Origin of the sequence: Eisenibacter elegans DSM 3317, assembly GCF_000430505.1 — a bacterium.
GTDB lineage: Bacteria > Bacteroidota > Bacteroidia > Cytophagales > Microscillaceae > Eisenibacter > Eisenibacter elegans.
In genome coordinates this window covers 230687-288357 of the sequence record NZ_AUMD01000019.1, presented here as the reverse complement: position 1 = coordinate 288357, position 57671 = coordinate 230687, and the positions used below count along the sequence as shown (strand labels likewise).

The window sequence follows — 57671 nt, the reverse complement described above, 5'->3', positions numbered from 1 at the left end:
CAACCCTAGTGGCGCACCACGTATCTATACCGTCGTGGGATATATTTGCGAGACAGATACTTTTGGTATCGACCGCAAGCTGGCCGAAGTACGCGAAGGGGATATCCTCGTATTTCGCAATGCCGGTGCCTATGCATTTAGTATGGCCTCTAACTACAATTCCCGCTTCCGCCCTGCCGAAGTGCTGATACACGAAGGCAAGGCGCATCTTATCCGTAAGCGCGAAACCCTCGACGATCTCACCCGCAACCAAGTACCGATGGAGTGGTAGGGAACTGTCCAACCAATAATTCAGGGAGCAGCTTTTTTTGAATGCTCCCTAACATTTGAATGGCTTCCTAGACAATCAAGATCTAGGAAGCTACCTTTTTTGCGGTCTTTGTAGAAGCTGTAAGGCTTAATCAAAACTTCGCGCAGTAGCCGCGTGTTCGAGGCTACGAATACATAGTAGAATCTAGTTGTAGCGCTCCCATTCGCGCTCATAATATTGCACCAACATTTGGTTGTCGAGGCGGTTGGTTTGTGTTTTTACTTCTTGGGTATCGAGGTCAAACACAAATAGCGTAGGCAGTAGCTCGGGGCTGAGAAAGCGCAGAGGGTATTTGCGGGCTGCCAAACGCTTGCTTAGTGTTTGGGCATAGGGAGCGGCTTCGGCATCCTGAGGGTAATTGAGAGCCAGATTGAAGCCCCACTGCCCAAAAGAGTGTACGTTGGCGTTGTAGGCATATACTGTGGGAAATACGGCCTCCAAGGTTTGATGAATACACCAAAACGAGCGCGGGGCGAAAAAGGGCGAGGTCGATTGACTGACCACAGCACCCTGAGCCGCGAGGCGCTTTTGTACCAAGCGATAAAACTCTTCGGTGTAAAGCTTGCCTATCGAGACATCATTGGGGTCGGGCAGGTCAATGATGATAACATCGAAGCGGCTTGTGCCATTTTCGATATACTTATAAGCATCCTCATTGACAATTTTGACCTTCTTGTTGTTGAGTGCATCAGCACTGAGCTGGCGCAAGAAGGGGTGTGTTTGTCCCAACTTGGTCATCGCCGGGTCAAGGTCTACCACCACTATCTCCGTTACTTCAGGGTATCTGAGTACCTCGCGGGCTGCCAAACCATCGCCAGCGCCAAGCAGCAATACACGCTCTGGGCGGGGTACGGCCAACATCGGCAGGTGTACGAGCGGCTCGTGGTAGCGGTATTCGTCGACGGAAGAAAACTGCAGATTCCCATCAATAAAGAGGCGTAAATCGTCCTTCCAGCGGGTGATGACTAAGTTTTGGTAGGCACTGCGTTCGGCATAGTATACCTCATCTTGGTAAAGCATCTGCTCAAAAAAGCGATTGACCAAGGGAGATTGCCAGAAGGCAAAAGTATATACCACTCCCACCACAGCCACACTTAGCCACAGCCGGTTGATTTGGGGGAGCAACGCCCTGAAAACCCAAATATTGAAGGCTCCTATGGCGATGTTCATCAACCCTACCAAAAAGGCCGTACGCATCAGCCCCAAATGGGGCAGTAGTACTAAGGGGAAAATCACAGAGGCCACCAACGCCCCGATATAGTCAAAAGACAAAACCTGAGCCAGCGTATCTTTGAGCGGAAAACGCAAGCGGATAAGCCGAGTCAGTAGGGGGATTTCGATGCCTACCAAGCTACCAATGCAGCCCGTCAACAAGAAAGCCACCAGATAATAAGGCACATCAAAAGCATAAGCACTATACAAGATGATGCCACTGGCTCCTCCGATAGCACCTAGGTATAGCTCCGTATGGATAAATAGGGTGAGCAGCTTTTCGTCTGAGCAGTATTTGGACAAGAAAGCGCCAAAGCCCATAAAGGACAAAAACAGCCCTATGGTCAAGGAGAAGTGCAAAATACTGCTACCCAAAAAATAAACCGACATACTGCTGATGAGCAACTCATAGAGGATGCCGCAAATCGCAATCAGAAATACCGATACCAACAGTACCGGAACCGCTTGCGGCGGCAAGGATTGCCGCGCATCGGTTTCAGGCTTTATACTCATTAATTCCCTCCAATCACTCTTGAGATGATGAGGGCAATGGCCAGCACAAAGCTGCCTACCATAATGGCCAAGGCTACATTACCTTCTTTGGCAATTTGTTGGCGTAGGCTACCCGGGGTGAGTAGGTCTATGACTTTGAAAGACAAAATCATCAAAATTAACCCGATGCCTGTATAAATCAAGGATTCTATGATGCCTTGTTGTAGGGGTACATTGGAGAGGAAAAAGTAGTATTTCATATCGTTTTGAGGTTATTGGGTACAATATTACGAGGTGTGTTGTGGGGTATAGGCGAAGGGTTACTTGCCGCCACGGCTAGAACCTCCTCTGAAGCTGCGGCTACTGCTGCCTGTGCGCCCTCTGAAAGTACCAGTTTCACGACTACGGCTACCGATGTAGACCAAGCCGCCTCCTGTCCGGCGGTATTCACGTGCATTGGCGGTGGTATCGCGCTTACCTTCGCCCTTGGTATAATAATGGCTAAGCCCTGCGGTAGCCAAGCCCCAGCCATAGCGGGCAGAGGCGATAGATACATAAAACATCAAGACGAGCAGACTCAGTACAACGGCTCTTGGAAACCAGACATCAGAATCATTCATAATAGGAGGTATTTTCAGGTGTTGATAATCAGTATTTGACGTTATCCGCCATCAAAGCAAAAACGATAAGCGGAATCCATAATGCAAAAAACAGCCACAAAAACCGATAACCCAACATAGCATAGGTGCCATCACGGATTTCGAGTGTGGCTTCGGTCAGGTCTTGGAGGGTTTCCAGCTCAGGCTGTTTGTCAGCATAAATTTCTACCCGGATTTCTCGATCCTCTTCGGATACTGGCATCTTGAAAAACTTGGTAAGATCCTCGTTGGCTTCTGTCCAAGCACCGTCCGAGTCGCTGCCAAACTCATAATACAATTCCCCCAATGCTTTGGTAAACTCTACTTCGCCTTCTGCATCAGTGATGGTAAGCTCAATGCCCATCCAGTTGATAGATGAGCGGGGCATTTGTACCTGTAATTTGGCTTTATAAGCGCGTACATTGTTAGGAAGTTTAATCACTTGGGTTACATAAGCAGTATCGCTGTTCAATGTGGCTACTGACATTTTCTCTTGGTACAACAGCGGGTCATCAATCACAAAATAGTAAATGAATAAGACCATCGAAAGTCCAAGGGCTACCATACTGGCCATGGACATCTCTTTATACAATCGCTTACGCGCCTGCCTTTGTGCAAGACTTCCTCTTCTACTCATAGGTTCAGTGTAGTGTGTATTAAAAACAAAAGTCGGTGATATGGCTTGTTATTCGATACTGCCAAAAATCATCCCAAAAAAGCTCGGCAGGGCTAAACATAACACAAAAACTGCTTTTCTCCAACATCTCCAAAAATATCTATTAAATTTACAGCCTCATTGGCAGCGCCAAGTTTGGCTGTGGCCTCAACATTTTTCTTAATCCTGCATTATTTTACCCTATATGAGTCTCATTCATACTATACGTGCACGACAAATTTTGGATTCACGCGGCAATCCGACGGTAGAAGTAGACGTAATCACCGACAAAGGCCTGCTGGGCCGTGCTGCTGTGCCCTCAGGGGCTTCTACAGGCAAACACGAAGCTGTAGAGCTGCGCGACGGTCAGAAGAACAAGTACCTCGGCAAAGGGGTAACTAAGGCCGTAGAAAACGTCAACAAAACGCTGGCCAAGGCGCTGCAAGGGGTGTCGGTATTTGACCAATACACCATCGATCAGACGATGCTGGCCCTCGATGGTACGGACAACAAGGCCAAGCTCGGAGCCAATGCTATCCTAGGGGTATCGCTAGCCGCTGCCAAGGCCGCTGCCGCTTCGCAAGGGCAGTCGCTCTACCGATATGTGGGCGGGGTACACGCCCGCACGCTTCCCGTACCGATGATGAACATCCTCAATGGCGGCTCTCACGCAGACAATGCCATCGATTTTCAGGAGTTTATGATTATGCCTGTCAGCGCAGACAGCTTTTCTAAGGCCTTGCGTATGGGAACGGAGGTGTTTCATCATCTCAAAAAAGTATTGGAGAAAAAAGGCCTCTCTACCAATGTTGGCGACGAAGGGGGCTTTGCGCCCAATATCGGCTCCAACAAAGAAGCCATCGAGGTAGTGCTTCAGGCCATTGAGAAGGCCGGCTACCGCCCCGGCGAAGACATCCTCATCGCCTTAGATGCTGCTTCTTCTGAGTTTTACAACGAAGAAAAACAGCGCTATATCCTCTCTTCTACCGGCGACGAACTCACCGCCAACGAGATGGTCAGCCTCTGGACGGAGTGGGTCAATGCCTACCCCATTGCCTCTATCGAAGATGGGATGTATGAAGACGACTGGGCCGGGTGGCAACAACTTACCCAAGCCATTGGCAACAAAATACAGCTAGTAGGCGACGACCTGTTCGTAACCAATGTCAAGCGCCTACAACAAGGTATTGACCAAGGGGTGGCCAACTCCATCCTGATCAAGGTAAACCAAATCGGCACCCTGACCGAAACCATCGCCGCTATTGAGTTAGGGCGTAAGTATGGCTACAAAAGCGTGATGTCGCACCGCTCTGGCGAAACAGAAGATGCTACCATCGCCGACTTGGCCGTGGCGCTCAATACCGGACAAATCAAGACCGGCTCCCTCTCTCGTGCCGACCGTACCGCCAAATACAACCAGCTCCTCCGCATAGAAGAAGAGCTAGGTGCAGCTGCGTATTATCCCGGTGTTAAGTTTTAATTTTTTTTAAAGCAAACCACCTTGAGTTTTCGAGGTGGTTGTTTGATGGAGGTATCGTTTACGATGGGAGATTGAAATATGCGAGCGTAAGCGTGGCGATAGCCTTCCCATACTTATGTGATAGACCAAAGCTGCAAGCAGAAGCATACCCCCCAATATGAGGGGGTATGCCCAAACCTCTATTAAGATAAGCCCTCAAGGAAGAGGGTTACAAATCTCATCCAACAGTGCAAGTCTGTGAGTTATTTCACGCGTCGTGCGTCCCAGCCATTATACCAATCTCTTCGGTTGACATCTGTCCCATAACACCAGCTACCCTGAAAACTTTGGCCGTCAGTAGCGATGGTAAATTCAAACAAACCACTTCGGTCATTACTGCTCTGTATCCATCTACTCGATACTACATTGCCGTGAATAGTGCCTACTATCAAACCATCTTCGTGGTTGTAACGACCTGTGATTGTGATAAGGTTATCATCTTGCTCAAAAAACAAGTCGCCCCAGTTTGGCGCAGGCTCAGATAAGGCTATGTTTCAAAAGCTTGGCTGGTAACAGGGATGAGATAAGTCAGTGTTAAAAGCAAGAGGGTATTAAGTGTATGTATTGATTTGGCGGAATTTAGTCATAAAGAAGGAGCTTTAACACATTAGTTATCATATTTTTAAATAACGGATAATCATTTTAATCTTGAATTTAGAAACTTAGCCTTGTTTTAGTCTCCTTGTTATGTCTTTCCTCTTATTTTGAGTTGGCTTATTATTTATTATAGAGTTTTCCCCTATGGTCTAGTTACATATACATGAGTATAGCAAACTAGGGGGCTTACAAGAGGGTACACCAAGATTTAGCCCTAGTTTGAATATCTAGCAGACAAGTGATGTTTTTTGGAAGAGGTTTGTTATTTTGCAGCCAGATTTTTAGTACTCCTCCCAACAAACGATGCCTACTCCACACACTCCCGTTATTTGGCAAACCCAAGACACTGAGTTTGTCCTGATGATGATTCACGTAACTCTGGGCTATGTGGCTTATTTTTTTATGGCCGAATCGACAGCCTTACGACGCTACTTGGAAGGGCGCTTTGGGGCGCGTGCCCAAGTATATCAGGTGTTGGTACAGCGGTATTTGGGTGTTTTTTGGATGGGTATCGTGCCTATTACGGTCAATTTTTTGCTCATCCCCAAAACAGCCGCTGATTATGGCTTGTCCTTCATCAACCTTGATGTATCGCTTTATTGGACTGTGGGGCTGTCGGCAGTCGTACTGCTCATCAACTTGGGCAACGCCCGCAAACCCGACAACCTGGCGATGTACCCGCAGATACGCGAGCCCAACTGGTCGGCAGGACTGCTGGTGAGCAGCTTGTTGAGCTGGGCAGCGTACTTGTTTGCATATGAATTGTTGTTTCGGGGGTTTTTGCTCTTCGGTACGGTCAGCCTTTTGGGTGCGGTGCCTGCCATTGCCCTCAATGCGTGTATTTATGCCATTGCCCATATCCCCAAGGGCATTAAAGAAACAATAGGAGCCGTGCCTTTAGGGATTATTCTGAGCTGGCTTACTTTTTATACAGGCACTATCTGGATTGCCTTCGGCGTACACGTGGCCTTGGCTTGGAGCAATGAGCTGCTCTCCTTGTATTTTCATCCTGAAATAAAGCTGAGACGGTTGTAAATTACTAGGAAGTCGGCGCTTGTTTTACTCAGAGGACACACTGCCAGGCAGCCCAACCACGCAATAGCACTGGAGACAATCTGCTGTTCTGGGGCAATAAGAGGCTTCTACGCTCCCTGCTAGTCAAACTTATCCCTCAACTCGAAAGTAGTTAAGCGGCTAACTGAATTAGACAATCGGTTGCATTTTGCAATCAATTTTTTTATTTTATTCATTTTGTATTTTCATAAAATACCCAAACTAATCTTTCTTTAGTACAAAAGTCGATTGTTGTCGGTGTGCTGTGTCTCAATAATCGGTATCAATGCGAATGAGGACAGACCGTATTTGTAGCCAGTTTGTTATAGCTGATTATCAGATACTTAACTTCAGTGTTTAAACTTTTTAAGTGATTTATTTGGACTGATTAAAAATAACAAATAACTTTACCCCATCAAATCATAGATAATATATGAAAAGGGGCATCATTCTGATATTTTATATCTTAAGTCTATTTTTACATACTGTTTGCTTTGGGCAAAGCGCCAAGATTTCGGGTAGGTTGAGCTTCGAAGATGGCTCTCCGGTAGCTTACGCAACCGTGATTGTTCACCCAATAAAAAAATATGCCTTATCAGATGGAGAAGGAAGGTATGAAATCAAAGAAGTGCCCTATGGTTACTACGAAGTAGAAGTCAGCAGCCTAGAAATTCAGAAGCAACGCTATACCCTCAGTGTAGGTAGCGAGTTGGTCAGCCTGCCCTTGGTATTCAAAAAAGCGGAGGCGCGAGTACTCAGTGAGGTAGTAGTAGAGGCAGAGTCAGAAAAGAAAATCATCGAAACAAGCGGCTTTGCGGCCAATGTAATAGAGACCAAGGAAGCCGGAATCAGAAACATACAAACAAATGAGCTGCTCGATAGAAGTGTTGGGATACGTGTACGCCAAAATGGGGGGCTGGGCTCAGCGGTAAACTACAACCTCAATGGGATGTCGGGGCACTCTATCAGGATTTTTATTGATGGCATTCCGCTCAATACCTATGGCCCTTCATTTAGCCTCAACAGCATCCCTCCAGCGCTGATAGAACGCATAGAAGTCTACAAAGGGGTTGTGCCCGCACACTTGGCCGACGATGCCTTGGGGGGCGCTATCAATGTGGTATTGAAGCAAAATCTACGCAATAATTTGACGGCTTCGGTGTCTTATGGTTCTTTCAATACCCTTCAGAGCCATCTCAGTGGGATGTTTCGAAACGAAAAAACAGGCTTTGCTGTAAAGGTCTCAGCTTTTTACAACCATTCGGACAATGACTATGAAGTTTGGGGGAAGTTTGTCAGGAATATTTTGCCCAATGGCCGTTACGAGTATGTGCGTGCACGGCGCTTCAATGATGCCTATCGCGCCATTGGTGGCCAAGTAGAGCTGGGGTTCACGGATGTCAAATGGGCCGACCAGTTTTTCATCGGTTTCAATGCTTCTGATGATCACAAGGAAATCCAACACGGGATGTATATGTCTATCCCGTATATGGGTCGCTTCAGTACTTCACAGGCGCAGGTGCTGACGATGAACTACCGAAAAGCCGATGTATTGACCAAAGGACTTGAGCTTACATTTTCGGGAATGTACAGCCAACGCCACCAAGTAGTCAATGATACCGTTCGCTGGAACTACAATTGGTTTGGAGAAAGAAGCATCGGGCTCAATGGAGACCCTATTTTGAGACCCTCTGGCGCGCAACAAGGCGCACCTACCATTAATCATATCAACAGAAATGTGGCAACATTTCGTGTAGGGCTCAATTATGATTTCAATAGCCACCATAGGATTGTACTGAATCATATTTTCTATACCATTGATAGAAGAGAACAAGATCAGATGCGGAGTATGGCTGAGCGAGACTTCATCGGAACAAGAGACTTGCAGAAAAACATCACCTCGCTGGCATACGAAACGACCACGCTTCGCAATAGTCTCAAAACAAGCTTTTTTGCCAAATATTACCAACAAAGTATCAGCCGTATGAATCCGGTGTTGGTCAATGTAGACGGGCAGCCTACCCGGCAAGAAAACCGAATGAGCAACTCCCGCGCCGCACTTGGGTATGGGGTGGCTGTTTCTTATGCCATTACCCGCAAGTGGATGGTCTTGGCTTCTGCCGAAAAAGCCATCAGAATGCCCTCCGAAGAGGAGATTTTTGGAAGCCCTGCGGATAATATCACAGAAAACATCAATCTCTCTGCCGAACAAAGCAACAACCTCAATGCAGGATTCAAATTTGGCCCCTATATCGCCGGAAACCACAAAGTGTCGCTAAATGCTACAGGTTTTTTGAGAGACACAAGGGACAAAATCGTGCAGCAAATCAACCCCAGACTCAACGATGCCATCCAAACCAACCCTTTCGAAAACTTAGGTAAAACCAAGGCCATTGGTTTTGAGGGAGAATTATTCTATACCTACAATAAAAACCTAAACGTAGTGGTAAATTTCTCTAAATTCAATGCTGTCTTCAATATGGAAAAAGACCCCAACGGACGAGTATACGACCATTACAACAGACAACTCCCCAACGAGCCTTTTTTCACCGTCAATGCAAGCCTGCAATACGCCCTACACAACCTTATCGCCGAGCGCTCCACCATCAACTTCTATTATAGCTTTGGCTTTGTAGAGCGGTTTTATACTACTTGGCTACTGATAGAAGACTTCCGTACGCCGCGCCAACACATCCACGACCTAGGGCTGAATTATATTTTCCCTAACAAAAAATTTGTACTCAGCGCTGATGCCAAAAACATCCTCAACGCGCAGGTGTATGACAACTTCGCCGTGCAAAAACCAGGAAGAGCTTTTTATCTAAAATTGAACTACACAATCAGTAATTTTTAATAACAAATCTAGTTTTTATATGAAAACCAACTATCTCAAATCACTTGCCTTGAGTGCGGCGATGCTACTGTCGCTGGCTGCTTGCAATAAAAATAATGAGTCCGTCAATCCTGATAATAACGTCGACACACAACGTTGGATTACCGTAGCCGGTGCGCTGATGCAGACCACCCCCGGCGATGGTAATGGCGGCACGATGGTCTATGCAGTAAGTTATGAAGATGCGCGTAACCCTGACTTTGCCATCAATGTCTATGACAATGGCTTCCCTGTGAAATCAAACCGCACCGCCCGCCTACAATCGTCAGAAGACGGCAATACGCTTTTCAACATCGCCTATACCGGCGATAATGGTGGCGAGTTTTCAAGATACAAGGTCAATGGTGGCGCCAACTTTGTCCAAGAGGACGTATCTGTAAACATTGCGCAGTATGCCAGTACCTCGCCACGCTGGGCAAAGTTATTTGATGGCGATAAAACCGGTATAGCCGTAAATGTAGCCAATATCATTGCCAACAATGCCCCCAATGGTGCCAACCCCGGTGGAACCTTTCAATACTATCGTGGTACGGCTACCGTGTTGGCCTTGGACTTACAAAATGTGCTGATTTCCAGATACAAGCAGTACCAAATCCCCCTGACTGCCGAAGAAGAAGCATTAGGACATAACATCTTCCGCCTAGACGCTCCGGTGCTCAACAAAGCCGGCAATAAGCTCATCATCGGTACTTGGATGCAGAAGCGTAACCCCGCTACAGGGCAAACAGAGAGTAATTTCCAGCGCCTCGGTACAAAATCTGTGGTTGTAGATTATCCATCGCTCGAGAACCCAACCGTCATCACCTCTACCGTAGGGCAGGGCGATTGCAGTGGTTACCGCAGCTTCAACAGTTTCACTACCGAAGACGGCAACATCTACCAAGCTACCCAACGCGAGCCTTCGAACAGAGGCTCACACATCCTCAAAATCAATGCGAACAATGAGTATGACAACAACTATGTTTTCAGCCTAAATACCGCCCTAGGAGTCAGCAATGTCTATGTAGACTGCTGGAGATATGCTGGCAATGGTATTGCCTATGCACTCTATAGCCACGGCGACAGCGACCAAGGGTTTGTGGCTAGGCTAGACCTCAACGCCCGAACAGCCACCAAAGTTGATATCCCTGAAGATGCCGACCTTAACTTCGGCCAATACCAAGGTATTTTGGTCAATGGCGATGAGGTATACATTGCCATTACGCCTATTGGCAAAGATGGCAATATTTACATCATCAACAGCCGTACAGGAGCCATTACCAAAGGCGCTAAGCTTGTCAACAAGCCCGGCAACCGTTATATCGGTATTTTCTAAGAAGCTGCTTGTCAAGATTTTAGGTTGTGATGTGATTTCTTGAAATAAGCAACAAAAGGGTGAGTACTGCATCACCCTTTCTCCTAAAACAGTCATCACTTTATCAAACACAAAAAATATGAAAACAAACATTTTAACAGCCTTGGCCTTGGCCACGGGCATCTTCTTGGCCTCTTGTGGTGCTTCAGAAAGCAACCAAGTCGATAACAATACCGACAGTACAACTAGCACCAGCACGGCCAACAACGAAAAACCAGCCGACAACAACCGCCGCCGTGGGATAGACTACACCGCGCTAAAAGCCGAATTGGCACTCAATCCCGAACAAGAAAAGCAATTTGAGGAAGTTGTAGAAAAATACAAAAAAATTGCTGAAGAAAGCCGTGCCGCTGCTACTTCAGGAGGGGCAAAGTTTGACCGTGTGGAGGCTTTCAAACAAATGGAAGAACGCAGCAAGAAGCAAGCCGCGGATATGGCTGTATTTCTCAACGATACACAGCTCGAAAAATACAATGCCTTTATGGCCAAAAACACCCGTAAGCGCCCCCGTTACAATGATGAGCTACTCAGCAAGATCAAAACGGAACTGGCTCTCGACGAAAAACAAGCCGCAATGCTCGAAGCAGTCAATAACGCCTTTGAACGCTCTTATCACGAAGCCCACGATATTTATCATGGCAACAGCGAGCTAGCAAAAGAGTATTGGCTAAAATATGATGATGAGCGCAAAGGCGCAATGAAAAAAGTGCTTTCTGAGGCTCAATATGCAAAGTTTTTAGAATTGGTAAAAGACCAAAAGCCAGCAGAAAGAGCCGAGGAAGAACCCAAGAAAGAGAAGAAAGACAAAGCAGAACAAACCGCCAGCCGATAGCCCTTCAGAAAGCTGGGATAAGCTCTACCTCAACAACAAACTTGTTTTGGCATCAAAAAGAAGCTTTCTACAGGTTTAGCCCACGGCCTAGGCCGTGGGTTTTGAAAACACCCGCAACCTAGGGCTTTGGCTGAAATAACCACTTATACAATAATATTTACAACCCAAAATCGATGAAGCGATTAGTTAAATCCTTGCTAAGAAAAAAGAGAAAAAACGAATCTTGGTTTAAATATTTTATGGCCATAGGACATTTATGGCTTGGTTTGTTATCATCAGTAGTGGTGTTTGCTGTTTGCCTTACAGGCAGCATTTATGCCTTCAAAAACCCTGTCATAGAGCTATATAACCGACACAAAGTCTATGTAGATGCACCCAAACAAGCTGTGCCGCTTCCCTTAGACACATTACAGGCTATTTTTGAACGCCGGGGCAGCAGCATCACGGCCTTGGTGTTGCCCGCCGCCAAAAATAAAAGCATCAGTATCTCTTACCTCAACCACGAATCAGGGATACTCAAAACGAGTTATTTCAACCCCTATACCGCCGAGGAGCTAGGCCACAGCAGCCGCAGTATGGACGGATTTTTTCAGGTAGTGCTCAATATCCATCGCACATTACTGATTACCAAAATCGGGAAGCAGGTCGTGGGTATTTCTATCCTGATTTTTGTTTTTATGCTTCTATCTGGCCTTGTGCTGTGGTTGCCGGCACGTTGGAAATGGAAAAACATCAAAGCTGGATTGACCATCAACTGGAGAGCAAAGTTTTACCGTATCAACTATGACCTACACAACACACTAGGCTTCTATAGCTTACTGTTGTTGCTTTTTATTGCCCTGACGGGACTTTATGTTACCTATCCTTGGATGAAAAGCGGTATTTTGGTAGCCCTAGGGGGCAAACCCATATCTGGAGAGGCTGTCAAAGAAGAAATTTCTAATAATTTTGAGCTGCTATTGCAAGAGATGATGGAAAAAGAAGAGGAGAAAAAAACAATGAAAGACCTTCGCCCTATTTCTTTAGACAGCCTGATGGGCTTGGTTGACCAAAAACTTCACTACCACGCTACGACAATCATACAATTGCCCGATGACAAAGAGCCTCGGTTTAGCATCCAAAAAATCAATACGACCAACTGGCTGGGGGCGATGTTGCCCGATCAAATCAGTTTTGACAAAAAAGGGGAGCTTAAGGCTGTCGAGCTTTTTCGAGACAAACCCTTACACAAACAGTTTGTAGCAATATCGTTACCACTCCATACCGGAGAGTTCCTAGGCCTGCCCGGCATCATACTTTATGCCTTGGTCTCCTTGGTGGGATGCTCTTTGCCTATTACGGGCTTTATTATTTGGTGGAAAAAAGTGCGTTAACAAAGCCGCCCTCTAGGCATCCCCAATCAAAATCAGGACTCTTCCGTGAGGTACACGTATGATGTGTGCCAAAGTTGCAGAAGAGCCCAATGTATATCAAAATTCACTGGATACGATTGGTTTGATTCTCAAGCTCAAGCCAATGTTGCCGGGCTATAATAATTAACAACAGCCGGAATCTGGCGCACAAGTTTGGGTAGCCGGTTTTTGACCGTATACCGTAATGCTGTAAATACCCAAGGAGTCATTTTGTGCATAACTATCCAAGCCTTCTTTGTCAAGATAACGGCTCAAAATCTCTGTAGGCAGACTGATTTTCCGAGATTTTTGTACCTGCACATTCACAAACCCAGCCTGCGACAGCAGTTTCAGATAGTCGGTTTGTGAGATAGCTCCTGATACACAGCCGGCATACATCTCAGCATCATTGCGTAGCCCTTCGGGTAGTGTGCCTTGTAGCACAACATCTGAGATACTGAAATGAGCGCTAGGTTTTAGCACCCGATACATTTCTGCAAAAGCCTTGGCCTTATCAGGAACGAGGTTGAGCACACAATTGCTGATAATCACATCAATTGTATTGGCTGTAATGGGCAGCCTTTCGATGTCTCCCAGACGAAACTCTACGTTGTTGAATCCTAGTTTTTCGGCGTTTACACGAGATTTCTCAATCATCGTCTCTGTCATATCTACACCAATCACTTTTCCGCTTTCCCCAGTAATGGCTCGGGCGACAAAGCAGTCGTTGCCAGCACCAGAGCCTAGGTCAAGAACGGTATCTCCCAGGTTGATCTGTGCAAACTCGGTTGGTAGGCCACAACCCAGCCCCAGGTCAGCGTCGGCATTGTAACCTTGTACATCTTGGTAGTTTTCGGCAAAAACGGCATAATCTACCGTAGCACAACCACCAACACCACAACAAGAGGTTTCGTTTTCAGTTTTTGATTGGTTGGCAATCAAGGTGTATTTCTCTTTCACCATTGCCTTCAAGGCTTCGTTATTTTCCATAGAATTAGGGGGATTGAATTGTAAGAATATAAAAATTGACCGTGAAAACAGCACTATGAACAGCAATTGGATTCGGCCTGTACAAGCCATTGCCCCAACACTTGTTGGAGTTGCCGCCAGCCTTCAGGGTGAATGCAGTAGCAAATGCGTGTCCCTTCGATGTCGCCCTGAATTAACCCGACTGTTTTTAGCTCCTTGAGATGTTGTGAGACAGTGGCCTGTGAGAGGGGCAGCTCTTCCACAATCTCTCCGCAGACACAGGATTGACGCTTCAACAACACTTCCAGAATGGCAATCCTTGCCGGGTGTGCCAAAGCCTTGGCCAAAGCTGCTAGCTGATTTTGGTTTGTAGAAAAAGCCGATGTTTTGCTTAAACCCATATGATTAATCGGTATATTACGATGATAATTGTAAAACACGAATCCCTCGGGGAGAGTTCCATTTTGGCGATGTAGTGGAGTATTTGACCACACCGTGTGTCAATAACAAGGATATAGCAGAAAATCAGATGATTATTCGGCTTTTTATACTTTAACAAGCTTGAATTAGAACAAAACACTGCATTTGTGATTTTTTTAGTACAAGTAGTATGTTTTTGTATCAAAATCAAATTTTTGTTTGCTAATTCGATTTTAGTCTTCTACCTTTGAAACATGAAGGTGGTAGAGTAAGCACAACTTAGATGCATTACACAACCAGATAATCGCCCCATAAGGAAGCTATTTTTGGTTGTACCACATATTTATTATTATTATTATCACTTATTTAAACAAATGACTGTATGCGTAAACATCTACTGTTTTACTGTACACTATTACTCACATTGTGCCTAAGTGTGTCGCTTTGGGCGCAAGGTCGAGTGGTAACCGACACTGTTGTCGACGAAAACGGCGAACCATTGCCCGGTGTAACGGTGGTGGTCAAAGGGACTACCCAAGGCTCTGCCACTGATATCAATGGTCGTTATGCCATCAATGTTCCTGAAGGTGGTATTCTTATTTTTCGAGGTGTTGGCCTGACGACACAAGAGATTGCTGTGGGCAGCCAAACCATCATCAATCCCACCATGCAATCAGATACCCGCCAACTTGGTGAGGTGGTTGTAGTAGGATATGGGACACAAAACCGTGCTGAGCTTACCAGCTCTGTTTCCAAGGTAACTTCCGAAACACTACAAGATTTGCCCGTAGCAGGTATTGACCAAGCGCTACAGGGTCGCGCAGCAGGTGTGCAGATTACCACAAACTCCGGTACACCCGGTGGGGGGGTTACGGTGCGTGTGCGTGGTTCAAGCTCTATCTCTGCCAGCAATCAGCCTCTTTATGTAATAGACGGCGTGCCGCTTACTACGGGCGACTTTTCCCAGTTGGGTTTTGGAGGGCAAAGCATCAATGCGCTTACAGACATTAACCCTAATGACATTGAGTCTATTGAGGTATTGAAAGATGCTTCTGCTGCTGCCATATACGGCTCGCGTGCTGCCAATGGAGTTGTATTGATTACGACCAAGCGTGGAAAAACAGGAAAAACCCAGTTCAACTTTAATACATACGCAGGTTTTCAACAGGCTTGGCGCAAGCCAAAATTCTTGGACCGCACACAATACTTAGAAGTGGCCACAGAAGCATTGGTGAATGATGGTTTCTTACCTGCAGGTTCTACAGGGGATGATTTCATAGATTTCTTTTACGGAGGCCTTCCTTTTGAGAATACTGTAAATACCAATTGGTTGGACGAAGTACTACGAACCGCTTCTATCCAAAATTACGAGCTTTCTAGCTCTGGAGGGAATGATAAAACAAAGTACTATCTGTCTGCCAATTATTTTGATCAGCAAGGCTTGGTAATCAATAGCCGTTATCAAAGGCTATCCACTCGCCTCAACCTTGACCATAATGTAAACAACCGCTTTACCATTGGTACCAGCGTGCAACTAAGCCGTGCTGTAAACAATCGTATTGTAAGTGATAACACCTTGAACGGCCCCTTTGCCAATGCATTAGCAGCCTCTCCTTTGTGGCCTGTACGTGATGCACGAGGACGTTATACCCGTCCGCAGTTCTTTTATAGCAATCCGGTAGCTGAAGGCACAGAAAACGATGATATAAATGTCAGCTTGCGTGCTGTGGCCAATGCTTATGCCAAGTACGCTCTCACAGACAACTTAAATATCAATGGAAGAGTGGGAATAGACCAACTGAGCTTTTCGGAGCGTCGTTATACTCCTGACAACTACCCCGGCAGTTCTTCTACTCAAGAGGGTGGCTCTGGTCAAAACAATTACTCTAATGTGTTGAAGTGGCTTACAGAAGCAACAATAGATTATCGTGTACCCTTGGCTGAGCAACACAATCTGACACTTTTGGCTGGTTTCAACCAAGAGTACAATATCATCAATCAGGCATCTGTTAGGGGTATTGGTTTTCCCGGAGAGCGTTTTCGATTTATATCTGCTGCAGCTACTGTAAATCAAGGTTCTAATTTTGAAACTTATTGGGGACTTACTTCCTTCTTTGGCCGTGCCAATTATGCCTTATATGGCAAATATTTGTTATCTGTGAATTTCCGTGCAGATGCTTCTTCTCGCTTTGGGGTAAATAATCGCTGGGGCTATTTCCCTGCCCTCTCTGCCGGGTGGCGTATTTCTGAAGAAGAATTTTTTGGAGGCCTGAAAAATACCATTAGCGATTTGAAAGTTCGTGCCAGCTGGGGAATTACAGGAAATCAAGAAATTGGGAACTTCGCTTCACGCAATTTCTATGGTGGAGCTAATTACTTTAATGCTGCTGGTATTGCTCCTACACAAATTGGAGATCCTAATTTGAAATGGGAAGAAACCACCCAAACAGATATTGGTTTGGATATTGGCTTTTTCAATAATCGTGTAACACTCTCTGCGGATTATTACGTGAAAACTACCAGAGACCTGCTTTTCTCTCGTCCGATTGCTACCCAAAATGGCTTTGGCAGTTTCTTCACCAATATTGGTTCTGTGGAAAATCGTGGTTTTGAGTTTACTTTGACTACAGTAAATGTACAAGGTGGTCGTGATGAGTTTAGCTGGACTTCCGATTTAAACATGTCTTTCAATCGCAATAAGGTATTAGAGCTCTTTGAAGGCCAAGATGTATTCTATGGTTTTGGAGGCAACTCTTTGGTATTGCGTGAAGGGCAACCTATTGGTACTTTCTACGGTTTTATTGCTGATGGTGTATATGCGCGTACAGAAGATGTGCCGCAATCACTTCAGGCCTTGGGGATTCAGGGAGGGGATATGAACTATCGCGATATCAATGGCGATGGCATTATCAACGATGCTGACCTGACCATCATCGGCAGTGCACAACCTTTGTTTGTAGGAGGTTTTAATAATACTTTCCGCTACAAAGGTTTTGATCTGAACATCTTCATGCAGTTTTCTTATGGAAACGATATCTGGAATGCAGCAGGAAGTTTTCAACAAGGACTATTCGCCAACTTCTTTGACGATAATCAAGTAGATGCTGTATTGAATCGCTGGCGACAAGAAGGAGACATCACGGCAGTGCCTCGTGCTACTACTGATGTATCAGTAAATCAAAACAATCGTTCTAGTACGACTCGTTTTATCAGAGATGGCTCTTTCTTACGATTCAAAAACGTGATTTTTGGTTATACATTGCCAAAGAGATTGATTGATCGCGTTTCTTTGCGTTCTGCCCGTGTGTATGTGCAAGCTCAAAACTTATTTACCTTTACCAACTATCCGGGCTTCGACCCTGAAGTAAACTTTGCAGGTACGTCTAATACTACCTTGGGAGTGGATTTCTACACCTTCCCACAGCCTCGTACCATTACTTTCGGGCTTAATATCGGATTCTAAACTTAGAACAGAGATACTCATGAAAAAAATATTTCGATACCTCACTCTTTGCACAGCATTGGCTTTGATCAATGCTTGCAATACCCTGGATGTAGAGCCTACCAATTCTATTGATGCCGAAACAGCTGTAACAGATTCAATTTCAGTGGCTCGCTCTGTGGCTGGTATATATGATGGCTTGCAATCAGGCAATTATTATGGTCTTCGTTTCTTACTTTATCAAGATGTATATGCTGATAATTTAGCACATTCAGGTACCTTTACCACCGACCAACAAGTAAGTGCTCGACAGATTCAAGCCTCTAATTTGCAAATCGCCAATACCTGGGCAAGCATCTATGCAACCATAAATCGCGCCAATACTTTGATAGAGCGTATTGATAATGTAACCTTGACAGCAGCTACGCGCAATCATTATATTGCTGAGGCGCGTTTTGTACGTGCATTATGCTATTTCGACTTAGTAAAGCTCTTCGGGCCTGTACCTATTCAGCCTAGAGCTACTAAGGCTACAGCTGAAATCTCGAATGTAGCACGTTCTTCAGAGAATGATGTTTATAATTACATTATTGAGGATTTGATTTTTGCTGAGGCAAATCTTACAAATCTCAATCCTGCGGCTCAGCGGCAGTTTCGTGCTACGGCAAGAGCTGCTACTGCTCTGCTGGCAAGGGTATATTTGCAAAGAGGAGATAATGTACAAGCTGCTGCCAAAGCCACACAGGCCATTGCTGGTTCAGGACTTACCACGGCTTTTAATGCGATTTTCCTTAATTCTGTAACAAACGAAACTATCTGGACGCTCCACTTCAGCTTGAACGACCAAAATGGCTTGGCCATTGCCTCGGATCCTACAACTGGAGGGCAGAAGTTTTACTATCGTACCGCCTTTTTCAATGCTTTTCAAACATCAGGATTAAATGGAGATTTGCGCTTTGCTGTGAGCGCTCGCGTAATTAGTGGTCGTCTTTCTTTGGTAAAGTATTTCCGCACCTCCTCAAGTGATGACTATGTAACTATGATTCGTCTTGCCGAAATGTTTTTGATTCGCGCAGAGGCCAATGCACGTTTGGGTAATCCTTTGACGGCTCCCTCTGCTAATGTATTAGGCGACATCAATGTGGTGCGTAACCGTGCAGGATTAGCTAATGCCAACCCCGCTACCAATGCAGAAGCGCTTACTGAGATTTTGAATCAGCGCCGCTTCGAGTTTGTAGGCGAAGGACATCGCTACTCAGATTTGCTTCGTTATGGCTTAGCAGAAGGCTTGTTCCCTGCGGGGCAAGGATTCCGTACTCGTTGGCCTATTCCGCTTACGCAGTTGGAAGTAAACCCATTGCTTACGCCTAATCCCGGTTACTTGTAGGCTTTAGCTTTGTTAGAAATAAAAAAGGGGCTGTCTGATTTTTCAGAGAGCTCCTTTTTTGATAGAAGACAACAAACTTGCTGCAATACTTTGTGATATATTTGATTGATAAGCTAGACTAAACGCACTGTAATTTTTATTATTTTGAAGTAAAAAAATATATAGTGAATAATGAAATATTTGTAATAGATTTCTAAATTCTGCCATCAAAACAAGAACTTTGCCCATCCTTTATTGGATATTCTCTTGCTGAGTATTTGTGCAGTATTTCACGGGGAGATAGCAGTAAGCCACCAACTCAAGTGGATAGAAAATGTGGCACAACGGCCTTCTTTGAAAAGTGTGGTGCGTATCAAAACCCAGCATCAGCGGCAAGGAGCATATACCCGCTATTACATCTCAAGCATAGAAAAGCTAAGCGCTATACAAGCCGCAGCCCTTGCCAGAGGGCATTGGAGTATAGAAAATCAGCTCCACTGGCAGCTTGATGTGAGCCTTAAAAAGAAGATAGCAAAAGAAATCGGAAAGACTTTTCTGCACAGAATCTATCTCTCTTGAGAAAAATATTGCTCAATGTCGCACAAAGCCAAGAACCCAAAAAGATAAGCAAGAAGAGAATTGTCAAAAAAATGATTTGGGAGCCTGAATATTGCCTAAAAATGCTTGCTAAAATGATTGCTTTATAGTGCGTTTAGTCTGATTTCCAGCAAGGTAATTTTGCAGAAGCATTAAATGAATCAAATAGGGTTATCTCCAGCGGCAATTATAGCCTTAATCAAACCGTAACACAGGCGTTTGATGAAGACAATACTAGAGAGAGTATTTTTGAAATTCAGCAAAATGCACAAAATAATGCAGGTTTAGCTACTTTTTACTCCAATCAACAGGGAGTTGGCAGAGGTGGTATAGACATATTAGCTGAGCATCTTAATTTGTACGAGCGCGCTAATCGTAGACTCATAGATTTGATATAGTGGGAGATCAGTTTGGGAATATTACTTCTGGCAAATGGAGAGACCCTCGGAAAAACTACGTGATTATGCGATTAGCTGAGATGTACCTTATTAGGGCTGAGGCTAACTTTCGTTTAGGCACTGGCTCTGGCGCTACTCCCTTAGAAGATTTAAATAGAATACGAAACCGTGCTGGATTAGCTTCTCTATTAAGTGTTACATTAGACAATATTTTGTTAGAGCGTCGTTTAGAGTTAGCGTTTGAAGGCGTACGCATTCACGACATTAAACGTCTGCAAGGAGTAACAGGTACATTCTTGTGGAATGATAATCGTTTGGTGCTTCCAATTCCTTTACGGGAAACAAACGCAAACCCTAATTTGAAACAAAACCTCGGCCATAATTAAGAGGGATTTCTTATAGTTTTTCACCAATGTATCATTACCCTAAAAAACACCCCGCGTTCATCGAGCGCGGGGTGTTTGTGCTAAATCTATTAATTTGGATTACAAAGTTCACGCAAAGACGTAAACAATTCAAAATTCGTTTTTTTTATGCTGGTACGCAAGCAAATGGGGTATTAATCGTTTAATTGGCAACTTTATTGCGATTTAGCAGTAAATAGGTATTGTATGGCATGAGCAAGTTTCGTAGTTTTGTTAGTGGTATGGGTTTTCTGCGCGTGGCTTTGTTGAGGTGTTATTAGACAATCAAAAGGCGCAAAGCGCTTTATCACAGATTTTCTATTTAGGCTGTAGTTTGTCTTAGAGAGATATGAATGCCCCTCAAAAGTTTGAGTATTTGGCACAGGAGCTGGCTGAGGCTGAGCAGCATTCTCCTTGGGTTTCGTACATGCTCCATCATGCAGCGTGTGATGCTTGGTGGTATTGGGATTTGGGGAATTTCGAGGGAGTTTATTTCACGCCTAGTTTTTGGGAAAGTTTGGGGTATGTAGATGATACATCCAAACCAATCTGGCCACAGTTACAGGAAAGAAACCATCGCCAACAATGCCAAGAGGCTTGGGAGGCTTGTCGTGCCGCCCCTCAACACTATGTGATGGATTTGCGGGTCTCTTTCAAGCACCAAAAAGGCCATTATCTCACCTTTCGCTGCAAAGGTGGTGTCCTTCCCAACACACAGCGTGTATTGTTGAGCTGCGTTGTAGAAACCCCACAATACCAACATGATGAGCAAGAATGCCTCCCTAAGTTACTCGACAGCAGTCTGATTTATATACTCAAAGCCGATGAAGCAGGGCTTTGTTATTATGTCAATCAACATTATTGCCAAGATTTCGACTATTTGCCCGAAGAAATTATAGGGAAACCCATCATATCGCTTTTGTTGCCTGAAGACCGCCCGCAAGGGCAAGCCTTGATTGACCAAGCCTTGGCCAACCCCAACCAAACCTTCAATGGCAGGCTGCGCCAAAAAGCACGAAATACCCAAGTGTTTCACACCTCCAACTGGGAGCTCAAGGCTTTGCGTACTCCTGATGGAAATGCTAACGGAATACTATTGGTAGGCGTAGACATCACCCCTAAGGTCAAGGCTCAGGCTGAGTTGCGCGTGCTCACCGGAGTGCTCAACGAAGCCCAAGCAATCGCACAAGTAGGAGGCTGGGTGCTGGATCTCGATACCGGCAAAACTTTCTGGACAGACCAGGTCTACGCCATTCACGAAGTAGACAAAGACTTTGACCATAACCTCAACAATGGGGTCTCGTTCTATCACCCCGACGACCAAGGCCGTGTCGAAGCAGCCATCCAACAAACAGCCAAAACGGGAGAACCTTTTGAGCTCCTAGCGCGATTCTTTACAGCTAAAGGTAATTTGCGAATGCTCAGGGTATCGGGAAGACCTCTCAACGGCCAAGACCAAAAAGTAGAACGCCTCGTCGGTATTGTACAAGATGTAACTCAGCAAGAGCAAGATAAAGAGCTGATTCGGCAAAAGCAGCTCTTCTCCAAACAAATCTTAGCCAGTATGGCTGACGGGATGGTGATTGTAGACGCACAAGGGTATCACCGCGATGTCAATGAGGCTTTTTGCCAAATGACCGGCTTCAGCAAAGAAGAAATTCTAGCCCAAGCGCCTGAGCCACCATACTGCTACTGGAAGGAGGATAATACAGAGGAGATTATGAGGATATATCTAGCAAGTATCGAAGCGCCTCAATATAGTATCGAACAACAAATAAAACATAAAGAGGGGACGTACTTTCCGGTGTTGATAACACCAGGGGTGCTCAAAGACGATCACGGGCAGGTACTTTATTATTTTGCCAATGTCAAAAACATTACCCAACGCAAAGCTGCCGAGCAGGCCCTGCTCAAGAGTGAAGAGATGTTTCGGTTCATTGCCGAGCAAACTTCTGATGCCATCCTTGTTTTTGAAAAAGGGACATTGGTATACCTTTCTCCTGCGTATGAACGCATCTTGGGTTACCCCACAGTTGGGAGTAGTCAGTTCCAAATACGAGAAGACCTCTACGCCATCTTGCACCCCGACGACAGCCACGCAGTTGTACAGTATGCCGAAGCACAGCTAAAAGCATTTCGTTCACATTTCGACTATACCTGCCGGGTACAACATCGCGCAGGGCACTACATCTGGGTAGAGTGCCGTGTGAGTGTGATTTATACTTCCAAAGGGCTACCAGCCAAGGCCATCATTGTCGCTACAGACATTACCGAACGCAAATCGGCTGAAGATCAACTCCTCCAAACACAGAAAATACTTACCGAAACCAATGAAGCACTTCGGGAAAATAAAGAAAAATACAGCCGACTGATTGCCTCTATCAACATTGGTATTTATCAGCTGAGGGAAGACAATCAGTTTGTGTATGTCAGCCCTGTCTGGTGCGAAATGTTGGGCCTAGTAGCCGAAGAGGTATATGCTGACAGCAGCTTGGCTATCAAACCCATTCACCCAGAAGACTACGACAACTTTGTGGAGCTCAATATCCAAGCGTTGGCGAATCGGACTAACCTCAGTACCGAGCTGCGTGTGGTTGCCAAAGGAGTGCTCAGGTGGGTCAGGCTACAATCTAGGGTATTTAGAGGAGATGATGGACAGTACTATTGGTTTGGCACGATGACGGATATCACCGAACAGAAAAACCTCGAAGCCGAACTGAGAAGCACCAAGGACTTCTTGCTCCAAACCAATCAAGTAGCCAAGGTAGGGGGATGGATTTATGAGGTAACAACGGACAAGCTTGTTTGGACTGAGACCGTATACGATATTCACGAGCTGCCCTACGATTTCCCCCTGACTGTGGCCAGCGCACGTGCGTTTTATGACCCTGAGAGCCGAGCCAAACTCAAAGCCGCCGTAGATCAAGTCATCAGCCAAGGCGGAAATTATGACCTTGAGCTACAGATTGTTACAGCCTCCGGAGAGCACCGATGGACCCGCGGTATCGGCAATACTATTGTCGAAAATGGACGTTGTGTCCGACTGTATGGAACGTTCCAAGACATACACCGTCAGAAACTCGCAGAGATAGCCCTGCAAGAAACCCAACAACAACTCGAAAGTATTTTTAACAATATGGCCGATGTGCTCTGGGCCATGGAGTGGCCGGAGTACAAGTTGTTGTTCGTTACACCCTCTGTAGAAGAGTTTTATGAAATACCAGTAGGGGCTTGGTATCAGGACGGCAGCCTATGGGAACAAGTAATACACCCCGAAGACCTTGGTATAAAAAGCCAAATTGCCACACAAATCGAAACCGAGGGAAGCTATCAGGTAGAATATCGGATTATTACTGCCCAAACAAGAAAAATCAAGTGGGTAAGCCATAAAGGCAGAATGATTTATAACCCACAGGGACAAGTCATACGGGTCGATGGCTTTATCACGGACATCAGCCTCGAAAAAGCCTACCAACAAGAGCTAGAACAAGCACGCGAAGAAGCTGTGAGAGCCAGCCAAGCCAAGTCAGCGTTTCTGGCCAATATGAGCCACGAAATCCGTACACCGCTCAATAGCATTATCGGTTTTTCGGAGCTGCTCACCAAAACCCAGCTCGATGCCACACAACAACAGTACCTACAAGCCGTACACCACTCCGGCAATACTTTGCTAGACCTTATCAACGACATCTTGGACTTCTCTAAGATAGAGGCAGGTAAAATGGAGCTCCATCACGAAAGCACCGACCTTTGGAGCTTGCTAAAACAACTCACTGATATGTTGCGCTTCAAAACTCAAGAAAAGGGACTTGATTTGTTGCTCAATATCAGTCCAGAGGTACCACGGTATGTTTGGATAGATGTGCTTCGTTTACAACAAGTATTGATGAATTTGCTCAGCAATGCCGTCAAGTTTACCGAAAAAGGACAAATAGAGCTCAACGTCAGCTTAGGCAAATCATATACCCCCACATCCGAACAAGTAACGGTAGTCTTTGCCGTGAGGGACACCGGTATCGGCATTGCCCCTGATAAACAAAGCAAAATTTTTGACGCTTTTGCCCAAGAGGATAGCTCTACAACCCGAAAATATGGCGGCACAGGACTAGGGTTGGCTATCTGTAATAAAATTTTGGCACTGCTAAACACAACACTAGAGCTAGAGAGCACTCCCAACCAAGGCAGCTGCTTTTATTTTAACCTTACACTATATGCGCACTCCCAAGACAGTGGCTTCCTGCCAAACTTACCCTCGCTCCAAAGGGTATTGATTGTAGAAGAAATGCCCCAAAAGGCACAATTGTTAGAAGAAATATTGGCCACAAAGTCCCTAGAAACGGTATGGACCCCCAGTGCTGCCAAGGCTTTCGAAGTGCTCCATCAACAACCCAAAGGGTATTACGACTTAGTCATTATCCAGCACCACCTGTACCAGACAGACGGGATCACAATAGCCTCTCAGATCCGATCCCAACACAGTGCTGTAGCGTTGCCAATCTTGCTACTCTATAGCGAAGCCGACCCACAGGCCATCCAAGAAGCTTGTCAGCAATGGCAAATAAGCGCACTCCAAGCCCAGCCACTGACAGCCTCGAAGTTGTTTGAGGCGATTGTACAATGCTACGCCCAACAGCCGACCAATAATATCCACCCAACAAACGCAGGCTGGAAAGCCTCGGAGATGCTGGCACTTATTGTAGATGACAACCCCTTTAACAGGCTTTTGGCTGCCAGTATGCTCAAAACCTTGATGCCAAAAGTTGAAATCATAGAAGCTCACGATGGCAAGGCCGCCGTAGAAATGACACGCAAAATAACACCGGGGCTAATCTTTATGGACATACAGATGCCGCAGATGAGCGGCTATGAGGCTGCCCAAAGCATTAGAGATTGGGAAACGAAACACCAAAAACCACGAACGCCTATCATAGCCCTGACCGCCGGAACACGGCAAGACGAACGCGAAAAATGCTTTGAGGCTGGAATGGATGCATACCTTAGCAAACCTTTTGAGCTGAAGAAGCTAGAGGATGTTCTGGCTCAGTGGTATCAGCCCCTACCCCAAAATCAACAACCAACCAACAATACCGAACACTCGCCAAAAGATGGCAAGGCCAAACGCTTTGATTATGAGAACCTTCGCCGACGGATGAACTACCAAGAGGTATATATCGAAGAAATACTGGCGTTGGTGCGCCAAGGATTGTTAGAAAAACAAGTGGCAGCCTTGCAAAAAGCCATCAATACCAACCAGCCAGAAGGCAAAGTAAAAGCATTGGCACACAAACTCAGCGGCACTGGAGTCAGCGTAGGTTTTGAGCAACTAGCCACACTGGCGCGCAGTATCGAGGTGTTGGAAAATTATACACCAGACCAAGCCCAAGCCTTAGTAACTCAAATCCAAGCAGAAATAAAAGCCATCCACGAAGTGCTCAACAACTTAGAATAACCAGCCCGCATTATGAGTATTTGCAACAAAGGAAAGATGGTGTCAAATCACAATCCTTCAAAGACTTCAAGCCCTTGAAGGATTTTGAGATGAGTTTTTGGTGTAATGGATACACAAAAGCGGTGCTTCTGTACATTTGGCGCAAATCCTTAGCGATAGGTTTGCAAACCTATCGTTAAGGAGCTTGTTGAGGACTTGAGCGCCAAAATCACGGAAGAGCCACAAAAGCCAACTCCGTTATGCTGCTAATTGAGAGTAGCTTGCACTGTTTGGGCGATATTAGCCACCCATTTTTCGTACAACCCCGCTTCGATATCAGTTACTGCTTTGGCGTGTTGTTGCCAATTGGGCAAAACAGCCTCCATTTGTGTTTGCATTTCGGCCAAATGACCTTCTTCTTCGACAATGATAGACTTCACATTGACTTTACTACCAGCAGCGCTTAGCGCTTCCTGATAGGCAGGATAAAGCTCATCAGCACGCACCTCTATCGCATAAGTAACCAACAAATAGGCCATATAGCGCAACTGATAGTCTGCGCAGGCCAGTGTTGTTTTGAGGTAGCGGCTGATGGCCACGTCTAAGGCGTGGAGATAATGATAACTCGCACGAGGAGCCAACAGATAAACATCGCTATAATCGGGGCAGTCTGCCTCAGGGATTTTACTCAGTTGTTTTTTGAGATAATAAGCGTGGCGTGCTTCTTCGGCAGCGTGTTTGAGCATCAACAGGTCTACATTGCGGGGGTGTTCGGCTGCAGCTATTTTGCGCGCCCCTACATTTTCCATCAGAGAAAGGGTATTGAGCCAGCGGCTATGTAGCTGGTGATGCTGGACAATAAGCGGAAGCAGGGTATCTAAATTGGTTTTGTGGGCTAAATCAGAGAGAGTGTTCATATGTTGGCAGTATGGTGTAATTGAGTTGCAAATTACACAAACCTCCGCCTACAAGCCAACCCCCAAGAGCATTTATTGTGCCCAAATATTGCCCAACCACACCCCACTGGCTATTTTTCAAATCCCATAGTTATACCCAACCAAAATTGGTTTGGGAAATCTTGTGAATTAACCCCCAAAATGAGGCCTCTTTTCCAAAAACATCCAGTGGCGTGGCCCAACTATTTCGTAAATACTTTCAAACCACGCAGTCTCATATCCACGACTTGCTTTAAAGTACTGATGATTACCGAACGAAAGCGCAGACCCCCTTGTTGTGAAGCCATCCGTATTTTACTGCAAAGACAAGACTATACGCTTATTGCTTGGTAGCGCGCTGCCGGGCATCAGCGACTGGGTTTTGACCTTGCCCCTGCCTTCAAAATAAACCTTAAAACCACGGTTTTCGAGGATGTAGAGCGCATCGCGCAGCGACATCCCAATGACATTGGGCACGCGGTCGGCTTGGATGCTGCGCTCTTTCCAAGAAACCTGCATCGGCTGGGCGATGGGCACTACCCACTCCGACTCAGCCGTAACGGCGCTGGGGATATTGAGCGCCCGCATAATAAAGCGGACATCTTGTTGATAGGCCACTTGGTCGGCGGGGATATTGGTCTGGAAGGCCTGCTTGGGTGAGAGCGCTTCGGTAGACTGTTGCATTTCAAGGTCGCGCACATAGAGACGGTCGGCGACCTTGCGGAATACCGGAGCAGATACGTCAGCGCCATATTGTTTGAACCCTCGGGGGCTGTCTATCACCACAATACAGGTGTATTTGGGCGCTTCGGCGGGGAAGTAGCCCGCAAAGGAGGTATAATACTTGGTAGGAGAGTAGCGCCCTGTTTTGGGGTCGATTTTTTGCGAAGTACCGGTCTTGCCCGCAATGCGGTATTGGTTGCTGCGGATAGCCCGCGCTGTACCGCGCTGTACTACGCCTTCGAGGATGGTCTGTACTTTTTGGAGGGTGGTATCATTACAGATGCGCTCACTCAGGATACCGGGCACAAACTGCTCGATAGGCTGTGTGGCGCGGCGTACTTCGCGCACAATCTGTGGCTGCATCATCCGCCCCCCGTTGGCAATGGCATTGTAGAGCGTCAGGGTGTGTAGGGGAGAGAGGCGCATCTCATACCCTACCGACATCCAGGGCAAGCTGGTGGCGCTCCAAGTCTTGTCTTCGGGGGTTTTGATATAAGGCTTGGCCACGCCTTTGAGCTGAAAATTGAGCGCAGCGCCCAACTGCATTTCGTAGAGTTTATTGACAAAGTCGGCAGGGCGCTCCCCAAACTGGCGGGTGATGAGCTTGGACACCCCTACGTTGGATGATTGTTCGAAGACCTGCTGGATGGTCAGCCGGCCAAAGCCGCCGGCGCGTGCGTCGCGCATCGTGGCTCCGTAAAAGTTGTAGGTACCACCTCCGGTTTCGATGGTATCGCTCAACTCCAGCATGGGGTTATCTTCAAACAAGGCAATGGCCGAAGCTAGTTTGAAGGTAGAGCCGGGGTCGGTGCTGCCTTGTTCGCCAACGGCATAGTTGTAGTTTTCGACATAATCACCATCGAGGTTGCGCCCAAAGTTGGCCATTGCTCGGATGTAGCCTGTTTTTACTTCCATCACAATCACACAGCCAAAGTCGGCCTGATGCTCTTCGAGCGCTTTTTTCAGCTCCTCAGCTGCGATTTCTTGTACATCAATATCTAGGGTTGTGTAGAGGTCATACCCATCGGTAGGTACCATCTGCGAAAAATCACTGACGGGCTTCCACTCGCTGCCCGAAACGCGTTGGTAGAGCGCATTACCATTGATACCGGCCAAGGTGCGGTCGAAGCTATATTCAAGTCCTACGCGCCCGCTGTCTTCTTGTACATAGCCAATAACACGCGCCGCCGTTTGGCCGTAGGGGTAGGAGCGGCGTTCTACTTTTTCGAAAATCACCCCGCCCCGGCGCTGCCCTTCGCGGAAAAGCGGCCAAGCTTCTAGGCGCTTTTTATCCTTAAAATTGACCGGCTCGTTGTTGAGTACGATATAACGCTTGCCTGCTACGCGGGCATTGTTGATTTTGCGGAAATACTCACGTGGTGTCAGGTCTTTGAAAAAGTGCGACAGCAATACCGTCAGGGAGTCAATATCGCGCTGATAGACATCTGCCGGAATGACGACAGGGTCTATAGCTACTTTGAACAAAGGCATCGAGGTAGCCAAAAGCTGCCCGCCATTAGCATAGATATTCCCACGTGTAGCCTTGATGGTACGGTATTGGAGGCCATTTTCGCTGGCGGCGCTTTCCCAACGGGGGCGCTCTATAAGTTGGATATATACCAAGCGAACCAAGATGACAAAACAAAGCGCCACTACGCCCAAAAAAGCTACTCGTGTGCGCAAAAGAATAAGTTTTTTGGCTTCCATAAGAAGTTATTTTTCTAAAACAATGCGGTAGGTTTTGCCATCATTCTCCACCAAGCCCAGCTCTTGGGCGCTCTCCATAATCTCGGATTGCTTGCTGCGCTGTAGAAACTCTATCTTGCTGGTGGTATAATCGGCGCGTAGGGTTTCGACCTTACGTTCGAGTTGGTTGAGTTGCCTGCCCATCTTCTCTGCTTGGTGGGTATTGCCTACATAGATAATCCCCAACACCCCTAAAAAAAGCAAGTGGGGAATGTAGCGGGTGGGCAAACCTTGGTCTATCATCGCGTCGAGGTTGATAAAATTATCAAACAACGAACGGACGGCTTTCACAGGGCGGTTTTGGCGTTGGGCATTGCCCTTGGGTGCATTGCGGTAGCTATTTTCGGCCATATACAAGATATCATCAGAACAACACGCAAGGTATTGATTTTTTAGTTGGAGGGCAAATGTATACCAAGATTTACTTGTTTTGAGGATTCACAAAATACACCAGGCGCACACCACTAGACATTTTTCAACTCTCCCCCCACAGTTAAACCTGCGGGCGAGGTCTTGTTTTGCTTCAAAATAAAGCCTCAGCTTGTCTCGGAGTTGGAGCTCCGAGCTACTTTTCCAAAAGTGTCCAGTGGTGCACAACAGACTTCAGCTTGTTTGCAATCCCAGAGCCACAGGTTACTCAATCAGGGGTGAAGGTTGCATACAAGAGCTTTTTTGTGTAATTTCGACTATACAATAGTACCAACATTTGGCTCTTCCGTGATTTTGCCCCTCAAGCCCTCGAAACCCTCCTTAGTGATAGGTTTGCAAATCTATCACCAAGGATTTACGTCAAATTTATGGAAGAGCCCAACATTTAAAACAACATCATGTGGCGTTTTTTGATCAAATGGCACAACCTTGCTCAGGCACAGGCTTTTTATATCATCAACCCGGCCTTGTCGCGAAGGAGTATCAGCCGCTGGTTCGACGACCTGATTGTCTGGTTGATTATGCTCAATTTGATTGTCATCATCTTGGAGTCCTTTCAGGAATTGGAGATGTATGAGATATTTTTCAGGTATTTCGAATGGTTTTCTGTTTCGGTTTTTAGCCTAGAATACCTGCTACATCTTTGGACAGCCAATTTGCGGTATCCCAACGCTAATTTTGTGGTGGCACGGTTGCGCTACATATTTTCGTTTATGGGTTTGGTAGATTTGATTTCTATTTTGCCTTTTTACCTGCCCTACTTCTTCAATATCGACCTACGAGTATTGCGTGTGCTGCGCTTGGTACGCCTGCTGCGTATTTTCAAGCTCAACCGGTATTCTCCTTCGTTGATTATGTTTAGTCAGATTGTGCGCGAAAAACGCGACGAATTGGGAATCACCATTTTCTTGACCTTTATATTGCTCTTGGTGGCTTCTACTTTGATGTATCACCTCGAAAGCCATGTACAGCCCGAGCAATTTCCCAACGTGGGCGCTACCTTTTGGTGGACGGTAGCCACCCTCACTACCGTAGGCTACGGGGATGTGTATCCGGTTACGAATTGGGGGCGGTTTTTGAGTGGTTGTATCGCGCTTCTGGGCATCGGTATTGTGGCCTTGCCTACGAGTATCTTGAGCGCTTCGTACCTAGAAAAACTAGCCGAGCAACGCCGCGAAAAAAATACAAGTGAGCATAATCTTACCCGTGAGCAAGAGTTGGAGCGCGAGCTGACAGAACTGCGCACAGCAGTGGCCCAATATGAGGCCAAAACTGGGGTAGCCATTACAGAGTTCAAGGGCTTTAAGTCTATTCCAAACCCTAGTACACCCGAAGTAGTTGTATCAACACCTGTGTTTTCGTTCTGCCCTTACTGTGGTAAAAAGTTACCCTCTGCTGATGGATGAGAAATAAAGTACTGATAATCAATGTTTTGCTTGTTGTTTTTCTACTAATCACTCCGCTCAGCGCACAACCTTCTCGGTTTTGGAAAGGGTTGGAGCTAGGTGTGGGGCTGGGAGCTATCCTCAAAGCAGACGATTTTACGCCACACTTACGCAACAATGCTGTACAGCGTTGGAGCTTGCAAGCCTCCCACAGCCTGCCAGCGCTCCCGCCCGGCTTGATTTCGCTGCATTATGTTGACTTTCAGCATCCCAATTTGGGCGAAGCCCTAGCCCTGACCGCCTCAGGGGAGCTTCGGCTGTACCAAGCTCGCCATCACCGCTTAGTGTTTCGGTTGGGCTTGGGGCTGGCCTATGTCAGTAGACCCTACCACCACCTGCACAACCACAAAAACAATATGATTGGCAGCCACCTCAACGCCGCTTGGCAGGGCGAGCTGGCCTGGCTTGCTCGATTGGCTCCACATTGGCAGGGGGGGCTACAACTAGAGCTGCTTCATTTCTCCAACGGGGCGATGCAGTTGCCCAATATGGGGACTAACCTGATGAGTCTTCAGGCCAAAGTAGCCTACCATTGGGCCGAAAGCCCCCCACCCCAAAACAATGCCCAACTGCACGCATCACAACCCATTTGGCAGCTAGGCACCAGCCTAGGCTGGGTAGAACAGTATCCCACCGGTGGGCGCAAATACCGTGTATACCACAGTTTTGCGGCGCATTATCGCCCAATCTTGCCTTGGCTTTATGGGGGTGGGCAGCTGGATGTTTCTTCACACGAGATGTTTGACGAACTGCGCACCGAAGACAACGAGTTGGTGCGTGTTCCCCGACTGCGTATCGGCGTTGCTCCCGGCCTCTGGATGCCCATACATTCGCGCCTTAGTCTACAAATCCATGTAGGTTACTACCCCTACAAACCACAGCCCGTCGACAGCCGCTGGTACCAACGCTATGGATTGCAGTATCGCTTCTGGCGACAATGGAATGCGGGTTTTGCCATGCGCGGCCAGCTAGGCAGTGTCGACCACCTCGAATGGGGGCTGATTTATACCCTGAGCGCAAGGCAAAGATAGAGGATGTGCCCGCCAGCGCCAAGGGAAAGCTTGCTGCCTAGCATTGTTGGATAGCTCAGGATACACCTTTTAGCACACATCAACCCCACATCCACTCAGAAAAATCACCACCATTCGATTGGGGGTTGAGATAGTATCTACGCACGCCCAATGAGCTGAAAAATCTCTGACTTTTCCTGCACATTCAGAACAGACACATGGCTTGTCCATTTTAGAGTCAACTACAAATACCCGCTCATTCGATAGACTGCGAAGCCGAGCCATTCTTTGAGCAATACCTGCCATAATTGTGGAGCATTGAGCGAAGGAACCCAGTAGGCAAAAGCGCCAACGGTATGGCGGTCGGGGGTATAAAAATCAGTCCCAAAGGGCATCACATCAAGTCCGGCTTTGCGAAAGCAAGCAGTGGCGCGGGGTAGGTGAAAGGCCGACGTAATGAGTAGGTGTGTTTGTTGGGTGGCTTGGGCTTTTTGGAGTATTTGAGCGCTCAGCTGCGCATTCTCGTAGGTATTGCGGGCATTAGGCTCTATCAGAATATCTGCTGGTGGTACTTCAGCCAAGGCCAGTACTTCGGCCAAACGCTCGGCCTCACTCCGGACGCTCTGGCCGAAGATATCGGTAGTACCTCCGGTGATGAGAATTTTCCGGATGCGTCCCTGGCGGTAGAGCCAAAGGGCGTGTAGGAGGCGGTCGGCTCCACGGCTGAAGTAGACCCGGTCGTCAGGTTGTTTGTATACCGTTATACCTGTGAGCACAATGCCGTATTCGTAGCGCTCGGCGAGGTCTTGGAGGCGGGGAACTTCTCCCTCCCAGCGCTGCAAACACCACATCGGCAGGCCGGGATTGGTCAAAAGCACTGCCGCCGCCAAGCTCAAGCGCAGGATTTGTAAACGCCGCTTTTGATTTGTCGTATATAAAGCATATACTAGCAAGGCCAAGCCCCACAATAGTGGGTTGAAGACCAACAACAATACTTTAGACCAAAAGAAGAACATCGCTCCAAATTTATTTGTACCCCTAGACCCCACAAAGATGAACATTACCCAAGACTTATACAAAAGCTCGCTCAGCCTCCTTACCGACCTCTATCAGCTGACGATGGCCTACGGGTATTGGAAAGCCCAAAAGCACGAAGACGAGGCAGTATTCCACCTTTTTTTTCGCAAACATCCGTTCCAAGGAGGGTTTACGATTGCCTGTGGCTTGGCCTATGTGATTGATTACCTCAAGCATTTTAAATTTGACACTACTGACATCGCCTACCTTGCCGAGCTCAAAGGCGCAGATGGTACCCCTCTTTTTGAACAGGCTTTTTTGGATTATTTAGCCCAGATGGAGTTTGGCTGTGATATCGACGCAGTACCCGAGGGCACAGTGGTTTTCCCACAAGCGCCCATCGTGCGGGTGCGCGGGCCTATTATCCAGTGTCAGCTTGTCGAAACGGCCCTACTCAATATGATTAATTACCAAAGCCTTATCGCCACTAAGGCTGCCCGCATTTGCTTGGCAGCCAAAGGCGAGCCAGTGTTGGAATTTGGCCTGCGTCGTGCTCAGGGCATCGATGGAGGCATTGCGGCGAGCCGAGCGGCGTATATTGGCGGCTGTGTAGCCACCTCCAACGTATTGGCGGGCAAGCTATTCGGCATTCCAGTACGGGGCACACACGCGCACAGCTGGGTAATGTCTTTTGATACCGAAGTAGAGGCTTTTGATACCTACGCTCAGTATTTACCCAATAACTGTGTGTTTTTGGTCGACACCTACGACACCCTCGAGGGGGTCAAAAATGCCATCGAAACAGGCCGCAAACTCCGCGAACGCGGGTATGAGATGCTTGGTATCCGGCTCGACTCGGGCGACTTGGCCTACCTCAGTATCGAAGCGCGCCGCCTGCTCGATGAGGCTGGGTTTGAAAAAGCCACCATCGTAGCCAGCAATGACCTCGACGAGCATATCATCCAAAGTCTCAAGCTACAAGGGGCAACTATCAATGTATGGGGCATTGGTACCAAGCTCGTAACTGCCTTTGACCAACCAGCCCTCGGAGGGGTGTATAAAATAGCCGCCACCCGAAAACCCCAACAACCTTGGCAATACAAAGTAAAACTGTCTGAGCAGGTCATCAAAATCTCTAACCCCGGCATCCTGCAAGTACGCCGTTATCAAAACGAAGAGGGGGCTATTGCCGATATGATTTACGACATAGAGCGCCCGCTGCCCGAAAAAGTTACCATCGTAGATCCGATGGATTTTACCCGCCGCAAAAAAATCGCTACCCAACAAGTACAACACCAAGACCTGCTACAGCCCCTGATGCGCCAAGGCCAACTTTGTTACCAAAGCCCTACCATCTCCGAAATTCGGGACTATGCCCAAGCTCAGTTGGCACAGTTTCACAGTGGTATCAAGCGCTTTACCAACCCCCACGGCTACCCCGTAGGGCTTGAAAAAAGCCTTAACGACTTCAAGATGGAGCTTATTTTACAGCTGCGCGAACAACAGGCTAGCTAAGGACGCAATCACCCCGATGGGTATTTCGATTTTGCTGCTACTGTGTACTTATTTTGGCACTTCGGGCTCTCAGCATATACATTTAAGTGCAAAGGGACACTAGATGTGAAAAACATCCATGTATCCCTGACAAAAATCAGCCACTAATGCACGAATAGACACCAAAAATTCGTGTATCCGTGGCAAAAATAAGCCGCATCGTAGCCAAGGTCTTAGAACTTGTTGCCTGCCTTTTCGTATACCCAAGTTATCTGTGCCTTGGACTATTTTTGGAAAAGCAGCTCAAAGCAAGAGCCTCAGGGTAACAAGGCGCGCCACTTTGACCCAAAAATGAGGCTTTGAACATCAATTTCCCCAAACTAATTTTAACTAAGCATATGTCAAAACCAACCACCCACAAAGTATTCAACCTTATCATCTTAGATGAGAGCGGCTCTATGGAAAGCATCAAGCAGACCATCATCACAGGCTTCAATGAGGTCGTGCAGACGGTCAAAGGTGTGGCTGAGCAATACCCCGAACAGGAACATTATATCTCGCTAATTAGCTTCAATGGATTGGGTATCAAGACGATACACGCCAACGAACCTGTAAGCCAGCTACACGCTATCGATGATAAGAAATACCAACCCGATGCCTCTACTCCCCTCTACGACGCAATGGGTGCCGGCCTGGCAATGCAGCGCCGCGAAGCCGAACAACATAGTGCCTGTAATGTATTGGTAACCATCCTCACCGACGGAGAAGAAAATGCCTCGAAGGAGTATCAGGCCGAATCTATCCGCAAGATGATCGAAGAGTTACAACTCAAAAACTGGACCTTCACCTATATTGGTGCCAACCACGACGTAACCAAGGTCGCTGCCTCATTATCTATTACCAACACGATGCAGTTTGAGGCCAACGAATCCAGTATGCAGCAGATGTTTGCCAAGGAAAAACGCGCCCGCATGGCCTACAGCAAAAAAATCAGCAAACAGCAAGATACTAGCAGTGGCTTTTATGATGAAGAGGCGTAGCACGCCACTGGACATTTTTCAAACCCCACAGTTATACTCAACCAAAATTGGTTTGGGAAATGTGTGTGTTGAGAATCCTTGAGCATCAAGAAAATCAAATCTTGTGAATCTTGGTATAACTGTGGGGGCTGGAAAATAAGAGGTGTAACAACTGCTGCTTTGACACCACACAAAGCCTTATTTGGCCATAAAATAGCATTTTTAGGAGGGGCAACCCTGTAGGGTTTCAGGGGTGTCCCTTCAGGCCATACGCAGCGCTCTAAACAACCACAGCCCAATAATAAAACAGAGGATTCCGCTGAGGGCAATGGCATAATTGACCCCGATACCGTCCGACAGGGCAGCCCATACCAAGTTGCCTACCGTGCGCCCGGCTGTGAAGAGCATCACATAAAAACTCAACACCCGTGCCCTTTTGGTGGTATCGGCCAAGCTTTGCATAAGCGTATTGGCAGCAGTGTATACACAAACCCGCCCAATACCGGCTACAAACAGCCAAAGCAGCGCCCAATAGAGGTTGTCTGTCAGGGCGAAGGCTACCACAAACAGCGCAAAGAGCAGCCACCCATAACGCAGGGCATCGGCCAGCCCTTGGTTGTTGCGCAAACGGCTGATATACAAAGCACCCACTACAGCACCCGCTCCGACGGCGCTGGTGAGATAACCCAATGCTTCGGGGCCTCTGCCAAATACATCCTTGGCAAAAACGGGCAGCAGCGTTTCGTAGCCCAACCCCAAAAAGGTAACCAACACGATGGTCAGCAACAAACGCCGGAGCGTAGGTTGTGATTCGACATAACGATAGCCATCCTGAAGGCGCTCCTGTAGACTGGGCGTATAAAGGGGACGATAGAACGGAGGTAGTTGCATCATCCTGAAAGTCAGCTGTATAAACAACAACATTGCCCCATAGAGCACTAGGCAGTAGCCCTCTCCCATCAAGGGAATAAGCCAACCGGCGAGGGTAGGCCCCAGAATACGCGCCGTGTTGAAGAGGGCAGAGTTGAGCGCAATGGCCGATGAGAGGTGCGTAGGATCATCTACCAATTCGTTCACAAAAGCCTGACGTGCTGTAACCTCTAGGGCTACCGTAGCACCAACCACGACCTGAATCAAGACCAAGGACCATACTGCTACCCAACCCCACAATACCAAGCCCCCCAACACAAAGGTACTCAACATCAACACCAAGTTGCAGCCCATCACCAACTGATGTTTGTTGTAGGTATCGGCCCATACACCGGCAAAAGGAGAGAGGATAAAAGCCGAAAACTCCCGCGAAAAAAGTACAAAACCTAGCAAAAAGCTCGATTGGGTCAGCTCATAAATCAACCATCCGACCACTACTTGATTCATCAAGTTGCCGATATTGGAGACAGCCTGCCCTAGGAAAAATATGCGGTAGTTAGTCGAACGGAAAGCAGCCAGAGATTGACTCACAAAAAGGTATTTTTGGGGAATGGGTTGGCAAAGATAGCGTTTTCGAGCTGAATACAAATGTGCCAACAATCCACTACTTGGCTGAGAGCCGCTATTGACGGGGATTACAATGCGATATTATGAGACATTTTTGGAAAAGCAGCTCGGCGTTCTAACTCCGAGACAAGCTGAGGCCTCATTTTAGGGACTAAAATGAGACCTAGCCCACAGGTTTAACTATGGGGTTGGGAAAATGTCCGGTGGCGTGAAGTCTGTATATATTTTGCATCCAAACTTACTTGGCGTTATATTTGAACTTTGTACGAACGCCAAAAAACACACACATCACGCAACTATTTCTTTTGTTTTTGGGTAAAGTAAATAACAGAGGTTGAACTCTTTGGATAATCACATCAATATATGAACACAACAGCCGCTCCCGAAAAAAAGCGTCGGATGAATAAATGGCTCAAGCGAGGCCTCATTACTGGCGGAGTAGCGATTGGCTTGGTCTTGATTACCCTTATCACCGCGCCCATTGTCTTGTATTATCGCCAAGACTATATCGCTACTTGGATAGTTGACTATCTCAATGAACACCAACTAGGGCATACAGAGGTGGAGAAGATTTATATCTCGCCATTCAAAAACTTCCCGTATGTATCGATAGACCTGCACAACCTCCGATTTTATGGCGATAGGGTAGAGCGCAAGAACTTAATTTATCAGTTTGAGGATGTGTATGCGGGCTTTAATGTTTGGGACATCATTACTGGCAAGTATGACCTCAAAAAAATCCGGGTACAGAATGGCAAATTACACCTCATCCGCGATAAGGACGGCAATATCAACCTGCTCCTAGCCAAGGATGATGGCATTGAGAACGCTGCGGACTCTACTGAAGCCGCTCCCCTACACCTCGACTTGCGCAAGATAGAGCTGCGCAATATCAACTTTATCAAAGAAGATCAAGGCATGGAGCAGATGATAGAAGTACAAATCGCTAAATCAGACTTGAGCTTTAAGTATATTGGAGACAAAATTGAAAATCACTTGGATATGGATTTAACCATCCAACATCTGAGCCTACACGGACTAGACTTCTTCAAAAACAAACACATCGATATTGTCAGTGATGTAACCTTTCACTCAGAGAAAAATTTCCTCGAAATCCGCCCTTCTATGTTTGCCATCGAAGGAGGGGAGTTTCGATGGAGCGGCTCTGTAGATTTGAACAATGATGCCTATATGGATTTGGAACTCAAAGGCCGCAAGCCTGATTTCAAACTCATTACTTCATTTGCCCCAGATTATATCTATGAAAAGCTGCAAACCTACAAAAACGAAGGTGATGTATACTTCATAGGCAAGGTTATAGGCAAGGCACTCAACGATGTGCCACGCATTGACATGGAGTTTGGATGCAAAAACGCTAACTTTATCAACCCACACAACAACAAGTCGGTCAAAGACCTCAACCTTACAGGCTTCTTCACCAATGGCGATGACCGCACCCTCGAAACTACCGAGCTCTACATCAAAAACGTAAGCGCTTTGCCCGAGAAGAGTGTCTTTAAGGGCAGCTTTCATATCAAAAACTTTCTCAACCCGATGGTATCGGTGGATTTGCACTCTCGCATTGACCTGGGTGTACTGTATGATTTATTGGAAATCGAAAGCCTCAAAAACCTCACAGGCAAGATGACTTTCGACATCACCATCGATGAGTTGCTTGACTATAACGACACCGCAGGCACACTTGGCAAGCTGAAAGATGGAAGCGACAGCAAGGTTATTTTACATAATGTAAATTACAAGCCCGAAGGAGGCCTACCGTTGGAGAATCTCAACGCTGAGTTTTCCTTTGCAGCAGGGCATCTGAAGCTCAAAAAATTTGATTTGAAAATTTTAGACTCAGACTTGAGCCTCAAAGGTGAAATCAAAAACCTGAGCGAATATATCCACGGCAACGATGCCGATGTGATTGTTACGCTTGATATGAAGTCGGAGCGCCTCAACCTACAACAGCTCGCCGGCATCGACGAAGAGCTGACCAAGCTCTCATTCAGCAGCCACTTCGAAACCTCTACCAAATACCTCAGCCAGTCTGACCAAATCCCGTTGGGAGAGTTCTTTATCGATAAGTTTTATTGTAAACCCAAGCATTACCCTCACACACTACACGATTTCTTGGGAGACATCCTCATTACGCCGGAAGAAATCAAGGTCAAGCATTTCAAAGGAGAGATAGACAAAAGTGACTTCAAAATCTTGGGGTATGTGAAAAACTATGCGGCCTTCTTGCCCAATCACACGCCCGGAGCGGTAGAGACTTATATCGATATTACTTCTAAATACCTCAAATTCAATGATATAATGACCTATAAGGGGGTGAATTATCTGCCCGAAGAGTATAAAGACGAAGCCCTGCGCGAGTTTGAAATAGAGGCCAAGCTCAATATGCATAGCGAAGACCTCCTGACCGGCAACTTCACCCACAATACCCGCCTTGAACTTCGTGACTTACACGGCTATTTCAGCGTACACCCGCTCAAAATCAGAGACGTACACGCTGACATCGTGCTCAATAAGGGCTTCCTGAAGGTGAGCGATGCCAGCGGCAAAATGGGCACTACCGATTTCCGTATCGATGCCGAGCTAAGCAACTATTTCGATACCACTGCTACAGCACAACGCGGTGAGAAGATTAAATTTTATGCCAACCGCATCGATTATGACGAGCTTTTCCCTTACGAAGAAGTTCCAGAAGACCCTAACAAGCCCATAGACCACGACGCAGTCTTCAATATCTTTACCATCCCCTTCCCCGATGCCGAAATAGAAGCCCACATTGGCTGGTTGCGTTACCACAAATACATCATCCAAAACCTAGACACCAAACTGCGCAGCAAACCCAACCATTACCTCTATGTCGACAAAATGCATATGGATGTAGCCGGGGGCTCTCTAGACCTCAAAGGCTATTTCAATGGTAGCGACCCAGAGCATATTTATCTATCTAGTGAGTTGACTGTCAACAATTTGGATATAAATCAGATTTTCTACAAGTTCGATAACTTCGGGCAAGATTACTTGATCCAAGAAAACATCCACGGCAGGCTTTCAGGAACGGTCAAATCCAAAGCCCTGATGCACACCGACCTGACCCCAAATCTCAAAGATACAGAAGCACACATCGAAGTAACGATTACGGATGGCCGCCTGACCAACTTCGGCCCCTTTGATATGATGGCGCGATTCTCAGGGGATAAAGACCTCAACAACGTACAATTTGGAGAAATGGTCAATGTCATTGATATCAAAAACGGCATCATTACTATCCCCCGGATGGAAGTCAGCACTACCCTAGGCTATATCTTCATCTCAGGCAAGAAAAACTTTGACCTCAAGATGGACTATACCATCGAAGTGCCGATGAAGGTCATCCGTCAGGCAATGTGGAACGCACTCGTAGGCCGTAAACGTAAAAATAAAAGTGATCTCGAAATGGAGGAGGAGATACAACGTGCTCGTGAAGACGGGCGGGAAATGTTTGTGAGCTTACAAATCACCGGTACGCCCGACAACTACGAAATCCACCTTGGGAAAGGCACTAAGCGCCGCGAAAAGGGTAAAACTACCCTCTAGGCCTTTTTAAGCCAAGATGTACTTGATTTGAGGATTTACAAGATTTGATCTTCTTGATGCCCGAGGGTTTTCAGGGCATACATTTCGCCAATCAATTTTGATTGGGTATACACAAGCTCTCCAAGGTTTTTCAAAATCTTGGAGAGCGCTGAGGTATAATAAAATTCAGGTCAAAACCTTGGTCTAGGGATTTTTTTACTATCTTTGCATTCCATTTTCAAAAACACAAAATTTTCACCCACAAAATAGATACAGCCGTGAAAAATATCAATATGGACGAGCTTAACGCCTTGAAGCAGGAGTTGTCAAACGAATGGAGCAAGAAAAAAGAGAAAAACGGTGGCGACCGCAACTATGATAAAATCGCCGAGCTTCAGCAAAAAATCAACACCGTAAAAGGCTCTGATCAAAAAGCCAAATACCAAAAAGAAGAAGCTTAATCATCGCCCATGCGACTTCCCAGACATTGATTTACCCAAGGAAAGCACTTCTTTGGGTATTTTTGTATGCCCGAACCTCCCCCACTTAAAAATGCTCCTAAACCGCACCTTCGAAGCCTATTTCCATCATAGTTATTGGCTGATAGTTCATTGCTTGCTATTGACCTTAGGGTTTGTCGCTAGTTTTTCCCTCACAGCCCTACAAGCACAACAATACACCTTCCCGGTCAATCCGGGCAAAACAGCCTACCTTGCCGGTAACGTCGGCGAAGTGCGTGGCAGCCATCTCCACGCCGGGCTAGACATTGTGGCCCTCGTAGGAACACCTGTCTATGCCTCTGCTGATGGTTACGTATCGCGGATTGGGGTATCTTCGTATGGCTACGGCAAGGTACTCTACCTCACACACCCTACTACCGGCCATCAGACCGTCTATGGCCACCTCGACGGCTTTGCGGCTTCTGTTGCCGATTATGTAGTAGCCAAACATTATGCCCTGCGCGAAAACATCCTCGACCTGACACTCAAACCCGACGAGTTGCCCGTCAAACAAGGGCAAATCATCGCCTATGTGGGCAATACCGGAGCATCGGCAGGAGCACACCTGCACTACGAAATCCGCACCCTCGACGATGTAGTCCTCAACCCGGCCAGGGTAGGGGGCTTTCAAAAAGAGCTGCCCAAGGATAAACTCCCCCCCGTGATTACCTATATTGCCATTACGCCCCTCAGTGTGGATGCCCGCGTGCAGGGGCAGTTCGAAACCCTCACCCTACCTGTGAGAGGCAAGGGCAAAGGAAAATTTGTCCTCGATAAGCCCATCGACATTTGGGGAGAGGTCGGTATCAGTATCGTTACCTATGATGTAGCCAACAATGCCTCCAACACCTATGCGACTACCAATATCGAGCTGTTGGTAGACGGTAAGTCGCACTTCCGTGCCGACCTCAACCGCATTCCCCTCAACCAAGGCCGCAGCGCCTTAGTACATATGGACTACCCGCTCAATCGGCGCACAGGGCAGGGCTTTCAGCGCTGTTATGTGGCCAATGGCAATGAGATGACAGACAACTACCGCGTGGCCGATGCCCTCAAAGGCCGTATTGCCTTACGCGACAAACGCAGCCGCCAAATCGTATTGAAGGCCTCCGACACCTACGGCAATGAGAGCACATTGAGCCTGAGCCTACAGGGAGCTCCTCCGGTTGCACAGCCTAAGTTTAGCCCCGCCCAAAGCCCGCTCAAACCCCAACTACAATACAGTATTGTGGGCAATATACTTAAGATAGAAGGCCAAAATCTCAAACAAGGCGGCGAAAAAGCCCAACTGTATTTCTTTGGTACGCCTCTAGACCTCCCTTTGGCCTATACCAAACAGCAGACCAGTGTGTATCTTTGGAACCTAGCCCACGGCCTGCCCGAAGAGATTGCCGTAGGCCCTATCCGCATTCCAACATACTTCAAGATGCTTGTCCCGAGCCAAACCAGTGCCTTTTATGCAGACGATGAGCTCGAAATCAGCTTTGAACCCCAAACGCTCTTCGACACCCTCTACCTCGAAGTAGAACGCCGCGCAGAGGGATGGCGCATCAACGCCCCCGAAATCCCCTTACGCACGCACATACAGGTAGGCTTGCGCAAACACACCCTTCAGCCAAAACAAGCAGCCTATTACCTCTCCGGAGGGAGCTCAGCCATGCAACGCAGCTACAACCAAGAGGGCATCTTGACATTTGACACCCGCGTGTTGGGTACATTCGACCTCTTGACAGACAAAACCCCGCCCAAAATCACACTACACCAGCGCAGCCCACAGCAAATCAGTTTCAAAATCAGCGATGACCTATCAGGCATCAAAAGCTATCAGGCAACCATTGATGGCCAATATGTGTTACTCGATTATGAGCACAAACAAAAGCTCCTCAAGACTGCCTTGCCACCCAACATACAGCGCCTCAAAGGCAACTTTGTCTTGACTGTAACTGATGAGGTCGGCAATCAACAGACTTATACCACCGATTTTTAAGATAAATATTAGCCTCAATACGATGTTTACCGGAATTATAGAGCAAATGGCGCAAATCGTCGCCATCGAGACCCAAGGCAGCAACCGCACATTCACCCTCCAAGCCTCCTTGGCGTCGGAGCTGAAAGTAGACCAAAGCGTAGCCCACAATGGTGCTTGCCTTACCGTAACGCAAGTATCCCCTGAAAAACAGCAATACACCGTTACGGCGATTGATGAGACCCTACAAAAGACCAACCTCGGCGATTGGCAAGAAGGCCGTTTTGTCAATATTGAACGCTGTATGCAGATGAATGGCCGTCTGGATGGTCATATCGTTCAAGGGCACGTAGACCAAGTAGGGCGCTGTATGGCCATTGCCGATGAGGATGGAAGTTGGCGTTTTACATTCAGCTATGAGGCCGACACTGGCAATATGACTGTCGAGAAAGGCTCCATCTGTGTCAATGGGGTAAGCCTGACCGTGGTAGATTCGCAACAAGGACAGTTCTCGGTAGCCATTATCCCCTACACCTACGAACACACAACCTTCCGCTACTTGGCCGTAGGCGACCGCGTGAACCTCGAATTTGATATCTTGGGCAAGTATGTCCGCCAATACCTACAGGCAATGCAAGTAAAATAATCGGGCTAGCGCTTGGCAAAACCCCTTGGCAACCAAAGGCTTATCATACTCGTGGGTATGTGGCTTAGAGGAGGCGCGGTAAGGGGGCTTCAAAAAACCGCTTTACTTAAAAGGATATAGCTTGGAGCGCCAGCTCCGAGACAAGCTGAGGCCTCATTTTTTTGGGGGTGCTAAAATGAGACTTGGCTCACAGTTTTAACTGTGGAATCTGAAAAGTGTCCAGTGGCGTGAAAAGATGCTACCAAAGAGCCCATACTCGGATGTTGCTAAGCCGTATCTCCATGTTGTGTAAGGTTTTTGAAAGGGAGTTGCTAACGCACCCCATCTTCTGTGCGGACGGCCACCCTGAGTTTGGCACTGCGGGCACGCGGGTTGGCTGCCAGCTCAGTCTCATCTGCTTCGATAGGTTTGCGGTGGAGCGCCTCAAAGGGCTTGTAAAAATTGCCGTACACATCTTTTTCGGGCTCCCCAAACAGCACCCCTTTTTGAATGAGGTTCTTGACGGGGCGGTCTTCGAGTGAATGGTAGGAGAGGACTACCAAGCGGCCACCGGGGCGAATCAGAGAGGCACACTGCCCCAGAAACTCCTCCAGTACTCCCATCTCCTCATTAACTACAATGCGCAGCGCCTGAAAAACTTGGGCAAAGTATTTAAATTCACGGTGTTTGGGGGCATGTTTTTCGAGAACGGCCTTGAGTTGGGCTACCGTGGCGATGGGTGCTTGTTGTCGCGCCCGCACAAGGGCGTTGGCCAAGGTCTTGGCATTGCGAACCTCGCCATACATCCCTAAAATCCGATGTAGTTCTGCTTCGGAATACGTACGAAGCACCTCGGCAGCCGTGAGGGGAGCAGCAGTATCCATGCGCATGTCCAAAGGAGCATCTGCACGGATAGAAAAGCCCCGCTCTGCGGTATCAAACTGGTGCGAAGACACCCCTAGGTCGGCCAAGATGCCATCTACTTGACGCACCCCGTGTAGGCGCAAGAATTTGCCGATATACCGGAAATTGGCTTGAATAAACTGAAATTGAGGGTATGTAGCCAGTTTTTGGGCTTGTTCGGCAGCTGCTGCATCTTGGTCAAAGGCATACAGCCGACCCTTGTTGTCGAGGCGTTCTAATAGAGCTTTGGAATGCCCACCGCCACCAAAAGTTACATCTACATAGGTTCCGTCAGGACGGATATTGAGGCCTTCCAAACAGGCATCGCGTAATACGGGTATATGATAAGTCTCAGACATAGTCAAAAGTGCAAATTTTTAGTCTATATTAAAATCAGATTCGTCGATGAAAAAAAGCCTTTAGCCGAAATAGCTATCAGCCTTGGCAAAGATGTTGCATATTGAACAGAGCAAAGATGCAAAGAGCATCTGAGATAAAAAAGATTGGTTTCTATTATAAAACTTACTAGCTTGGCAGCGCAAACACCAAAATCATTTGTACGAAGCCCTAAGTCATTTACGTTCTGTTATATTAAAAGGCTGAGAGGTACTAAGTAAATATGCATGACACTGAAAAACAAGTATTTATTGTCTTTGAAGATGATTGCCAGTTTGCGAATAACAAAACAGTAGCAGACACTCAAACATACAAAACTATACAAAACCCCCGAACAAGCCTTAACACGAAAACCAAAAATTCATGACAGCCCTATTTACTTCTGTCTGATGAAGCGTATATACAACTAACCACACAATACCAATGGTATTATTAAGCTACCAGTACTGAATCGTATTTAATCAATATGCAAGCCCATACCCAAACACCTCTATTTACCATGTACCACCAACTCTCCAAAAATCGGACAAGCTATTGGCTTGTACTATGCTGCTTGTTTTGGCTGATGTCTTCAGTCGGAGTACAAGCACAGAAAACTTGGTCTGCTCCCCGTGTTCCGGCAGGGGGGAATCCTAGCTCCAGCAGTGATTGGTTTAACCCCAATAACTGGACTCCGGTAGGTGTTCCCATCGACACAGATGATGTCATTATTGCCAGCGGTACCAATGTTTGTAGTATCCCTGATGTTGTGATGGGGATAGAGGTCAACTCGATTACTATTCAGTCTGATGCAGCGCTCTATAACCGGCACGGACTCACCCAAAACCCAACAGGGTTGCAAGTTATTGGCGATTTCATCATCCAAAATAACGGCTATTACTTCAATGAGACCATTCGTTTGAACATCGGGCGAGATTTACACATCCGCTCGGGCGCAGCTACCAACACTCTGGCCAACCCCGGAGGTAGTTTTATTGCCCTATCGGCTAATACAACCATATTCCTTGGCCGTAACTATCTCAACGAGGGCTTGTTGGGCAAACGGCGGCGAGCCAATATCGGGGATATTCCGGATATCAACCTCGAAATGCAAGGATTGGGGCAAAATGGAGTCAACGATTATGTGCTGTATTATGCACGCCAAGATGTAACTGTTGGCGCAGCCTCATCGATGGATCCGACAGGCAGGGTAGACCACCGTACTAAAAATACTTATGCGCTTATCGATGTAGCGGCGGCAGGCCGAACCTTTAATTTTCAAAATGTATTGCCAGAGTTTGCCGGCACACGCAGTGTGTTGGCTACAGGCGCATTTGACAATATCCGTATCAACAAGTCCAAAATACGTGTCATCAACAGTGGTATCCCCGGAGGGGGGCCTGCGGCTTATACAGCCAATGAGACAGATGGGCAAGTATTTATTCCCTTCTTGTCTGGTGTTGTAGGAGATGGCGTGATGGATGTGAATAATGCCGGTGGCCCCGAGGACCAAGGCCGATTGGTCAAGGCCAACACCGGTAACTTTACCATACAGGCTGGTGCCGTTATTGTAAATAATGTAAGCGGTATTACAGATAGAACTGCTGTCACACACGGAACACCTGTGGCCAACAACTTGTTTAGCCCCAACTTTCACGTGTACGATGGTACTGTCAATTCGCCCTACCCTGCTAGCAATGGATCCAATATCTATGGTGGGCAGTGGAGAGTTCCGGCGGCTGATATGAACGTCAGGGGCAACCTTATTATTGAAAATCCCAACGTAGGCACAGGGGCATACAATGGTGCGTCATTAGACTTGTATGGCAACAACCGTGTAGGGAACGAACAAGACATTTGTTTGCACCTTGGAGGTAATTTGGAAGATAAAACCTCTGGCCCTAATATAAATCCCGACGAGCTAAACTTTAGCGGCGGCGCAGGCTCTCGCGCAGGCTTTTTTATAGGCCCTGTCAACAGAATCCTAGAGTCAAGTACGGCACAGTGGCGCAATAATCGCCGCCCCGCAGTGGTTTTCAACGGCTTTGCCAACCAAACAATTGAGTCTTTTGTACAACAACTATACGACAACTTCAACGATGCCAACCTAGGCCAAGGCATTACAATGCCAAACGTTTTCGTAATCAAAGCAGCCGGAGAGGTTACCCAAAACGCCAGCGGTGCGTTGGTAAGTATGCGTATCTTAGGGCATTTGACCATCTATGCAGGGCGCTTCCGTGTAGGCGCTGGACGGCGACTGCTTTTTGGGGATGAATCCTTTGACGAAATTAACGTCCTCGCCCTTGGCAATGGCGCTTATGTAGGCGGCCTGCCCAACCCCACACACGCCGGTGAATTTGTCCTAGATGGTGGGGGAATCGTCCTGATGTCTCGCGATAATCAAGGCGGAAACGCCGGTATTGGAGCGATTTTCCGTGGGCGTGATGGCTCTTTCGTAACCATCGAAGGTAATGCAGGCGCGATAGCCATCATCAACCGCGACTCACAAGTAGGGGGACGTTTGCGCTATGGGTTTTACGGCGGATGCCGTCTCCGCGCCCGCTATGCAGGCTGGGCCTTCCCTAGCTCCGTACCGGGTGGCTATGCCATTGCCGGCACACGTTATGCTACAGACAACGATATTAATATCCCCGGAGCAGGTAACCTTGGCAAACGTGGTGGGGTAACAGCTTTTGAAAATGTGATTTTTTATGATTATAGCACCAGCGCTTGGGTAGTGCCTGTGGCCGCTGCCCCCAATAACAATGGTACAAGTATCTTCAGTTTCTCCAACTGTACTTTCGAGGGTGCGGACAATAAAACATTGTTGACAGTACACACACAAGGCAATATCCGTATTGTGGAGACAGTATTTAGCGACAACGACAACAACAACGTCAGTGTGGCCAGCCGCAAAACGGAAAGTGCTATCTACCTAGTCAATACTACCGGCTCAGCCGGCGGGCGTATCGGCGGGTTGAAAGATGAAGGTACCAATAATGACCGGAGTAACAGCCCTCCGGGAGACCGCATCGTATGGGTGAACCCTCCGGCAGCGATTTGGGTAGGTGCTCATAATACCTCTTGGAACGATACCCGCAACTGGATTGTATCTGAGCCGGGCTTTACCGGCGGCGGCCCCGGCGGCACACCAGCATACAACCCCCAAGGCGTAATACCGGGCGTAACCGACCAAAATCTGGACGTACTGATTCCTAGACGCGCACAGCGCGACTGTGTAGCGGACATCAACTTCACACTGAATGGCAACTTCATTATGGAGATTGACCCCACCGAGCTGGGAGGCCCTCCGGGCTCTACAGGAGCTCCTTTGACTGCTGGCCCGTCTAATGGGGATGGGTCAAGCAAAACCGTAACCATCAACTCTGGGATTACGGCCATCGTCAACCGAGATGTGTTGCTCTACTGGCGTACAACAATGATTTGGCAGGCCAATAGCGAACTGCAGGTAGGAGGGAATTTTATGGCATTGTTCAATACTGACCGAGCCAGTACAGCCCCTAATCGTTGTGCGACTATCCAAGCACACCCTACCAGCAGGCTGGTCATCATTGGCAACCAAAATCAGCAAATCTCTCCACGCCATAACACCTTGGGTAATTTGATTATCCGCAAAACAGCAGGAGTGGCCTCTTTCCAAGGGATTGCTTATCAAACCAACTCCGCAACAGGCGCTGTAGGTGCCAACTTCCGCTGGACAGTACGCGTGGCGAGTAATCTCTATATCGAGTCGGGGCATATGCGTATGCTTTCAGACACACGCCTAGATGTAAGAGGAGATTATATTCAAGACAACAATACCCCGGGTGTGCAAGTGGGTGCAAGCTTCTTCGAACCCTTGGGCAGTGTGTTGGTATTTAGAGGAAGCTTTTATGCCCGCGATGGGCGTATGGCTGCCGGCAACAGAGATATGCTCTTCCAACCGCTGGTAGGAACTACGGCACACGAAATAGCCGCAACCCCCAACCATCAGTTTAACAGGGTCATCTTTGGCAACTCTAATGGGCAGATGGAAATTTATGCCGGGAATAACCAAACTGTCGCCGGTACTTCTGACCAGAACAACACCAATGTGGTTTATACCCTCGTAGACCCTGACCCTACCGAAACAGACTTGATAAGCTACTATTCTATAGGTCAAACTACGCTCCAAGACCGCAGGGCTATCCTCAACGCAGGGCGTTCAATGATTGTGCGCCAGTTGGAACTGCAAAGCGGCTCCCGACTAGAGCTATCCCTCAATGATGGCGAGGCTGCCGAGTTGAGAGTATTCTCAGGCGGCTGGGTACGTGCGGCTAACAACTCTACTTTCAATGCTATCGGCTCACAAGAACGATTCGTGAGGGTTACCCGTTTTGACCAAACAGGGCGCTATGAGCTGACTATAGACGGCACAATCAGAATGCGCTACTATACCTTAGAGTATATGGACGACAACGGCCTGAACCTAACAGCCAACGCCCGCCCAACCAGCTTTGGGACAATCACGTATGGCGGTGGTGGGGAAGGTTATGTCTTTGACCCCGGAAACGGCATTACCAACGATGTGGAGTTGGTGGCACTTTTCGACGGACAAGGTGCTGCGGCTTCGGCTACAGTAGGCAACACGCCACTGGCTGCGGTCAATGTATTGAACGGCGGGCAGGGTTATACAACGCCACCGACTGTTACCGCTCCCGGAGGAGCACCTAATGCTACTTTTGCTGCTACATTATTAGGTAGCCCCTTAACAAGCATTGCTGTAACCAGCCCCGGAGGCGGCTACCCTGTAAGCAATGCTACCGTACAGAGTGGGCGCATTCCGTTTAACTTTACCGGCTATCCAGCAGGCAAACAAGCCACAAACTATGCCACTCCGTCGGGCTTTGCTATCGTAGACAACCGCGTAACAGGGCTGCCTATTCCGGCAACACTTTATACACAAGTGCCTGAGGTCGTGATTGCCGTCCCGGCAGCGGGAGGTGTTCAGGCTGAAGCGCGTGTATTGTTGAACCCAACAAGCATTACAGGCATCAATATCGTCAGCGGAGGACTTGGGTATGCAGTCGGAGAGCCGATTACTGCTTCAGATCCTGCCGGAACGGACTTTGCAGCAGAGGTGAGTGCTGTTGATGGCGCAGGGGCAATCACTGCCGTGAACATTACCGCCTTTGGCAACCCTGACTATGTACGCCCCCGCCCGGTGGTCAATACTGCCTCCGGTGATGGCGCTGTCTTGACTTTCAACATCACAGCCACAGCCATCAATAGTTATGACATCACCAAAGAAGGTAGCGGCTATGATGCCAACAATCCTCCAAGTGTCACTGTCAATACTGTCAATGTAGGCACTGCAACCATCACAGTAGGCACTACCATAGTAGGAGCCGTTGTTACGGCGCAGGGGAATGGCTTACTCGATTTGCCTACCAATGCAGAGGTAACGCTTTCTGTAGCAGGTGCGCCTAATGCCACCTTCGACTTCAATACCCCAGGTGGGTATGTAAATCAAGTTACCGTACTGACCGGTGGGCAATATGCTGTCATTCCGCCGATTCAGTTTAGTGCACCCAACCTCGTAGGGGGGATAGAACCTACCGCTGCGGCTATTGGTTTGGCTGGTGAAATAAACACCGTGGATGTGGTGTTCCGTGGGCGTTTCTACAAAACAGCACCCTTGGTGGCTTTCCGAAATACAGGGGTGGGCGCAGGAGCCTCATTCCGCTCTCTGATGCTGCCTAGCGCCATACGTGCCATCAATGTACTGGATGGCGGAGATGGCTATAGCTCTCCCCCAACGGTAACCATCACACCTGCCTATGTCCCGGTCGCCCCCTTCAACGAAAACGTTGTTGGTACTACCAATGTAAGGGCTGTGATGGATCCGGGAGGAACACGGGTGGTGGCTTTTCATATTGCCACAGATACCTTGGTGGGCTCTTCTATCACGGCGCTTCATGTAGTAGAAGGTGGTAGAGGCTTTACAGTGCCGCCGACCATCTCCTTTGTGAGCACCAACAACTTGGAAAACCCTACCGTAACACACGCCACTGCAACGGCTACTGTGGCCGGTGGGCAAATTAGCTCCATAACGGTGAATACTGCCGGAATAGGCTATACCACTGCTCCACAAGTAATTATTACACCAGACCCAGCCGACAATGACAAGATTGGCTTTATAGATATACTTGACCCGGGAACGGGCTATACTACTGCGCCGACCGTAACCATTACCGGTGGCGGTGGTGCAGGAGCTGCTGCTACAGCAGTGGTACACCAAGGACGTGTGATTGCCATAGAGGTAACCAATGCCGGTGCCGGATATACTTCTACTCCAACCGTAACCCTCACTGGTGGTGGGGGCGTAGGAGCTGCCGCTACTGCGCAGCTCGGTGCCGGAGGGGCGATTGTCGTGGCACAGCTCAACAACAGTGCTTTCGGATACCGCACAGCACCCAATATCAGCATCACAGGAGGAGGTACACCTACCCGACAAGCAGCGGCAAGGGTTCAGTTGACTGACACATATATTGAGTCTATAGTAAAAGTACCCATACAGCGCTTCCCTGCGGCAGCCCTAAGCGATGGTATTATTACCAATACTGCTTTTGGCATAACCGGACGAGGAGTGATGGTGCACCCCAATGTAAGCTTCTACAGAACCACCAACCCAACCTTGGTCGATAATGGAATCGACGGATGGGACACTAACTGGTGGAACTATGCTGCCGCCGCTTCCGCAACGGGAGGGCCACGCATCGATACTATCTACAACGTGATTTTCCCTAAAAACCCCGCAGTAGATGGAGGTGGCTCATTTACAGACTCTAAAAACGTATGGCGCGACAACACCAACACCCTCGCCCAAAATAGGGTCATCTTTAAAGATGCTGTGGGTACGTTCTCTGGTGAAGACTTTGACTTCGACCCCGCCACCGGCGTAAACAATGCTATTGGCAACACATTCATACACGTGATTCCTAATACAACTCCCGACCTGATGGTTACGTGGGTAGGACCAAACGTAAAACGTTGGGACGGTGGCCCTGACAACTCCGGCACCTCTTGGAGTGCTGATGTCAACTGGAGACCGGACGGCGTGCCCGAGCCCGGAGACGATATCGTTATCGACTGGTCATTGCTTTGGGTAGAATACGATACCTTGCCCGGCACCAAGGGCACACCGATTGTGCGTTCGCCAAGCCCGACCTTGGTCGTGGCTATGGATGAGGTTGGGGTAGCCAATGGAACACGATTGGCTCACGGACGCAATATGACGCTCAACGCAATAATCAGAGGAATAGAAGGAGGCCCAAGTATAGAAGCGCCTATAGAGCTAAATATCCGGGAACGAATGCGCCTAACAGGTACAGTCGCTATCGAAAGCGGCGCTACAGTACAGTTTGAAGGATCTGCGACCGGCTTGCTAGAAGTAGGGGAAAGCTGGAGTAATAATGGCAACTTCCTGGCCGGTAGTAATTCTACGGTGCGCTTCTATCGTAACGTAAGCCGTACTATCTCCAATCGCTTGGCACCCAAAGACCCGGTCAGCTTCTTGATTTCCAACCCAATCAACTCGTTTTACAGATTAGAGCTGGCAGATGGGGTAACGGATTTGAGTACCGACATATATGTTAGGGACTCTCTAACAATCCAAGATAGAGCTACCTTTAACTCCAACAGCCAGTTTATTCACTTAGAAGGCGATTGGACCAACAGAGGACGTTTTGAGGAGCTCAACAGTACGATGGTTTTCCAAGGTGGTAAGCCCGTACAAAACGTGTTGCGTGATGACCGACGTTTCCGCGCTGCGACCAATATCGACACCATCGCCAACAAGCAAAACTTCTATAACGTGCGTTTTGTCAAGAGTAGCGGGGTGGTACGTTTGGGTAGCCGTCTGGAAATTGTACGGACAGGTGTCGCGGCTTTTTCCTTCGGAATTGTAGAATCGTTCAGTGGTAAGGAGTTTATTCTCTCACAAAGTGCCGGCTTGGCAGGCCCTGCCAACCAAGGCAGCCACGTCAAAGGCCCTGTAGGGCGTATTCACAATGCCGTCGGCTCTACTGACTTGAGCTATCCTATTGGAGGAGGCTTGGGACTCTATACCGGAGGTACTCAAGGATATAGCTTCCGACTACTCGATACCCAAGTAAGGCCGCTGAGCGACCAAGGGGCAGCAGTACCAACGATGTTTGTAGCCGAACAAATCGAAGGCAACATCAATGAACTCGAAGGAGTAAGGACAGTAATCAATGCGCCGGATAAGTTCTATGTGTCGCGTACACGCTATTGGGATGTGGATATCCGACCTTATGTCAGCGATGGCTCTATTGCCAATACCTTCCCTGATGCAGATCGCATTCATATTCCGGGGGTAGGGCCTACTGCACGGACAGCCTTCTCACAACTCAGAAGCACCCGTGTTGAATTGAGCTATAACCAAGCCATTGAAAACATACGCTTGGATACCTCGATTGGAGATCCTATTGAGCTTGATGCACCCGCTGACTCACTAGCAGCCGGTATAGGGGATTTGTATGTGTTGAAGGACTCTGCGGCGCTCTTTGACTGCCAAAAGGCTTTAGGATTTTTGCCGCTCAAGCCCAACCCACAGGTGGAATATACAAGCCTCCCTAATACGGCTACCCCAGACCCCGGCAATACCCTAAACTGTGGTCTTTCAGGAGGTGAGTTGGCACTATTGCAAAACGAGCACCAAAACAATACCCGTATCTTTATGGGTACGGCCTACCGAGGTGATACCCTGTATATCATCAGCAGCACACCTACCACCTATGCCAGTCAGGCGACTGTGCTCTCCGACCCCATCAACACCCTCGGTAATGGTAACCTCGCATTGGGCTACCCACTGGAGGCGCTGAACTTGGAAATCATCGATATCCGTGCAGAAAGGGTCGGCAGCCAAGCACTGATTAGCTGGACTACCGTCAACGAATCACAAAGCGTACGTTTTGTAATAGAGCGTAGCCAAGATGGAACAAACTTTGTAGCCATCGGAGAAGTAAGGGCTGTAGGAGGGCAACTCAACAACTATCAGTTCACAGACCGATCGCCCAAGGCCGGTATCAATTATTACCGCATCCGTCAAATCAACCGCTCTGTGGATGATGAACTGACGAGGGTTGTTTCTGTAAGCTTTGACAATGAAGCCGCCTTTGTGATTTACCCCAACCCGGTAATCAGTGGGCAGCCAATTTACCTAAGCCTGCCAAGCACTCCAAGAGGAGACAAAGCCCGCGTGATGGTCATCGATATGATGGGTCGAATAGTCATCGACCGCAGCATTATCCTAGATGGTAACCCGCTAGAGGTCTTCTTGAGCAAACAACTGTCGAAAGGGGTATATATCGTTCGCACGATTACACCAGATGCAAACTATGAAGGAAAAATCATTGTGCAATAACCGGCACAAGTGCCTTACATAATCAATTATTTTTCAGAAATGTCGCTTTCTCTAAAGAGAAAGAGGCATTTCTGTTTAAATAACGACTGCTACACGCAACATTGAAACAAAATTGATAACCATTCCAAAAACAACAAACACAAATGTCTAAGCCTACACCACAACCAATCGACAATATCATCACCTCTAACCCTCTACGAGTCAATACTGTGTAATCCCAGCCTAACATACACGGAGACTTATTACAATCTAACCTCTGAATTATGACACATAATCGACTAAAAGTCAAAGAGCTGCTGCTTCTTTTGGTGGTTGGCGTATGTTACAGCTTCTTTGCTCCTGTAGCATTGCAAGCACAAACAAACACTTGGCAGGCTGCCCGTGTGGCAGTAGGCCCCAACCCTAGCTCTAGTAGCAGTTGGTTTGACCCGGCCAACTGGACACTAGGTGTTCCCCAACCCACTCACGATGTAGTGATTCCTTCGGGAATGAATGTGTGTAGCATCCCTGATGTGATGGATATGGTGGAGGTCAACTCTATCACTATCCAGTCGGATGCTGCGTTGTATAACCGACACGGCTTGACCAACAATGCTGCCGGTTTGCAGATAGCCCAAGACTTGATTATCCAAAATAATGGATATTATTTCAATGATACTCGGCGTATCCGGGTTGGGCGAGATTTGCATATCCAAGCCGGAGCCAACCCCAACACCTTCGCCAATCCGGGAGGGAGCTTTATTGCGCTAGCGACCAATACAGAGCTATTCATTGGCCGGAACTACCTCAATGAGGGGCTTATGGCCAAACGCCGGCGCACGAATATCGGGGACATCGCCGATATCAACATCACATTTGAAACCAACACCCAAAACGGGGCAAATGATTATGTGCTCTATTATGCGCGCAGGGATGTAACGGCGGGTGTAGATCATCGTACCAAAAACACCTATGCCTATATCGACGTAGCGGCTGTAGGACGAACCTTCAACTTTCAACACGTACTGCCCTTGTTTGCAGGCAGTCGCAATGTGTTGGCTACAGGTGCATTTGACCGTATTTTGATTAACAAGCCCTTGCGGCGAGTAGTGAATAGTGGTACACCAACTGGTACACCTGCAGCATATGTAGCCAATGAAACCAATGGCAACGTCTATGTCCCATTCTTGGCAGGCACAGTGGCCGATGGTGTACTGGATGTCAATAATGATGGCACTCCTGAGACTCGTGGGCAGCTAATAAAGTCAGGTACGGGCAATTTTGAAATACAGGCCGGTGCGGTGATTGTCAACAATGTAAGTGGAATTACTGATATGACTGCCGTAACACACGGCACCGCATTGCCAGGAGGGGTGACAGACAATTTGTTTGGTGCCAACTTCCACGTGTTTGACCGCACCACTACGTCGCCATATCAAAACTCCAATGGTTCCCGTATTTATGGCGGCAACTGGGTAGTGCCGGCTGCTGATATCAATGTGCGGGGCAATCTCATCATCGAAAACCCCAACGTGGGTACAGGTGCTTACAATGGTGCGTCTTTGGACTTGTATGGCAACAACCGTGTAGGGAGCGAGCAAGATATTTGCTTGCATCTAGGGGGGAATTTGGAAGACAAAACCTCTGGGCCGAATGTAGATCCTGATGAACAAAACTTTAGCGGTGGCGCAGGCTCTCGTGCAGGGTTTTTTGTAGGCCCTGTGAATAGAATTTTAGAGTCTACTACAGCACAGTGGCGCAATAACCGCCGCCCAGCAGTGGTGTTCAATGGTTTTGCCGCACAGACCGTTGAGGCATTTACGCTTCAGCTTTATGACAACTTCAATGATGCCAACCTAGGGCAAGGGATTACGATGCCCAACGTATTTGTACACAAGCCTGTCTCTACAGCAGAGGTAACCATACGGAATTCGTCGATAGGCCAGACGCAAAACAGTATGCGTATCCTAGGGCATTTGACCATTTACTCCGGTACTTTCCGTGTAGCCTCAGGCACACGGTTGCTTTTCGGGGATGAGTCTTTGGACGAAATCAACGTCTTGGCCTTAGGCAATGCCAACTACACGCCCGGTACTCAGCTGCCAAATCCTGAATATTCGGGACGCTTCCGCTTAGATGGTGGAGGGTTGCTGTTGATGGCCGTAGACAACCAAGGCGGTAATATTGCGCTGGGAACAATGTTTAGAGGGCGAGACGGCTCAGAGGCTATTTTCGAAGGCAGCTCTACGGCTATCGCCATCGTCAATAGGGAGTCTCAGGTATCAGGGCGCTTTCGCTTTGCCTTTTATGGTGGATGTCGCTTGAGAGCCAGATATGCCGGATGGGCCTTCCCTAGCTCGGAGTTCAACACTTATCCGATTACCGGTACACGTTATGCTTCGGATAATGACATGAGCATTCCCTCTGCAGGAAATCTAGCCAAACGTGGCGGAGTAACGGCTTTTGAGAATGTGTTTTTCTATAATTACACGACCAACAGCTGGGTACTGCCAGCCACGGCTGCGCACAACAATGATGGGACAAGTGAGCACTCTTTTTCTTATTGTACATTCGAAGGGGCAGACTCAAAAACCCTCTTGACCATTCATACCCAAGGTAATATCCGTATTGTGGAGGCGGTTTTCAATGACCCTGAAAACGCCAATGTCAGTGTGGCTAGCCGCAAAACAGACGGAGCAATCTACATAGTCAACAGTGCCGGATCTGCCGGTGGGCGCGTCGGTGGTGAGCGCGACGAAGGAACGAATAACAACCGTACCAATATCGCTCCCGGCGACCGGATTATATGGGTAAACCCTACTGCGGCGGTGTGGTATGGTGTGCAAAGTACAGCTTGGAATGACCCCCGCAACTGGATTATCCCCAATGACCCTAACTTGGGTGGAACACCCGGGACAGGACCCACCTACAATACCCGAAACCTAGTACCCGGAGTAGGTACAGCTACAGCAGTAGACGTATTGATTCCGCGTCGTTCTTTGCGCAATTGTGTGATGGATGTGGATGTGAATATAGATGGC

The 57671-nt window shown here is 47.7% G+C and carries 35 protein-coding genes (2 of these 35 running past the window's edge); 22 read left to right on the top strand and 13 right to left on the bottom strand.

All coding sequences use genetic code 11. The annotated features are described in order from the left end of the window. Nucleotides 1-271, top strand: partial view of a diaminopimelate decarboxylase gene (gene lysA, locus G499_RS0107235; protein ID WP_026999396.1) — the 3' portion only. It extends 962 nt beyond the left edge of the window; the window shows 271 of its 1233 coding nt (coding positions 963-1233); its start codon lies beyond the left edge, outside the window; its stop codon occupies nucleotides 269-271. A 183-nt stretch (nucleotides 272-454) separates the two neighbouring features. Here lysA and G499_RS0107230 read toward each other — a convergent pair whose 3' ends face one another. From G499_RS0107230 to G499_RS0107215, 4 genes are read right to left on the bottom strand one after another with little or no spacing between them, the layout of a single operon-like run. Then, on the bottom strand, nucleotides 455-2035 hold the full coding sequence (locus tag G499_RS0107230; protein ID WP_051296026.1) for a polyamine aminopropyltransferase: 1581 nt from the start codon (nucleotides 2033-2035) through the stop codon (nucleotides 455-457). Then, the gene (locus G499_RS0107225) at nucleotides 2035-2274 is read right to left on the bottom strand and encodes a DUF350 domain-containing protein (protein ID WP_051296024.1); all 240 of its coding nucleotides are present in this window, start codon (nucleotides 2272-2274) and stop codon (nucleotides 2035-2037) included. Before G499_RS0107225 ends, G499_RS0107230 begins: the two co-directional genes overlap by 1 nt. A 60-nt stretch (nucleotides 2275-2334) precedes the next feature. Next, nucleotides 2335-2634, bottom strand: coding sequence for a hypothetical protein (locus G499_RS0107220; RefSeq protein WP_154658350.1), 300 nt, complete (start codon nucleotides 2632-2634; stop codon nucleotides 2335-2337). Between the two features lie 28 nt (nucleotides 2635-2662). Beyond that, the gene (locus G499_RS0107215; protein ID WP_154658349.1) at nucleotides 2663-3289 is read right to left on the bottom strand and encodes a hypothetical protein; all 627 of its coding nucleotides are present in this window, start codon (nucleotides 3287-3289) and stop codon (nucleotides 2663-2665) included. A gap of 223 nt (nucleotides 3290-3512) precedes the next feature. Between G499_RS0107215 and eno the strand changes: the two genes are divergently transcribed. Continuing rightward, complete coding sequence (eno, locus tag G499_RS0107210) at nucleotides 3513-4787, top strand: phosphopyruvate hydratase (protein ID WP_026999391.1); 1275 nt, start codon at nucleotides 3513-3515, stop codon at nucleotides 4785-4787. Nucleotides 4788-5029: 242 nt separating this feature from the next. On the opposite strand, the gene G499_RS21715 is transcribed toward eno, so the two are convergent. Continuing rightward, nucleotides 5030-5281 (bottom strand): hypothetical protein, encoded by a 252-nt coding sequence (locus tag G499_RS21715; RefSeq protein WP_026999390.1) that lies wholly within the window; start codon nucleotides 5279-5281, stop codon nucleotides 5030-5032. Between the two features lie 445 nt (nucleotides 5282-5726). Here G499_RS21715 and G499_RS0107200 point away from each other — a divergent pair, with 445 nt between their 5' ends. The 5 genes from G499_RS0107200 (at nucleotide 5727) to G499_RS0107180 (ending at nucleotide 12928) form a co-directional block, all read left to right on the top strand. Beyond that, entirely contained in the window at nucleotides 5727-6458 is a 732-nt protein-coding gene (locus tag G499_RS0107200) for a CPBP family intramembrane glutamic endopeptidase (protein WP_026999389.1), read from the top strand. Between the two features lie 451 nt (nucleotides 6459-6909). Further along, nucleotides 6910-9330 (top strand): TonB-dependent receptor, encoded by a 2421-nt coding sequence (locus G499_RS0107195; RefSeq protein WP_026999388.1) that lies wholly within the window; start codon nucleotides 6910-6912, stop codon nucleotides 9328-9330. A 19-nt stretch (nucleotides 9331-9349) separates the two neighbouring features. Beyond that, nucleotides 9350-10684: a hypothetical protein gene (locus G499_RS0107190; RefSeq protein ID WP_026999387.1), complete on the top strand. Its 1335-nt coding sequence runs from the start codon at nucleotides 9350-9352 to the stop codon at nucleotides 10682-10684. A 118-nt stretch (nucleotides 10685-10802) separates the two neighbouring features. Then, nucleotides 10803-11555: a hypothetical protein gene (locus G499_RS0107185; RefSeq protein ID WP_026999386.1), complete on the top strand. Its 753-nt coding sequence runs from the start codon at nucleotides 10803-10805 to the stop codon at nucleotides 11553-11555. A gap of 239 nt (nucleotides 11556-11794) precedes the next feature. Further along, nucleotides 11795-12928: a PepSY-associated TM helix domain-containing protein gene (locus tag G499_RS0107180; protein ID WP_051296022.1), complete on the top strand. Its 1134-nt coding sequence runs from the start codon at nucleotides 11795-11797 to the stop codon at nucleotides 12926-12928. Nucleotides 12929-13090: 162 nt separating this feature from the next. Here G499_RS0107180 and G499_RS0107170 read toward each other — a convergent pair whose 3' ends face one another. Next, nucleotides 13091-13936, bottom strand: a complete 846-nt coding sequence (locus G499_RS0107170; RefSeq protein ID WP_026999384.1) for an arsenite methyltransferase — start codon at nucleotides 13934-13936, stop codon at nucleotides 13091-13093. A gap of 53 nt (nucleotides 13937-13989) precedes the next feature. Continuing rightward, nucleotides 13990-14316, bottom strand: a complete 327-nt coding sequence (locus G499_RS0107165; protein WP_026999383.1) for an ArsR/SmtB family transcription factor — start codon at nucleotides 14314-14316, stop codon at nucleotides 13990-13992. A 401-nt stretch (nucleotides 14317-14717) separates the two neighbouring features. Here G499_RS0107165 and G499_RS0107160 point away from each other — a divergent pair, with 401 nt between their 5' ends. From G499_RS0107160 to G499_RS0107135, 5 genes are all read left to right on the top strand, one after another. Continuing rightward, nucleotides 14718-17798, top strand: a complete 3081-nt coding sequence (locus tag G499_RS0107160) for a SusC/RagA family TonB-linked outer membrane protein (protein WP_026999382.1) — start codon at nucleotides 14718-14720, stop codon at nucleotides 17796-17798. Between the two features lie 19 nt (nucleotides 17799-17817). After that, a complete protein-coding gene (locus tag G499_RS0107155) occupies nucleotides 17818-19164 on the top strand; it encodes a RagB/SusD family nutrient uptake outer membrane protein (protein ID WP_026999381.1) in 1347 nt (448 codons plus the stop codon). Nucleotides 19165-19398: 234 nt separating this feature from the next. Next, nucleotides 19399-19722, top strand: coding sequence for a hypothetical protein (locus G499_RS22500; RefSeq protein ID WP_026999380.1), 324 nt, complete (start codon nucleotides 19399-19401; stop codon nucleotides 19720-19722). Between the two features lie 415 nt (nucleotides 19723-20137). After that, nucleotides 20138-20524 (top strand): RagB/SusD family nutrient uptake outer membrane protein, encoded by a 387-nt coding sequence (locus G499_RS20985; RefSeq protein WP_342663924.1) that lies wholly within the window; start codon nucleotides 20138-20140, stop codon nucleotides 20522-20524. A 367-nt stretch (nucleotides 20525-20891) separates the two neighbouring features. Then, the gene (locus G499_RS0107135) at nucleotides 20892-25991 is read left to right on the top strand and encodes a PAS domain S-box protein (protein ID WP_026999378.1); all 5100 of its coding nucleotides are present in this window, start codon (nucleotides 20892-20894) and stop codon (nucleotides 25989-25991) included. Nucleotides 25992-26236: 245 nt separating this feature from the next. On the opposite strand, the gene G499_RS0107130 is transcribed toward G499_RS0107135, so the two are convergent. The 3 genes from G499_RS0107130 to G499_RS0107120 all read right to left on the bottom strand — a co-directional run bounded on the left by G499_RS0107130 (nucleotide 26237) and on the right by G499_RS0107120 (nucleotide 29725). Next, nucleotides 26237-26887: a hypothetical protein gene (locus G499_RS0107130; protein WP_026999377.1), complete on the bottom strand. Its 651-nt coding sequence runs from the start codon at nucleotides 26885-26887 to the stop codon at nucleotides 26237-26239. A 333-nt stretch (nucleotides 26888-27220) separates the two neighbouring features. Further along, the gene (locus G499_RS0107125; protein ID WP_026999376.1) at nucleotides 27221-29335 is read right to left on the bottom strand and encodes a penicillin-binding protein; all 2115 of its coding nucleotides are present in this window, start codon (nucleotides 29333-29335) and stop codon (nucleotides 27221-27223) included. A gap of 6 nt (nucleotides 29336-29341) precedes the next feature. Next, nucleotides 29342-29725, bottom strand: coding sequence for an FtsL-like putative cell division protein (locus tag G499_RS0107120; RefSeq protein WP_026999375.1), 384 nt, complete (start codon nucleotides 29723-29725; stop codon nucleotides 29342-29344). Nucleotides 29726-30201: 476 nt separating this feature from the next. Between G499_RS0107120 and G499_RS19035 the strand changes: the two genes are divergently transcribed. Further along, nucleotides 30202-31209 carry an ion transporter gene (locus tag G499_RS19035; RefSeq protein WP_081413682.1) on the top strand — a complete coding sequence of 336 codons (1008 nt, stop codon included), beginning with the start codon at nucleotides 30202-30204 and terminating at the stop codon, nucleotides 31207-31209. Beyond that, nucleotides 31206-32279, top strand: coding sequence for an acyloxyacyl hydrolase (locus tag G499_RS0107110; RefSeq protein WP_026999374.1), 1074 nt, complete (start codon nucleotides 31206-31208; stop codon nucleotides 32277-32279). Before G499_RS19035 ends, G499_RS0107110 begins: the two co-directional genes overlap by 4 nt. A 221-nt stretch (nucleotides 32280-32500) precedes the next feature. Here G499_RS0107110 and G499_RS0107105 read toward each other — a convergent pair whose 3' ends face one another. Further along, nucleotides 32501-33274 carry a YdcF family protein gene (locus tag G499_RS0107105; protein WP_026999373.1) on the bottom strand — a complete coding sequence of 258 codons (774 nt, stop codon included), beginning with the start codon at nucleotides 33272-33274 and terminating at the stop codon, nucleotides 32501-32503. Nucleotides 33275-33311: 37 nt separating this feature from the next. Between G499_RS0107105 and G499_RS0107100 the strand changes: the two genes are divergently transcribed. Then, a complete protein-coding gene (locus tag G499_RS0107100; protein ID WP_026999372.1) occupies nucleotides 33312-34790 on the top strand; it encodes a nicotinate phosphoribosyltransferase in 1479 nt (492 codons plus the stop codon). A gap of 377 nt (nucleotides 34791-35167) precedes the next feature. Beyond that, nucleotides 35168-35809, top strand: a complete 642-nt coding sequence (locus G499_RS19030; protein ID WP_035726797.1) for a vWA domain-containing protein — start codon at nucleotides 35168-35170, stop codon at nucleotides 35807-35809. 240 nt (nucleotides 35810-36049) lie between these two features. Here the strand turns inward: G499_RS19030 and G499_RS0107085 are convergent, their stop codons facing one another. Beyond that, nucleotides 36050-37249: an MFS transporter gene (locus tag G499_RS0107085; RefSeq protein ID WP_026999371.1), complete on the bottom strand. Its 1200-nt coding sequence runs from the start codon at nucleotides 37247-37249 to the stop codon at nucleotides 36050-36052. Nucleotides 37250-37648: 399 nt separating this feature from the next. Between G499_RS0107085 and G499_RS0107080 the strand changes: the two genes are divergently transcribed. The 4 genes from G499_RS0107080 (at nucleotide 37649) to G499_RS0107060 (ending at nucleotide 43967) form a co-directional block, all read left to right on the top strand. Continuing rightward, the gene (locus tag G499_RS0107080; RefSeq protein ID WP_081413679.1) at nucleotides 37649-40876 is read left to right on the top strand and encodes an AsmA-like C-terminal region-containing protein; all 3228 of its coding nucleotides are present in this window, start codon (nucleotides 37649-37651) and stop codon (nucleotides 40874-40876) included. 257 nt (nucleotides 40877-41133) lie between these two features. Beyond that, the gene (locus G499_RS0107070) at nucleotides 41134-41316 is read left to right on the top strand and encodes a hypothetical protein (RefSeq protein WP_026999369.1); all 183 of its coding nucleotides are present in this window, start codon (nucleotides 41134-41136) and stop codon (nucleotides 41314-41316) included. A 91-nt stretch (nucleotides 41317-41407) separates the two neighbouring features. Beyond that, nucleotides 41408-43342 carry a M23 family metallopeptidase gene (locus G499_RS0107065; protein WP_026999368.1) on the top strand — a complete coding sequence of 645 codons (1935 nt, stop codon included), beginning with the start codon at nucleotides 41408-41410 and terminating at the stop codon, nucleotides 43340-43342. Nucleotides 43343-43364: 22 nt separating this feature from the next. Further along, complete coding sequence (locus G499_RS0107060; protein ID WP_026999367.1) at nucleotides 43365-43967, top strand: riboflavin synthase; 603 nt, start codon at nucleotides 43365-43367, stop codon at nucleotides 43965-43967. 311 nt (nucleotides 43968-44278) lie between these two features. On the opposite strand, the gene rsmH is transcribed toward G499_RS0107060, so the two are convergent. Next, nucleotides 44279-45208: a 16S rRNA (cytosine(1402)-N(4))-methyltransferase RsmH gene (gene rsmH, locus G499_RS0107055; protein WP_026999366.1), complete on the bottom strand. Its 930-nt coding sequence runs from the start codon at nucleotides 45206-45208 to the stop codon at nucleotides 44279-44281. Between the two features lie 602 nt (nucleotides 45209-45810). Between rsmH and G499_RS0107045 the strand changes: the two genes are divergently transcribed. Together G499_RS0107045 and G499_RS0107040 are read left to right on the top strand one after the other, a co-directional pair. Then, the gene (locus G499_RS0107045; protein ID WP_161627710.1) at nucleotides 45811-54651 is read left to right on the top strand and encodes a T9SS type A sorting domain-containing protein; all 8841 of its coding nucleotides are present in this window, start codon (nucleotides 45811-45813) and stop codon (nucleotides 54649-54651) included. A 263-nt stretch (nucleotides 54652-54914) separates the two neighbouring features. Beyond that, nucleotides 54915-57671, top strand: partial view of a T9SS type A sorting domain-containing protein gene (locus G499_RS0107040; protein WP_026999364.1) — the beginning only. The gene runs 6180 nt beyond the window's last position; only the first 2757 of its 8937 coding nucleotides appear in the window; the start codon lies at nucleotides 54915-54917; its stop codon lies beyond the right edge, outside the window.

Bases quoted from the DNA above. Each gene is read 5' to 3' on its own strand.
- G499_RS0107230 (WP_051296026.1), bottom strand. From the start codon at position 2,035: ATGAGTATAAAGCCTGAAACCGATGCGCGGCAATCCTTGCCGCCGCAA.
- G499_RS0107225 (WP_051296024.1), bottom strand. From the start codon at position 2,274: ATGAAATACTACTTTTTCCTCTCCAATGTACCCCTACAACAAGGCATC.
- G499_RS0107220 (WP_154658350.1), bottom strand. From the start codon at position 2,634: ATGAATGATTCTGATGTCTGGTTTCCAAGAGCCGTTGTACTGAGTCTG.
- G499_RS0107215 (WP_154658349.1), bottom strand. From the start codon at position 3,289: ATGAGTAGAAGAGGAAGTCTTGCACAAAGGCAGGCGCGTAAGCGATTG.
- eno (WP_026999391.1), top strand. From the start codon at position 3,513: ATGAGTCTCATTCATACTATACGTGCACGACAAATTTTGGATTCACGC.
- G499_RS0107200 (WP_026999389.1), top strand. From the start codon at position 5,727: ATGCCTACTCCACACACTCCCGTTATTTGGCAAACCCAAGACACTGAG.
- G499_RS0107195 (WP_026999388.1), top strand. From the start codon at position 6,910: ATGAAAAGGGGCATCATTCTGATATTTTATATCTTAAGTCTATTTTTA.
- G499_RS0107190 (WP_026999387.1), top strand. From the start codon at position 9,350: ATGAAAACCAACTATCTCAAATCACTTGCCTTGAGTGCGGCGATGCTA.
- G499_RS0107185 (WP_026999386.1), top strand. From the start codon at position 10,803: ATGAAAACAAACATTTTAACAGCCTTGGCCTTGGCCACGGGCATCTTC.
- G499_RS0107180 (WP_051296022.1), top strand. From the start codon at position 11,795: ATGGCCATAGGACATTTATGGCTTGGTTTGTTATCATCAGTAGTGGTG.
- G499_RS0107170 (WP_026999384.1), bottom strand. From the start codon at position 13,936: ATGGAAAATAACGAAGCCTTGAAGGCAATGGTGAAAGAGAAATACACC.
- G499_RS0107165 (WP_026999383.1), bottom strand. From the start codon at position 14,316: ATGGGTTTAAGCAAAACATCGGCTTTTTCTACAAACCAAAATCAGCTA.
- G499_RS0107160 (WP_026999382.1), top strand. From the start codon at position 14,718: ATGCGTAAACATCTACTGTTTTACTGTACACTATTACTCACATTGTGC.
- G499_RS0107155 (WP_026999381.1), top strand. From the start codon at position 17,818: ATGAAAAAAATATTTCGATACCTCACTCTTTGCACAGCATTGGCTTTG.
- G499_RS0107135 (WP_026999378.1), top strand. From the start codon at position 20,892: ATGAATGCCCCTCAAAAGTTTGAGTATTTGGCACAGGAGCTGGCTGAG.
- G499_RS0107130 (WP_026999377.1), bottom strand. From the start codon at position 26,887: ATGAACACTCTCTCTGATTTAGCCCACAAAACCAATTTAGATACCCTG.
- G499_RS0107125 (WP_026999376.1), bottom strand. From the start codon at position 29,335: ATGGAAGCCAAAAAACTTATTCTTTTGCGCACACGAGTAGCTTTTTTG.
- G499_RS0107120 (WP_026999375.1), bottom strand. From the start codon at position 29,725: ATGGCCGAAAATAGCTACCGCAATGCACCCAAGGGCAATGCCCAACGC.
- G499_RS19035 (WP_081413682.1), top strand. From the start codon at position 30,202: ATGTGGCGTTTTTTGATCAAATGGCACAACCTTGCTCAGGCACAGGCT.
- G499_RS0107110 (WP_026999374.1), top strand. From the start codon at position 31,206: ATGAGAAATAAAGTACTGATAATCAATGTTTTGCTTGTTGTTTTTCTA.
- G499_RS0107105 (WP_026999373.1), bottom strand. From the start codon at position 33,274: ATGTTCTTCTTTTGGTCTAAAGTATTGTTGTTGGTCTTCAACCCACTA.
- G499_RS0107100 (WP_026999372.1), top strand. From the start codon at position 33,312: ATGAACATTACCCAAGACTTATACAAAAGCTCGCTCAGCCTCCTTACC.
- G499_RS19030 (WP_035726797.1), top strand. From the start codon at position 35,168: ATGTCAAAACCAACCACCCACAAAGTATTCAACCTTATCATCTTAGAT.
- G499_RS0107080 (WP_081413679.1), top strand. From the start codon at position 37,649: ATGAACACAACAGCCGCTCCCGAAAAAAAGCGTCGGATGAATAAATGG.
- G499_RS0107065 (WP_026999368.1), top strand. From the start codon at position 41,408: ATGCTCCTAAACCGCACCTTCGAAGCCTATTTCCATCATAGTTATTGG.
- G499_RS0107060 (WP_026999367.1), top strand. From the start codon at position 43,365: ATGTTTACCGGAATTATAGAGCAAATGGCGCAAATCGTCGCCATCGAG.
- rsmH (WP_026999366.1), bottom strand. From the start codon at position 45,208: ATGTCTGAGACTTATCATATACCCGTATTACGCGATGCCTGTTTGGAA.
- G499_RS0107045 (WP_161627710.1), top strand. From the start codon at position 45,811: ATGTCTTCAGTCGGAGTACAAGCACAGAAAACTTGGTCTGCTCCCCGT.